Raw genomic sequence first — 56754 nt, forward strand, 5'->3', positions numbered from 1 at the left:
GTTTGGCGGGCGCGGCACGCTGGTGTTCGACTTCATCGAGAAGTTCTCGCACGTGCTGTTCGTGATCGTGGGCTACATCATGAAGGTCGCGCCCATCGGCGCCTTCGGCGCCATGGCCTTCACCATCGGCAAGTACGGCGTGAGCTCGCTGCTGCAACTGGGCCAGCTGATGGCCACCTTCTACGCCACCTGCCTGCTCTTCATCTTCGTGATCCTGGGCGGGATCGCCAAGGCGCACGGCTTCTCGATCTGGAAGTTCATCAAGTACATCAAGGAAGAGCTCTTGATCGTGCTGGGCACCTCGTCCAGCGAATCGGTGCTGCCGCGCATGATGGCCAAGCTGGAGAACCTGGGCGCGCGCAAGTCCGTGGTCGGCCTGGTCGTGCCGACGGGGTACTCGTTCAACCTNCGAATCGGTGCTGCCGCGCATGATGGCCAAGCTGGAGAACCTGGGCGCGCGCAAGTCCGTGGTCGGCCTGGTCGTGCCGACGGGGTACTCGTTCAACCTGGACGGCACCAGCATCTACCTCACCATGGCCGCGGTCTTCATCGCGCAGGCCACGAACACGCCCATGTCGCTCACCGAGCAGATCACGCTGCTGGCCGTGCTGCTGCTGACCAGCAAGGGCGCCGCCGGNCGCGGTCTTCATCGCGCAGGCCACGAACACGCCCATGTCGCTCACCGAGCAGATCACGCTGCTGGCCGTGCTGCTGCTGACCAGCAAGGGCGCCGCCGGTGTCACGGGCTCGGGTTTCATCGTGCTGGCGGCCACCTTGTCGGCCGTCGGCCATGTGCCGGTGGCCGGCCTGGCGTTGATCCTGGGCATCGACCGCTTCATGTCCGAGGCGCGTGCGCTGACCAACCTGATCGGCAATGGCGTGGCGACCATGGTGGTGGCCAAGTGGACGAACGACCTGGACACGGCGCGCATGACGCGCATCCTGAACGACGAGTCGCCGGCCGAAGCGCAGGAACCAGAGGCCGTGCTCGACCAGGTCGAGCACCACATGCCCGCAGCGCCCGCGCGCTGACCCCGCAAGGCGTCGATTCGGGCAAGAATCGCGTCCGGGCGCATTCCGGCGCCCGAACCGACCCAACGTACCAGGAGACTCCGCATGGCCAACAAATTCGGCATCGACACCGACGCGCTGATCGCGCAGTACGAGAACGCCACCAGCCAGCAGGGCGCGGCCCTGCGCAAGGCCGTGCAGGCCGCGACGCTGCAGGCATTGCAGCAGCGCGAGCTCACGCTCAAGGCGATCAAGGAGGTGGTGAAGGTCGTCTCCCAGGCCGCCTCGGCCGGCGCCGCGCGCAACGTCCAGGGGGCTGACGTCGAGGCGCTGCTGGAGCAGACCGTCGCCGGCATCGACGGCGCCGTGCAGCAGGCCGTGCAGGCCAGCCAGCGCGCGATGCAGCAGCTGCTGGACCAGGGCGTCGACCTGCGCGAGACGCAGATGAAGAAGGCGCTGACCGACATCGAGAAGATGGAGGACATGGTCTTCGACACGCTGCGCAAGGCCACCAGCGGCGAGGTGCCGGCCCCGGTGCAGCAGGCCTGGGGCGAGGCCCTCAAGCTGTTCGGCCAGGGGGACAGCGCCACCGGCAAGGCGGCGAACACGGCCGTCGAATCGCTGATCGCGCAGGCGCAGGCCATGAGCCGTGAAGGCCGCGCATTCAACCAGCGCGCGGCGCAGGCGTTCATGGACCACTACGCGACGCTGGTCAGCGGCGTGCTGATCGGCATGTCCGAGGCGCTGTCGTCCACGCCTGCCGCCAAGCCGGCCCCGGCTGCGCGCAAGAGCCGCTGACGCCGCGCATGCAGGACGGTGCCGTGCCCCGGCCACGCCAGCGCCGGGCCGGTACCTGGCTCGTGCGCGGCCTGCTGGCCGCGGCCTGGATGGCGCTGGCCGCCTGGGGCGGGCATGCGCTGGCCATGCGGCACGGCCTGCAGGCGCTGCAGGAGGCCGCGGCGCAGCGGCTGGAGATCACCGCCGCGCGGCTGGACGCGCAACTGGCGCGCTTCGACTTCCTGCCCTCGCTGCTGGAGACTTCCGCCGAGGTCATGCGCCATCTGGAGGCGCCTGGCGACGCGTTGCTGGGCACGGCCGTCAACCACTACCTGCAGTCGCTCAACGCCATCGCCGGGGCCGAGAACCTGTACGTGGTCGGCCGCGACGGCATGACGCTGGCAGCAGCCGACTTCGCCTCGCCCGGCACGCCGCTGGGGCACGACCTGTCCTACCGGCCCTATGTGCGCGACGCGCTGGCGCAGGGCCGCGGGCGCTTCTATGGCGTGGGCGTGACCAGCGCGCGCGCCGGCTATTACCTGTCCTATGCCTTGCCGGCGCGCGGCCAGCCGCGTGGCCTGGCCGCCGTGAAGGTGAACCTGGCAGACATCGAGAACGAATGGCGGCAGTTGCCCGGCCAGGTGCTGGTGGTCGACGAACACCGCGTGGCCATCCTGTCCACGCGCGACGAATGGCGCTACCGTCCGCTGGAGCCGCTGCAGGACGCCGCGCGGGCCGAGGCCGCGCAGGCCAAGCGCTACGGCGCGAGCGAACTCGTGCCCCTGAACTGGCGGCTGCGCAACCCGGGCGACCACGACGCGTCGGAGCAGCGCGTGCGCGTGGACGGCCTGGCCTTTGCAGCCAGCGTGCGCGACGTGAACCAGGGGCGCTGGCAGCTGATCCTGCTGGACGACGAGACGGCCCTGCGCGCCAACGCCCGCACCGTAGCGTTCAGCGCGGCGCTGGTGGCGGCGATCGTGCTGCTGCTGGTGGCACTGTTAGCGGCGCGGCGGCGCGAGACCCGCCAGCGCCTGGCCAGCGGCGTGGCACTGCAGGCAGCCCACGATTCGCTGGAGCGCAAGGTGCTGGAGCGCACGGACCAGCTGCGCGCCGCGCAGGACGAGCTGGTGCACGCCGGCAAGCTCGCCGCGCTGGGCCAGATGTCGGCCGGCATGGTGCACGAGCTGAACCAGCCGCTGGCCGCGCTGCAGACCGTCTCGGACAACGCCGACAAGCTGATCCAGATGAACCGGCTGGACGAGGCGCGCGACAACCTGGCGCGCATCGGCCGGCTGGTCGGCCGGCTCAAGCGCCTATCAAGCCAGCTGCGGCTGTTCGCCTACAAGCCGGGCGGCGTGCCGGGCATGGTGCAGCTGCGCCGGCTGCTGGCCGAGGTGCTGCAGCAGCTGGACGGCCGGCTGCAGGAGGAGGGCATCGCCGTCGATGTGCAGGTCGAGCCCGAGGGCTTGGCCGTCACCGGCGACGAAGCCCGGCTCGAACAGGTGCTGGCCAACCTGCTGGGCAATGCCATCGATGCGCTGCGCGGCAGCACGGCGCCGCGCCGTATCGAAGTCCATGCCACGGTGCAGGACGGTGTGGCCCGGCTGCGCATCCGCAACAATGGGCCGCAGATCGACCACGCCATCCTGACCCGCATGTTCCAGCCTTTCGTCACGTCCAAACCCGCCGGCAAAGGCCTGGGGCTGGGGCTCATGATCTCGGACCACATCGTGCGCGAGTTCGGCGGCACGCTGCGCGCGCAGAACCTGGCGCCGACCGGTGCCGAGTTCGTGATCGAACTGCCCGCGCGGCGCGACAACAGCAGGGAGACCTGAAACCCATGAGCGAGAAGCACCCGATCCAGGTCGTGTTCGTCGAGGACGACGAGGACGTGCGCGCCGGCAGCGCCCAGGCGCTGGAGCTGGCCGGCTTCGGCGTGGTCGCGCACGAGTCGGTCGAGGCCGCGCGCCAGGCCGTCGCGCCCGGCGTGCCGGCGGTGGTGGTGTGCGACGTGCGCCTGGGCGGCATGAGCGGCGTGGACTGGCAGGCCGAGCTGCGCCGGCTCGATGCCGAGCTGCCCGTGATCCTGATCTCAGGCCACGGCGACATCGCCATGGCCGTGCAGGCCATGCGCGACGGCGCCTACGACTTCATCGAAAAGCCCTGCACGTCCGAGCACCTGGTCGCGGTCGTGCGGCGCGCGGCAGACAAACGCCGGCTGGCCATCGAGGTGCAGTCGCTGCGCCGCCAGCTGGCCGACTGGCCCGGCATCCAGGCCAGCCTGATCGGCCGCTCGGCCGCCATGCAGCAGGTGCGCGAGCTGGTGCGCAACCTGGCCGGCGCGCCGGCCGACGTGGTGATCTATGGCGAGACCGGCAGCGGCAAGGACCTGGTCGCGCGCTGCCTGCACGAGCACAGCGCGCGACGCCAGGGCCACTTCGTGCCCGTGAACTGCGCGGGCCTGCCCGAGTCGTTGGTGGACAGCGAGATCTTCGGCCACGAGAGCGGCGCGTTCACGGGCGCCACGCGCCGGCGCATCGGCAAGTTCGAGCATGCCAACGGCGGCACGCTGTTTCTGGACGAGATCGAGGGCATGCCGCTCAACGTGCAGGCCAAGCTGCTGCGCGCACTGCAGTACCGGACCGTGGAGCGCCTGGGCTCCAATGCGCCTGTGGCGGTGGATTGCCGCGTGATCGCCGCGAGCAAGGAAGACCTGCGCCTGCTCAGCGAGCAAAAGCGCTTTCGCAGCGACCTGTACTACCGGCTGGGCGTGGCCTTCATCGTGCTGCCGCCGCTGCGCGAGCGGCGCGAAGACATCCCGCTGCTGTTCGAGCACTTCGTGCTGGAGGCTGCGCGCCGCTTCGACCGGCCGGCACCTGTCGTCACGCCCCATGTGCTGTCGCTGCTGATGGCCCATGCCTGGCCCGGCAATGTGCGCGAGCTGCGCAACGTGGCCGACCGCTTCGTGCTGGGCCTGTTCGACAGCGAGGCCGCGCGCCTCCTGGACCAGCGCGGCAGCGGCATGAGCCTGCCCGAGCAGCTGGAACACATCGAGCGCGTGCTGGTCTCCGAGGCACTGCGGCGCGAGCACGGCGACATCAGCGCCACGGCCGCCGGCCTGGGCATCCCCAAGCAGACGCTGTACGACAAGCTCAAGCGGCTGCAGATCGATGCCGCTGCGTTCCGCGGCGAAGTGCGCGCGCGCGAGAGCGGTCTTCCGCTGGGTTCAACCTAGAGCTGGTCGGTCGGCACGAACCACGAGAACAGCAGCAGCTGCAGCCGCGTGAGCAGGCTGGAGTCGGGCTCTTCGGTCAGCACTTCGTCGGCGCCGTCGTCACCGGTGCTGACCCATTGCACGTTCTGCCCGTCGGGCTGCAGCGCGACGCGGTAGACGCCGTCGATGTCGTCCATGTGGTAGGCGTAGACCAGCGCATGCGCCAGCTCGCTGCTGCGGATGCGCACGCCGACCTCGGTGTTGAGCCGGGCCGAACGCGGGTCCAGGTTCATGGAGCCCAGCAGCACCCATTCGCGGTCGATGAGTGCCAGCTTGGCGTGCAGCCGGCCACGCGCCTGCTTGAGCAGCCGGCGGAACTGGCCGCGGCGCTTGAGCTGGTGCGAGCTGACCTCGTACAGCGTCACGCCGGCCTGCAGCAACGCCACGCGGTAGCGGTTGTAGTGGATGTTCACGAGCGGCTCGTCGCTGTCGGCCAACGAGTTGGTGGCCACCGTGACCTGCACGCCGCGCTCGCGCAGAGCGCGGATGCGGGCCACGCCCTCGTCGCCGGGGATGAAGTAGGGCGACACGATGGTGATCTCGGACCTGGCCTGCGCCGCCATGGCCTGCGTGGAGCGCGCCAGTGTCTCGGTGGGAAAGGGGCCCTCGCCCAGTGCCTTGGTCGGGCTGTCGGCCTCGGCCTGCGCCAGCGCGCGGATCCACGGCATCCTGCCGCTGTCCAGCTGCTCGCCCAGGGGGCCTTCGCCGAAGGTGTCGGGCGCATCGGGCGGCTCGGGCTCGGGTGTGCCGGGGCCGCTGGTGGCAGTCTCGAACGCGCTGCGCAGCTGCTCCGGCGTGTCGGGGCTGGCGGCCACCGTAGCCAGCGGGTAGACCACTTCACTGTTCCAGTAGCGGTCGAAGATGCCGGCCAGCTCGGGCACGACCGGGCCGGCCATCACCACCTCCAGGTCGATGAAGTTGGCCGTCGTACTGCGCAGGAAATACTCGTCCGCCAGGTTGCGCCCACCTGCGATGGCGAAGGCCCCGTCGGCCACGAACAGCTTGTTGTGCATGCGGTGGTTCAGGCGGCGGAAGTCGGCGAAGAAGTCGATCCAGCGTGTGAACGCGTGGGCCCGGCCGTTCACGAAGGGGTTGAACAGCCGCACTTCGGCGTTCGGCTCCGTGGCCAGGGCCAGCAGCAGCGGGTCCAGGCCGGCGGTGTAGAAGTCGTCCAGCAGCAGCCGCACGCGCACGCCGCGCCGGGCCGCGTCGCGTCGCGCAGTTCGCGCAGGATCAGCCGGCCCGTCTTGTCGTTGCCGATCTGGTAGGTCTGGACGTCCAGCGAAGCCTGGGCGCGGCGCATCAGCGTGAGCCGCGCGTCCAGCGCGAAGTTGGCCTGCGACAGAGAACGCACGCTGGAATGGGTGGGTTCGCGCCCGGCCTGCAACTGCTCGGCCGCCCGGCCCAGCGCTGTGGCGGGCGACGCGGCGACGGCCGCCACCGGTGGCGTGGGCGGCCGGGCGGGCAAGCCGGCGCAGCCTGCCAGCAGGCAGGCCAGCCACAGCAAAAGGCCTTGCCTGAGCCGGCGAAACGGTGGGTGCGTCACAGGCATGGAGTGGAAAGGCTGCGCGGGGGCGGGCGCAGATGGTAGCGGCTGCCCAGGGCCGCGGCCACGGCGGCTAGACCAGCGACAGCATGTGACCGACGCGCGGATCGCCGCGGCCGCCCAGCACGTCCAGGTAGGCGGCCTGCACGGCCTGCGGCCCGCGGTGGTGACGCGGCTGCAGCCAGGGCGCTGCCGGATCGGCAACCCGGGCGATGTAGGCCTGCCAGGCTTCCAGCAGGCGCGCGTTCAACGTGGCTGCACCCCAGTCGTCATTGCGCTTTTTGACCTGCGCCGGCGCGAAGAACAGCGTGGCGCGCGGGCCCGGCAGGTCTTTGGCGCCGCCGAGCTGCTCCACATGCGTGCCGCCGATGGCGCTGCTGTAGCGCAGGTTCGGCAAGCGGGTGTGGATGTCGCGCCGCAAGTCGGCGTTGCCGGCGAAATCGACATAGACGCAGGGCTGCTCCGCCGGCACCTTGCCCAGTTCGTCGTAGCCCAGCACGCGGCTGTAGCAGCCCAGGCTTTCGCAGAACGCCTTGTTGCCGGGCGAGGTCAGGCCCACGACTTCGATGCCTGGCCGCTGGGCGAGCTGGAACGCCGTGGCGCTGGCGGTCTTGCTCGATGCGCTGGACAGCAGCACCGTGGCCGCGCCGAAAAAGCCGTTGTCCTGCAGGAAGTCGTCGATCAGCCAGGCCGTCATGAACAGCGGGCGCAGCAAGGCCTGCAGATCCTCGGTGGGCGCGGTGTAGCACGGGTCGGTGTTGCAGCGCGTGTAGCGGTTGTAGACCGCGTGCAGCGCGGCGCGGTGCGGGGCCGCGTCGAAGAAGCCCTCGGGCGTGAGCCGGGCCGGCTGCAGCACAGCCTGGTCGGCCATCGGGAAGTAGCCGTACAGCCGCTCGCCCACGGCGACGCCGGGGTGCAGCGACTGCGCGACGGTGGCAAAGCCCCACACCGGCACGACGCCCCAGCCGGCCTCGCCACTCGGAAAGAAATCCCAGTAGTGCATGGCATCGCCGAACGCGGCGTAGGTGATGTTGTTGGAGGTCAGCGCGAACGGCGCGATGCGCACGCGAACCTGGCCCGGGGCCAACGGCGCGTCCTGCGCAGTGCGCAGACGCGTGGTGCCGAGTGCGTCGTGGCGCACGAGGAGTGTGGTGGTCATGCGCTGACCTTAGCGCACCGCACGCAGCCGCGGGCTCCGGCAAGACCCGCAGGCGACAAGCCCGCCCGCCAGGGTCGGCACCGGGTCGGGCCGCAGCCGCGCTGACGCACAATCGCGCCGCATTCTTTTCCTCGCCATGAAACTGACCCACACCCGCGCCCTGTTCCTGATGGTTGTCGTGACGCTGATGTGGTCGATTGCCGGTGTGGTGACACGGCACCTGCATGCGGCGCAGAGCTTCGAGGTCACGTTCTGGCGCAGCTTCTTCACGCTGCTGACACTGCTCGTGCTGCTGCCCGCGCTGCAGGGCCGCGCGCTGTGGTCGCGCATGCGCAGCGCGGGCTGGGCGCTGTGGGTCTCGGGCCTGTGCTGGAGCGTGATGTTCACGGCCTTCATGCTGGCGCTGACCATGACCAGTGTGGCCAACGTGCTCGTGACCATGGCGCTGGGGCCGCTGTTCACGGCGCTGGTCGCGCGCGTGGTGATCGGCCACCGGCTCGCGCCGCGCACCTGGTGCGCCATCGTGCTGGCCGGCATCGGCATCGCCTGGATGTACGGCACGCAGTTCGAGCTGGGCGGCGGCGCCGCGCTGGCGGGCACGCTGGTGGCGCTGTGCGTGCCCGTGGCGGCCGCGGTCAACTGGACGGTGGTGCAGCGCAGCCATGCCTCGGGCCGCGACCTGGACCTGGTGCCCTCCGTGCTGGTGGGCGCCTTGCTGTCCTCGCTCTACACGCTGCCAGCGGCGCTGCCGCTGCAGGCCACGCCGCACGACATCGGCCTGCTGGCGGTGCTGGGCGTGCTGCAACTGGCGATTCCCTGCGTGCTGTCGGTGCGCTGCGCGCGCGTGCTGAAGGCGCCCGAGGTCTCGCTGCTGGCATTGCTGGAGGTGATCTTCGGTATCGCCCTGGCCTGGCTGGGCGCGCGCGAGGAGCCCGGCCCCTCGGTGCTGGCCGGTGGCGCGCTGGTGATTGCCGCGCTGGTCGGCAATGAGGTGCTGGGGTGGCGCGCGCGCAGCGCGCCGGGCTGACAGGCACCGAGCCCGTGCCGGGCTCGGTGCCTGCGTGGCCTACAGGGCGCCGTCGCCCAGGATGATGCCCTCGCGGCGCGGGTCCACGCCGCCTTGCAGCACCCACTTGCCGTCCTTCTGGACGCGCATGATGGTGGAGATGCCGCTGGACTGGGCACCGGTGGACACGGTGTGGCCCATGGCGCGCAGGCCGGCGACCAGGGCCGAGGTGTCCAGCGAGGTGTTGGCACCGTCGACGTTGGTGGTGGGGCTGTTGGCCGCGCCGAAGTCCACCATCGAGGTGGCCATCTGCGCGTCCATGCCCCAGTCCAGCGCCCCGACGACGGTCTTCAGCACGTACTGGATGATCGTGCCGCCGCCCGGCGAGCCGGTGGCCAGCATGAAGTCGCCCGGCTCGGAACCGCGGAACACCACGGTAGGCGCCATCGTGCTGCGCGGGCGCTTGCCCGGTGCAACGCGGTTGGCGATCGGCACGCCGGCGCCGTCCACGGGCTGGGCCGAGAAGTCGGTCAGCTGGTTGGTCAGCAGGAAGCCGTTGGTCATGTGGAACGAGCCCATGCTGGACTCGACCGTGGACGTGACCGAGGCCACGTTGCCGTAGGCGTCGACGATGGAGAAGTGCGTGGTGCCGGCCTCGACCGAGGTGTCGCGGCCCAGCGGCACGTCGCCCAGGTTGCCGGCCTGCGCCGTGCCCATGGTCCTGGTCAGGTCGATCAGCGCCGCGCGCCCGCGCAGGTAGCTCTTGTCGAGCATGGTCGACAGGCCGTTGCCCGGCAGCGGGATGTAGTCGGTGTCGGCCACGTACTTGTCGCGGTCGGCATAGGCCAGGCGCGAGGCCTCGGACACCAGGTGCACGCCCATCACGCTGGGCACGCCGCCTTCCACGGTCGGGTTGGTCGGCGGGTAGAACGACAGCGGGAAGTTCTCCAGGATGCCCAGCGCCTGCGTGATCGCGATGCCGCCGGAGGACGGCGGCGCCATGGCGCAGACGTAGTAGGTGGCGCGGTAGGTGGTGCAGGCCGGGTCGCGCTTCTTGGCCTTGTAGCCGGACAGGTCGGCCAGCGTCATGAGGCCGGGCGTGATCGGCGTGCGGGCCGCGTCGTCACCGACGGCCTGCGCCACCTTGTCCACGATGGCCTGGGCGATGGGGCCGGTGTGCAGTGCGTCGGCGCCCTGGGCAGCCAGTGCCTGCAGCGTCTGCGCGTAGGGCAGGTTGGTGGTGGTCTCGCCGCTCAGCTTGGGCGTGCCGTCGGGCTTGAAATAGGCCGCCATGGCGTTGGCGTCCAGCGCCAGGCTGTTGCGGTTGCTGTTGATGGCCGCGCCCAGGCGGGCCGGGATCACGTAGCCGTTCGTGGCGAGGTCGACGCCTTCGTCGAACAGCTGGTTCCACTTGAGCTTGCCGTGCTCCTTGTGGGCCATTTCCATCATGCGCATCACCCCGGGCACGCCGATGGACCGGCCGCTGCGCCGCCCGACAGGGTTGGATGCCGGCACGGGCGCGGGCGAGGCGGGATCGGCCTGGTCCTGGCGTACCAGGTAATAGCCGGTGGCGGCGGCGGGGGCGGTTTCGCGCCCGTCGTAGGCCGTGACCTTCTTCGTGGCCGCGTCGTAATACACCATGAACGCACTGCCAGCGATGGTGCTGGACTGGGGCTCGACCAGGCCGAGCACCGCCTGCACGGCAATGGCCGCATCGGCAGCCGTGCCGCCGGCCTTGAGCACTTCGCAGCCAGCCTTGCTGGCCAGCGGCGTGTTGGCCACGACCATGTAGCTGTTGGATTGCTTGGCCTTGTACCCCAGGCGGTAGCCGGAGGCAGCCTCGGGCGCGGCCGGGTCGCCGGCCACGCCGGAACCGACGACGACCGTCGAGCCGTTGCTGGCCAGGATCGCGCAGCTGTTCGGGTTGCTGTCGACGACCAGGTCATCGCCGTCGCTGCCGCCGCAGGCGACCAGTGCGATGGCCACCGCGACGGGGGTCACGATCCAGAGGGGTGTACGTGCTGTGAATCTCATGTCGTTCGAAGAGTCCTGGTTGTTCTGATCTGCGCACCGGAAGTGGGCGCAGGGCTTGTGGGAAGCACCGACTGTGCCAGCAGCCTCCAGCGCGGGAGCTTGACGCGTTGCAGCAATTTGTTGCCGTCTGTTACGGCGCCGGCGGGCGCGGTCAGCGCGTGCCCGGCAGCCGCACGGCGCCGGTGGCCAGCGCCGTGCCGCTCACGATGACCAGGCCGCAGCCCAGCATCCAGGCCGTCAGGTCCTCACCCAGCAGCAGCGTGCCGTACAGCACGGCGAACACCGGCACGACGAAGGTGACCGTCAGGGTGCGCGACGGCCCCACGCGCGCGATCAGCCGAAAGAACAGGATGTAGGCCAGCGCCGTGCACAGCACGCCCGCGGCCAGCAGTCCGGCCCAGGCCTTTGCGCTGGGCATGGTGGCCGGCCACAGCCAAAGGGCCGGCAGCAGCAGGCCCAGCGTGGCGCCGAGCTGGCTGCCCGCGGCCAGCACGAGCGAAGGCACACCGGTCAGGTAGCGCTTGGTGAAGCTGGCCGCCAGCGCGTAGAAGATGCACGCGGCCAGGCAGGCCAGCACGGCCCAACCGGTGGCCGCGGCGCCGGCCTTGGGCGCGAAGCTGGCCTTGTTCCAGGCCAGCAACGCCACGCCGACGAAGCCCAGCGCCAGGCCCGTGGCGCGCGAGGCGCCGGGCCGGTCCTTGAGCCACAGCCAGGCCACGATGGCGCCGAACAGCGGCACGGTTGCGTTCAGGATCGACGACAGCCCGGTGCTGATGGACAGCACCGCAAACGAGAACAGCGCGAACGGAATGCCCGAGTTCAGCAGGCCGACGAAGAGCACGGGCCTGGCGTGCTGGCGCAGCTGCGGCCCCAGCCCGCGCCAGTACAGCAGCGGCAGCAGGCAGGCCGCGGCGATGGTCACGCGACCGGCCGCCGTGGGCAACGGGCCGAATTCCAGCGCGGCCATGCGCATGAAGAGGAAGGACGCGCCCCACAGAGCCGACAGCAGCACGAAATCGAGGATCCAGGCGGATGCCGCTGTGGCGGGCGCGTTGGCCGATGGGGTCACGTCGACGGCCGGACGTGCGGCGTTCAAGCTGCTCTCCTCAGTGCGTCTGGCTGGCTACCAGCCTCCAGCGCCAGCAGCGCCGTCTTGCGCGGCAGGCCACCGGCGTAGCCCGTGAGCGAGCCGTCGCTGCCGACGACGCGGTGGCAGGGCACGATGACGCACACCGGGTTGCGGCCGACCGCCGCGCCCACGGCACGCACGGCGGCGGGGTTGCCGATGCTGCGCGCCAGGGCACCGTAGCTCGTGAGCCGGCCCGGGCCGATGGCCAGCAGGCCCTGCCAGACGGCGCGCTGGAAGGCCGTGCCGGCCGCCAAGTCCAGCGGCAGGTCGAACGCGCGCAGCCGTCCGTCGAAGTAGGCCAGCAGCTGTTCCTGCGCCGCTTGCAGCACGGCGTGGCGCGTGGCATGGGGCCAGCGGCTGGTGTCGGGCTGGTGGCGCTGGCCGTCGAACCAGGCGCCGCACAGGCCCTGGTCGGATGCCGCCAGCACCATGGGGCCGAGCGGCGTGGTGAAGCGGCTTTGCTGGGTGGAGGCGTGGTAGTTCATGGTGTCGTGCCTGCAGAAGTAGATGGTGTGGATCTGGCCCTGACCGGAACCTTGGCCGGCCGGGGCGGCATGCTGGCCCAGGCGCGCAGCACGGCGTAGCTGCGCCAGGGCTTCCAGGCCAGTGAGGCGGCCTCAGCCGCACGCGCGGGCTGGCGGTCGCTGCGCACCCCCAGGGCCGTGTGCAGCGCCACGTCGCCGGCCGGGAACGCGTCGGGCCAGCGCAGCGCGCGCATGGCGATGTACTGCGCCGTCCAGTCGCCGATGCCGGGCAGGGCCTTCAATGCTTCGATGGTGGCGGGCACGTCGCAGCCCGGGTGCAGTTGCAGCCCCCCGGCCACCGCCTGCGACAGCGCGACGATGGCGGCCTGGCGCTGGCGCACGATGCCCAGGTGGCCCAGCGCGTCGCCGGCTGCGTCGCCCAGGCTGGCCAGCGCCGCGGCCTGCGGGAACAGGCGGTCCAGCCCCGGCTCGGGTGTCGCCACCGGTTCTCCGAAGCGCGCCACCAGCCGGCTGGCCAGCGTGCGCGCGGCGGCCACGGTGATCTGCTGGCCCAGCACGGCGCGCACGGCCAGCTCGTAGCCGTCCATGCAGCCGGGCACGCGCAGGCCGGCGCCGTCGGGGAAGCGCTCGCCCAGCACGGCGTGGATGGCGGCAGGGTCGGCGTCCAGGTCCAGCAGCATGCGCACGCGGCGGATCGCCTGTGGCAGCACGCCGCGCAGGCTGTCGGACACGCGCAGCACGGCCTGGCTGCGCTCGGGCACAAAGTCCACATGCAGCCAGCCGCTGTGCCACTGTCCGCCGGACCAGACACGCCAGGTGCGCGCCAGCGCGCCGTGCACGCCATCGGCGTCGCACTGCACAGCCTCCATGCCGGCGATCTGGCGGTGGGCGAAGAAGCGCAGCATGGCGCCCGTGTCGTAGGGCGGCCGGTAGCCCAGGCGCACGCTGGTGCCCTGGCCCTCGGGGCCGCCGCCGGCGCGGCGCAGCTGGCTGGGGTTGAGTCCGTAGTGCTCGACGAACGCGGCATTGAAACGCCGCAGGCTGTGGAAGCCGCTGGCGCTGGCGACCTGGGCGATGGGCAGGCCCGTGTCTGCCAGCAACTGCTTGGCCGTGAGCAGCCGGCGCGTTTGCAGGTACTGCAGCGGCGAGACGCCGAAATGGGCCTCGAAGATGCGGCGCACGTGGCGGTCGCTGACGCCCAGGCGCTGGGCCAACGCCTCCACCGTGGGGCCTTCGTCGGGCCAGGCGTCGGGCTCGTCGAGCAGGCGGGCGGCCTGGTGCGCCAGGATGTAGGCCGCGTCCTGGACGGACCACAGCACCGAGCTGGGCGCCAGCTCGGGCCGGCAGCGCAAGCAGGGGCGGAACCCGGCGCTCTCGGCCTGGGCCGCATGCTCGAAGAAGCGGCAGTTCTCGCGCCGCGGCGTGCGCACGCTGCAGACCGGCCGGCAGTAGATGCCGGTGCTCGTCACGCCCGTGAAGAAACGCCCGTCGAATCGCGCATCGCGTGCTTGCAGCGCGTGGTAGCGGGCATCGTCCTCGGCGGCCTCGCCCGGGGGCGCCGCAGCGTTGGTGGTGGGGGTGCAAGCGCAGGACATGGCTGGATCATAGAAGCGCGCGGCCCGCCCACCTGGCCGTTTCCGGACCTGTGGCCGCGGCACATCGTACGCACGCCGACCCGGCTTCGCGGCGTTTGCCGACAGGGGCTTGCGCACGCGCGGCGCACGATCGCCGGCACCAGAACCCAGGAGAACCCGACGATGGCTGAGTACCGCGTGACCGCCTTGCGCTATGTGAACCAGGAATTGATCGCCGTGCTGATGGGGCAGGCGGCCGGCAGCGGTGGCGATTGGACGCAGGAGCCGCAGGAGGCCCGCGTTCCCGAAGTCGTGGCGCGCATTGAAGCCGGCGACACGGTGCGCGCCCTGTTGCGCGACGGCAGCCAGGTCGACGTGGGGCCCGCGCTGAAAGTCGTCACCGACGAGCAGGGCCACAAGACTTTGGCCCTGGACAACGCGCCCAGCGACTGCCTGGAGCTGTCGGATCTGGAGCGTTTTTGACCGGCCGACAGGAGATGAGCATGTCCCGCAAACCATTGAACCATGTGCAGTATCTGGCCGAGCTGAACCAGCGGTTGTGGAGCGACGCGGACTTCAGCGAAGGCATGGAGTTCAAGCTCTACCCGGACGGCACGATCGCCGGCCACCTGCGCGATGCGGACGGCATGGGCAGCTGCACGATCCCGGCGGTGTTCGCGCGCATCGAGCATGAGGTCGCACAGCGGTTCTCGCTCGTGGTTCCATTTGTCGTCATGCCGATGCACGACGCAATGCCCGCCTGATCCAGGCGCCGCGCCGGGCCGTGCTGGCCCGGCGCTTCTCATCTGATCTGAGGACGGATACCGCCGGCTTGGCGCCGTACCGCGCCTGGCATCGTTCGTATGAATGATGGCGAAGGAGTGCGCGCTCCCTAAGTTACGCACCGGGGAATATTCCCGGACAAAGTTTCTTAGGAGCCACCATGCGACACGCATTTCGACTGAGTCTTCTGGCAACGGCTATCGCTGCGCTCGCCGCCTGTGGCGGCGGTGGGGACAGCGGCGACGCGACCACGCCGCCCGAGCCCGTCCCCACGACGACGCCAGTGGCCGTGTCGGTCGGGGCCGGCGTCACGGAAGGCGCCCAGGTCTGCGTGGACGTCAATGGCAACGGTGCCTGCGACCAGGGCGAGCCGCAGGCCACCAGCGCCAATGGTGGTGCCAGCCTGAACGTACCGACCGCCGACGTCGGCAAGTACGCGGTGGTGGTCACGCAGGCCGATGGCGTGGTCTACAGGGCGCCGGCAGGTGCCACCGACGTGGTCGGCCCGTACAGCACGATGGTCTTCGACCAGATGCGTGCCACCGGCGCCACGCTGGCCGAGGCCACCGCGGCGCTGCAGAGCCAGTCCGGTCTTTCGGTGTCCCCGTTGGCGCGCCACGCGGCCGGCACGGACGCCGGCAGCGCGACGGCAGCGCTGGCCGGCCGCATCATGGCCGCTGCACTGAAGATGCAGCTCGATGCCCTGCTGCCCCTGGCCGGTCAGAAAGACAGCGGTGGCGTGGACATGACGGCAGCCGCCATCCGCGACACGGTCACGGGCCGGCTCACCACGATGGCTGCAGGCGCCACCGACGCCGCAGCCAGGGCCCTGGCTGCCGGCACGTGCACCGACGCCACCAGCGCCGGCTGCAACGCGGCCGTGCAGGCCGCGGCCACAGCCGCTGTGGCCGCCCACCCGCTCAAGGCAGCCACCTTGCCCGACTACGCGCAGGCCCAGCGACTGCTTGCCGCCGCCCAGACAGCCACCGGCCCCAACGAGCAGATCCAGGGCACCTTCTCGCTGGACTTCGTGAATCCGGGCGATGCCGACAACTGGTTCTACCGCGTGCTGCTGACCACCACCGCCGGCGCCGTGCCGGACGCCAACGGCATGTTCACGGCGAGCGACCTGCGTGTGCGCAGTGTCGGCGGCGTGCAGACCACCACGAGCTGGACCAACGACCCGGCCCGCCAGGGCGACCTGCACTGGAGCGGTTCGGCCTGGGAAGGCTGCGCCGTCGGCAGCCCCATCAAGTCGACACCGCGCGATGCTGGCGGCGTCAACCGCTCGGACGCGTGCGGCAGCCTGAACGTCAACGCAATACGCCAGGTGCGGCAGGACATTTCGGGCCAGTCGATGCAGGCCGTGGTCGATCGCCTGGCGGTGGCGCGGCCGGGCTGGGGTGTTCCGGTGGCCGGGTTAGGGGCGTCGAGCGCACTGGCCGGCGCCGTGTTCCCGGCGGGGTCGCAGCTACTGCACCGCTGGGCCACCGACGTGTCGCTGGCCACCACCTACGACGTGCGCAGTTCGAACGAGGTCACGGTGCCCCTGGCCATCACGGCAGCCGGCGGCGACGCGCGCGGCGGCGCCACGCCGGCCTGTGCCGTGACGGCCAACCAGGCATTTAGCCCCGCCGATACGCTGGAGACGCTGGTCGCACGCATGCGCGGCACGCCTTGCATCTTCGACCAGGCCACGCAGACGGTCGGCGGCAGCACCTTCACCAGCGCGTCGCCCAATGAGTGGGCCGGGCAGAGCACGGCGTCGTTCGGCACGCTCGGCTCGGCTGCCGTGGGCGCCACGCCACAGACGGCCTACTACACGCCCAACGAGCTGATCCGGGTGGCCTTCGGCGACGGCAACGTGGCGCGCTACTACAGCTGCCTGCAGCGCTGGAGCGACGGGTCGCCGCGCAACTGCACCGCCATCGGCACCGGCAGCTACACCATCACGCAACTGGGCGACGGCCGCGCGATGACGTTCCAGGGCGTGCCCGGGCAGGCGGCGCGGCTCGGCTTTGAGCGCGTGTTCGTGGAGCGGGGCGGCAAGGTGTACTTCGGCTTTCGCAACAGGACAGCCGCGAACAGCTACAACCCGCGCCTGAACAGCGTTGCCGCCAACGCCTTGCTGACGCAGTATTCGATCCCTGCGGTCGTGGTGCCCTGAGGCGCGAGCCCCGTTGACATGACGCAAGCTGCTGCCCTCAGCCGCGCGCTGGACGCCCTGCAGACGCTGGACGACCCCGACCCGCGGTGGGGCGACGTGCTGGAGGGCTTTCGGCAGTGCGTGGGCGGCGACTCCGCCCGGCTGTTGATGTTCGGAGGCGACGGCGAGTTGCTGCTGGTGCAGCGCGAGGGCGGCGACGCCCAGGCCGACAGCGACTATGCCGCGCACTTCCACGCGCATGACTTCCTGCTGCCGCTGGCGCGTGGCAGTGGCGCCGGCGTGTGGAACGACAGTGCCGAAGCGTTGACCGCCGCGGCGCTGGACCGCAATGTGTTCTACGTGGACTTCCTGTGCCGCCACAGGATCCGCCAGGTGGTGGCGCACACGGCCGTCGATGGGCTGCGCACACTGGCGCTGAGCGTGCAGCGCAGCCAGCCGCGCGGTGGCATGCGCGCCGTGGTGGAGAGCGCCGCCACGCGCCAGTTCACGGCCACGCTGGCGCGCGCGCTGCAGGAACGACAGGCCTGCGCCGTGCAGGCCTGGGCGTCGCTGGACGCGTGCTTCAGCGCGTATGGCGAAGCCTTGCTGCTGGTCACACCGTCAGGCGTCGTCCTGCACCTGTCGGCGCTGGCCAGGGAATGGCTGGGCCGGCATACGGCGCTCGTGCTGCGCGGTGGCCGGTTGCAGCATCCCGACGCGCACGCGCAGGACGTGCTCCTCGATGCGCTGCGGCGCAGCACCCGCCAGCGCACACCGGTGTGCCTGGCGCTGCCGGGCATGCAGGGGGCTGTGGACCGGCTCGAACTGGTGCGCGCCGACGACGGGCTGAGCCTGGCGGGCGAACGGCTGGCGCTGGTGCGGCTGGGCCGGCGCGGTGCTGGGCCGGCCGCCGCGCCCGAGTTGCTGGCCCTGGCGTTCGGGCTGACGCTGGCCGAGGCCCGGGTGCTGGCAGCGTTGGTGCAGGGCCAGCGCGCCGCGGACATCGCCGAGCGCCACAAGGTGCGCATCACCACCGTGCGCACGCAGATCGCAGGGCTGCTGGCCAAGATGGATTGCACGCGCCAGTCGGAGCTGGTGCTCAAGGCCTGCACGGCCATCTGAATGGAGGGGGCCGCCGCCACGGCCTGGCTGCCGCGCGCCGGCCCGCGGGGCACGCTCAGTGGGACACGGAGGCGGCGGCGCGCCCGTACAGCCGCGTCAGCGCCGCCAACCGCTCCGCATGCTCCGGCCGCACCTGGTCCCATCCGAAGCGCCAGGCCCAATGGCCGTGGCCCTCGCCGGGCAGGTTCATGCGGTCCGCGGTGCCCAGGCCCAGCACGTCCTGCAGCGGGGCGATGGCGGTGTCGGCCACGCTGGCCCAGGCCATGCGGATCAGCGTCCAGTGGATCTCGGGCGCCAGCGTGTCGGGCGCGCGGTCCAGGTAGGCGCCCACATGGTTGCGCTCGGCCTCGCTCGCCGTGGCCCACCAGCCCTGCGTGGTGTCGTTGTCGTGCGTGCCGGTGTAGACCACGGTGGGCGCCTCGTGGTTGTGCGGCAGGTACAGGTTGTCGGCCTTGCCGTCGAAGGCGAAGTGCAGGATGCGCATGCCGGGCAGCTGCGTGGCGCGGCGCAGCGCGTCCACGTCGGGCGTGATCAGCCCCAAGTCCTCCGCGATGATGGGCAGCGGCCCCAGCGCCTCGGCGATGGCCTCGAACAGCGCCAGGCCGGGGCCGGGCAGCCAGCGGCCCTGCACGGCCGTGGGTTCGCTTGCGGGGATCTCCCAGTACGCCGCGAAGCCGCGGAAATGGTCGATGCGCACGATGTCCACCATCTTGAAGGTGTGGCGCACGCGCTCGGTCCACCATGCGTAACCGTCGGCCGCGTGGGCGCTCCAGCGGTACAGGGGGTTGCCCCAGCGCTGGCCCGTGGCGCTGAAATAGTCGGGCGGCACGCCGGCCACGACGCGCTGGCGGCCGTCGGCGTCCAGCTCGAACAGCTGCTGGTGCGCCCAGACGTCGGCGCTCTGCGGCGCGATGAAGATCGGCGCGTCGCCCACGATGGCGATGCCGCGTGCGTTGGCATAGGCGCGCAGCCGCTGCCATTGCCGGAAGAAGCACCACTGCCCGAAGCGCCAGAACGCGATGCGCCCGGCATGTGCCTCGGCCGCATCTCGCAGGGCCGCAGGCTCGCGGCGGGCCAATGGCGCGGGCCAGTCGGCCCAGTCGCGCCCGGGGTGCTCTTCGGCCAGCGCCATGAACAGCGCGTAGTCGTCCAGCCAAGCCGCATGGTCGGCGCAAAAGGCCGCGTGGTCGGCGCGTTGCTCGGCGCTCGCATGCACCGCGAAGGCGTCGGCTGCGCGTGCCAGCCGCGCCATGCGCCAGGGGATCAGGGCGCCGTAGTCGATGCGCGCGTCCTGGAAGGCAGCGTCCGGCGCCAGGTCGTCGGGCACCAGCCAGCCCTGCGCGGCCAGGTCGGCCAGGTCGATCAGCAGCACATTGCCCGCGAACGCCGAGCTGCTCATGTAGGGCGAGTTGCCTGGTCCAACGCCGCCCAGCGGCAGGATCTGCCAGAGCTTCTGGCCGGCGCCCTGCAGCCAGTCGACGAAGTGGTAGGCCGAGGGGCCCAGGTCGCCGGAGCCATGGGGGCCGGGCAGGCTCGTGGGGTGCAGCAGGATGCCGCTGGCGCGGGGGAGTCGCATGGGGGAGAGGAGCTCGGATCAGGAAATGGAAATGTTCGCGCCTTCGGCGGCCAGCAACGACAGGCTGAGCCCTGGCAGCGCGTAGGCCTGCTCGCCCTGGTCGTACCAGCGCGAGCGGCCTTGCGGGTGCTGCGTGTCGAGCACGCAGCGCCACACGCCAGCGGGCAGCATGAACGCCGTGTCCTGCGTGCCGCCGTTGACCAGCAGCAGCAGCGGTGCCCTGGCGCGGCCGGGTTTGCCGACCAGGCAGCCCAGCACGCGCTCGCCGGTGTCGTTCCAGGCATCGCCCTGCAGCGGCGTGCCGTCGGCCTGCAGCCAGGTGAGGTCGTGCAGGCCCAGTGGGTCCGACAGGCCGCTGTACCAGTGGTTGCCGAAGGGCAGGGCCTGGCGGCGCAGCGAGAGCACGTGGGCGGTGAATGCGATCAGGTCGGCGTCGGCGCGGTCCCAATCGATCCAGGTCGTGGCGTTGTCCTGGCAGTAGGGGTTGTTGTTGCCACCCTGGGTGTGGCCCAGCTCGTCGCCAGCGGCCAGCATGGGCGTGCCCTGGGCCAGCAGGGCCGTGGCCAGCAGCACGCGCTGCAGCCGCCCGCGCAGCGCCAGCACGCCGGCATCGTCGCTGTCGCCTTCGGCGCCGCAGTTGAAGCTCATGTTGTGGGCATGGCCGTCGCGGTTGTTCTCGCCATTGGCCTCGTTGTGGCGCTGGTCGTAGGAGACCAGGTCGCGCAGCGTGAAGCCGTCGTGCGAGACCACATAGTTCACCGACTCGGCCGGCACACGGTTGCGCGGCTGGTACAGGTCGGACGAGCCGCACAGCCGCAGCGCGAATGCGCCGCGCGCGGTGGCACCGGCCTGGCCGGCGGCCGGCAGCATCCAGAAGCCGCGCATGGCATCGCGGAACTTGTCGTTCCACTCCTGCCAGCCACGCGCGAAGCCGCCGACCTGGTAGCCGCCCGGGCCGATGTCCCAGGGCTCGGCGATCATCTTCACGCGCGAGAGCAGCGGGTCTTGCGCGACGGCCGTGAAGAACGCGCCGCCACGCTCGAAGCCCGTGTCGCCACGGCCCAGCACAGGCGCCAGGTCGAAGCGGAAACCGTCAACATGCATGTCGGCCACCCAGTAGCGCAGGCTGTCCATCACCAGCTGCAGCACGCGCGGCTGGCGGATGTCCAGGGTGTTGCCGCAGCCCGTGTGGTTCTCATACAGGGCCTTGTGCTCCGGCGGCAGGCGGTAGTAGAGCGCGTTGTCCAGCCCGCGGAACGACAGCGTGGGGCCGTTCTCGTCGGTCTCTGCCGTGTGGTTATAGACCACGTCGAGCAGCACCTCGATGCCCGCGGCATGCAGTGCGGCGACCATGGCGCGGAATTCGTCGCGCTGGGCTGCGCCGTCGGCTGCGTGGGCCAGCCGCGGCGACGGGCAGAAGAAGCCCAGCGTGTTGTAGCCCCAGTAGTTGGTCAGGCCCAGGTCCACGAGGCGCTGCTCGTCCAGCGCGTAGTGCACGGGCAGCAGGCTCACGGCCGTGATGCCCAGGCGCTGCAGGTGCGCGATGGACGCGGCATGCGCCAGGCCGGCATAAGTGCCGCGCAAGGCTTCGGGCACGGCAGGGTTGCGCTGCGAGAAGCCCTTGACGTGCAGCTCGTAGAGCACGGTGTCGGCCAGCGGCGTGTGCGGCGGCTGGTCGCCGCCCCAGTCGAACGCGTCGTGCACCACGCGGGCCTTGAGCGCATGGGCGGCGTTGTCGGTCTGGTCCATGTGCAGCGGGTGCCGCATGTCGGCGCCGAAGTGCTCGTCGCGCCACGTGAAGTCACCCACGATCTCGCGCGCGTACGGGTCGAGCAGCAGCTTGAATGGGTTGAAGCGGTGCCCGCGGTCGGGCCGCCACGGGCCATGGGCGCGCAAGCCGTAGACCAGGCCGGGCATGGCGCCGGGCAGGTAGCCGTGGAAGACGTCGGCGCTGCGCCCGGGCAGGGCGATGCGCGCGATTTCCTGCGCGCCGCTGTCCTCGTACAGGCACAGCTCGACGGCCTGCGCGTGCTCGGACACGACGGCGAAATTCACGCCTTTGCCGTCGAAGCTGGCCCCCAGCGGCCAGGGCTGGCCGCTGTGCAAGGCATGGGCGTCGGGCTTCCTCACGCCGTCCACTCCAGGAACACGGTGGCCAGCGGCGGCAGTGTCAGCAGGACCGAATGCGTGCGCCCGTGCGCGGGGATGGGCTCGGTGCCCGCCACGCCCCAGGGCGTGCCGGCGTTGCTGCCGCCGTAGTAGCTGGAGTCGGTGTTCAGCCGCTCGTGGTAGCGCCCCGGGCGCGGCACGCCCAGGCGGTAGCTGCCGTGCAGCTGGGGTGTAAGGTTGCACACGACGACCATGAGCTGCCCTTCCTCGCGGCCGCGGCGCGCGAAGGCCAGCACCGAGTTGCGCGCGTCATCGGCTTGCAGCCATTCGAAGCCGCCGGGCTCGCTGTCGCGCTGGTGCAGTGCAGGGTAGTGGCGCAGCACGCGGTTCAGGTCGCGCACGAGCTGCTGCATGCCGGCATGCAGCGGGTCCTTGAGCAGATGCCAGTCCAGGCTCTGCGCATGGTTCCACTCGCGGGCCTGGGCAAACTCGCAACCCATGAACAGCAGCTTCTTGCCGGGGTGGCCCCACATGTAGCCGTAGCAGGCGCGCAGGTTGGCGAACTGCTGCCAGCGGTCGCCCGGCATCTTCTGCAGCATCGAGCCCTTGCCGTGCACGACCTCGTCGTGCGAGAACGGCAGCACGAAATGCTCGGTGAACGCGTAGACCAGGCTGAAGTGCAGCTCGGCATGGTGGTGGACGCGGTGGATCGGGTCGCGCGCGAAGTAGCGCAGCGTGTCGTGCATCCAGCCCATGTTCCACTTGTAGTGAAAGCCCAGCCCGCCGCTGCTCGTGGGCCGCGACACGCCGGGGAAGGACGTGGACTCCTCGGCCAACGTGATGGCCTCGGGCCGCGCGCCGCCCACGACCTCGTTCATGCGCTGCAGAAAGCCGATGGCCTCCAGGTTCTCGCGCCCGCCGTGCCGGTTGGGCACCCACTCGCCGTGCTTGCGGCTGTAGTCGCGGTAGAGCATGGAGGCCACGGCGTCCACGCGCAGGCCATCCACGCCGTGGCGCTCCATCCAGTACAGCGCATTGCCGACCAGGAAGTTGCGCACCTCGGTGCGGCCGAAGTTGTAGATCAGCGTGTTCCAGTCCTGGTGGAAGCCTTCGCGCGGATCGGCGTGCTCGTACAGCGCCGTGCCGTCGAACTGCGCCAGCCCGTGCGCGTCGGTCGGGAAATGCGCGGGCACCCAGTCCAGCAGCACCCCGATGCCCTGGGCATGGGCGGCGGACACGAAGCGCCGGAACCCCGCCGCGTCGCCGAAGCGTGAGGTGGGCGCGTACAGGCCGATGGGCTGGTAGCCCCAGGAGCCGTCGAACGGGTGCTCGCTGATGGGCAGCAGCTCCAGGTGCGTGAAGCCCAGGTCGCGCGCGTAGGGAATCAACTCGCTCGCCAGCTCGTCCCAGCTGAGCCAGCGGTCGCCGTCCTCGGGCTTGCGCCGCCAGCTGGCCAGGTGCACTTCGTAGATGGACACCGGCGCGTCGTGCGCATTGGCGGCGCGGCGCTCCTCGCTGGCAGGCACGTGATCCGGCAGCGCCGCCACCACGCTGGCGGTGCTCGGGCGCAGCTGGGCGGCCAGCGCATACGGGTCGGCCTTGAGCGGCAGCAGCGTGCCGTCGGCCGCCTCCAGCTCGTACTTGTAGAGCGCGCCCTCGGCCACGCCGGGCACGAACAGCTCCCACAGGCCGGCACCGGGCCGCTGGCGCATGGGGTTGGCCCTGCCGTCCCAGGCATTGAAGTCGCCCACCACGCTCACGCGGCGCGCGTTGGGCGCCCACACGGCGAAGCGCGTGCCGTCCGTGCCCTGGTGACGGGCAGGGTGCGCGCCCAGCACCTCGTAAGGTCGCAGATGCGTGCCCTCGGCCAGCAGCCAGAGGTCGGTGTCGTGGATCAAGGGCGTGTGCTGGTCGTCGGGGCAGGGCAGGGTCATGGCTTGGGTTCGATGCGCCAGATTTGGCGCGCGTACTCCCTGATCGTACGGTCTGCGGAGAACACGCCCATGCCGGACACGTTCGTGATCGCACGTGCGCACCACTCGGTGGGCTTGCGGTACAGCGCGTCGACCTCGGCCTGCGTGTTCACGTAGGAGGTGTAGTCGGCCAGCAGCATGTAGTGGTCGCCGCCCCACAGCAGAGAGTCGACCAGGCCCCGGTAGCGGCCCGGCTCGTCGGGCGAGAACTGGCCACCGGCGATGGCGTCGAGCACGGGCTTGAGGCCCGGCTCGCTCTCGTAGTAGCGCATCGGCTGGTAGCCGCTGGCGCGCAGGGCCTGCACCTGCGGTGTCTTCAGGCCGAAGATGAAGATGTTCTCGTCGCCCACGGCCTGGCGGATCTCGATGTTGGCGCCGTCGTCGGTGCCGATGGTCAGCGCGCCGTTGAGCGCCAGCTTCATGTTGCCCGTGCCCGAGGCCTCGGTGCCGGCGGTGGAGATCTGCTCGGACAGGTCGGCGCCGGGCATGATGGTCTCGGCCACCGAGACGCCGTAGTTCGGGATGAACACCAGCTTGAGCAGGTCGCCCACGCGCGGGTCGTTGTTGATCACGCGGCCGGCGTCGTGGATGAGCCGGATGATGCTCTTGGCCGTGTGGTAGCTGGAAGCGGCCTTGCCCGCGAAGATCACCGTGCGCGGCACCCAGCCTCGCCCGTCCGGCCCATTGGGGTTGGCCAGGATCGCCTGGTAGCGGCCGACCACGTGCAGCACATTGAGCAGCTGGCGCTTGTACTCGTGGATGCGCTTGACCTGCACGTCGAACAGGCTGTCGGGGCTGACCTGCACGCCGGTCGTGCGCGCGATGAGCGCGGCCAGGCGCGCCTTGTTGGCGCGCTTGATGCCCATGAACTCGGCTTGCACGGCAGGGTCGCTGCGGTGCGCGGCGAGCTTGTGCAGCTCGTCCAGGTCACGCCGCCAGCCATGGCCGATCTGCCGGTCCAGCAGGCCAGACAGGCCCGGGTTGGCCTGCGACAGCCAGCGCCGCGGCGTGATGCCGTTGGTCATGTTGGTGAAGCGCTCGGGCCACAGCGCGGCGAAGTCCGCGAAGATGGTCTGCACCAGCAGGTCGGAGTGCAGCTTGGACACGCCGTTGACCTTGTGGCTGCCCACGATGGACAGGTGCGCCATGCGCACGCGGCGCTCGCCCTGCTCGTCGATCAGCGACAGCCGCGCGAGGAAGCCGTCGTCGCCCGGCCGGAAGGCAGCGGCGAACTCCAGGAACTCCTTGTTGATGCGGAAGATGATCTCCAGGTGCCGCGGCAGCACGTGCTGCATGAGGCCCACCGGCCAGGTCTCCAGCGCCTCTGGCATCAACGTGTGATTGGTGTAAGAGAAGGTATTGCGGCAGATGGCCCAGGCAGGCGTCCAGTCCATGCCGTGCTCGTCGCACAGCACGCGCATGAGCTCGGCCACCCCGATGGCCGGATGCGTGTCGTTGAGGTGGATGGCGACGCGGTCGGCCAGGTTGGTCAGGGTGCCGTGCTCGCCCAGATGGCGATGGATCAGGTCCTGCACCGAGGCGGCGACGAAGAAGTATTCCTGCTTCAGGCGCAGCTCGCGGCCGGCCGGCGTGCTGTCGTTGGGGTACAGCACCCAGGAGATGTTCTCGTACTCGTTCTTGGCCGTGGCGGCGCGCTGGTAGTCGCCGGTGTTGAACGCGTTCAGGTCGATGTGCGAGGGCGCAGTCGCTTTCCACAGCCGCAGCGTGCTGACCTTGGTCGTGCCGTGGCCGGGGATGACCATGTCGTAGGCCTTGGCCTCCACCTCGCCGGCAGGGCGCCAGATGGCCTTGCCGTCCACATGCTCGACCCAGCCGCCAAAGCGCACCGGGTAGGTGACGCCCCAGCGCGGGAACTCCCAGGGCGTGCCGTCTTCGAGCCAGGGATCCGGGTGCTCGATCTGCGCGCCCTGGCGGATCTCCTGCGCGAACATGCCGTATTCGTAGCGGATGCCGTAGCCGAAGGAGGGCAGGCCGACGGTGGCCATGGAGTCCAGGAAACAGGCCGCCAGCCGGCCCAGGCCGCCGTTGCCGAGCGCCGCGTCGGGCTCGCAGGCGGCCACGTCTTCCATGGCCTGCGCGTGGGCGCCCAGGGCTTCGGTGGCGCCGTCCTGCTGGCCCAGCGCGGCCAGGGCGTTGGACAGCGTGCGGCCGATCAGGAACTCCATCGAGAGGTAGTAGACGCGGCGCGCGCGGGCGCCGCGGTCGGCGGCCTGCGTCTGCACCCAGCGCTGCGACAGCTCGGCGCGGGCGACCTGCGAGACGGCTTGCATCAGCTCGGTCTGGGTGGCCTTGGCGGGCGCGGTGCCCACGGTGTGCAGCAGATGGTCTTCGACGCGGGAGGCGATGGCGTGGGCGGGGCGTGTGGGGGTGGGGCTCATGGCGAATCCTTTTTTGTTGGTTGACGACGCCTTGAGAAGGGCGTCAAGCCGGCCGCGGAGGGCAAGCAGAGTCCATGCCAGCGGACGCGGAAATTCTCCCACGCAGGGTGCTCAGGCAAGGCGAGTGCGACTATCCTAGACGCTCACCTATTTCTTTTGTGAGACAACGCGATGCCCGCAGCAGAACGCATGAATTCAAACGATCTTGCCCAGCAACTCGATTTGCCCAAACGCGCGATTGCGCTGGTCCTGGCCGGTGGCCGGGGCAGCCGCCTGATGAACCTGACCGACCGGCGCGCCAAACCGGCCGTGTACTTCGGCGGCAAGTTCCGCATCATCGATTTCGCGTTGTCCAACTGCCTGAATTCCGGTATCCGCCGCATCGGTGTCATCACCCAATACAAGAGTCACAGTCTGTTGCGCCACCTGCAGCGCGGCTGGGCGTTCCTCAAGAGCGAGATGAACGAGTTCGTCGACCTCATGCCTGCGCAGCAGCGCAACGACGACGAGAGCTGGTACCGCGGCACGGCCGATGCGGTCTACCAGAACCAGGACATCCTGGCCAGCTACAGGGCCGACTACATCGTCGTGTTGGCCGGTGACCACATCTACAAGATGAACTACGCCATCATGCTGGCTGACCACGTGGCCAAGGGCCGCGACTGCACGGTGGGCTGCATCGCCGTGCCGCGCAAGGAAGCGTCGGCCTTCGGCGTGATGGCCGTGGACGAGAACAGCCTGATCACCGACTTCCTGGAAAAGCCGGCCGACCCGCCCGCCATGCCGGGCCGTCCGGACATGGCGCTGGCCAGCATGGGCATCTACATCTTCAACGCGCGCTTTCTCTACAAGGAGCTCGAGCGCGACATGGCCGACCCGGATTCGCAGCACGACTTCGGCAAGGACATCATCCCGCGCGCGGTGAAGAACGGCCAGGCGGCGGCCCACCCGTACGAGCTGTCCTGCGTGAACATGCGGCTGGGTGAAGAGGCCTACTGGCGCGACGTGGGCACGATCGACGCGTACTGGGACGCCAACATCGACCTCACAGCCACCGACCCGCAGCTGAACCTGTACGACACCCGCTGGCCGATCTGGACCTACCAGTCGCAGCTGCCGCCGGCCAAGTTCGTGCACAACGCCGAGGACCGGCGCGGCATGGCGGTGGAGTCGCTGGTCTCGGGCGGCTGCATCGTCTCGGGCAGCGTACTGCGCTCGGTGCTGTTCTCCAGCGTGCGCGTGAACTCCTACGCGAGCGTCAGCTGGTCGGTGCTGCTGCCGGAAGTGCAGATCGGCCGGCGTGCGCGCGTGACCCGGGCCATCATCGACCGCGGCTGCCAGATCCCCGACGGCATGGTGATCGGCGAGGACGCCGAGGCCGACGCCGCGCGCTTTTACCGCAGCGAGAGCGGCATCGTGCTGGTCACGCCACCCATGCTGGCCAAGCTCAACGCATGAAGGTCTTGCAGGTCGCGGCGGAGGTCTTTCCGCTGGTCAAGACGGGCGGTCTGGCAGACGTGGTGGGGGCCTTGCCCCAGGCCCTGGCGGCCGTTGGGGCCGATGTGCGGTTGCTGCTGCCAGGCCTGCCTGCCATCCTGGCCGGCATCGAAACGCCCAGCCTGGTGTGTGAACTGGGCCCCATGTTCGGCGCCGGCCGCGTGCGGCTGCTGCGCGGCATGCTGGCGCCGGCGCTGCCGGTCTACGTGGTCGATGCGCCGTATCTGTACGACCGGCCCGGCAACCCGTATCTCGCGGCCGATGGCGCGGAGTGGGCCGACAACCTGCAGCGCTTCGCCCTTTTGGGCTGGGTGGCCGCCCATGTGGCGGCCGGCGAGCTCGACCCTGGCTGGCAGCCCGACGTGCTGCATGCGCACGACTGGCATGCGGCCCTGGCCTGCGCCTATGTGGCGGCGCGGCCGGTGCGCAGCGTGGCGACCGTGTTCACGGTGCACAACCTGGCCTTCCATGGCCTGTTCTCGCCGACGGACTTCTTCCTGCTGGGCCTGCCCTCGCGCTTCATGGCGCCCTCGGCGCTCGAGTTCCATGGCCAGTTCTCGTTCATCAAGGCCGGCCTCAAGTTCGCCTCGCGCATCACCACCGTGAGCCCGACCTATGCGCAGGAGATCCGTACGCCCGAGCTGGGCAGCGGGCTGGACGGCGTGATCCGGGCGCGCGGCAATCATGTATCGGGCATCTTGAACGGCGTCGATCCCGAGGTCTGGAGCCCGGCCAGCGACGCGCAGATCGCCGCGCACTTCAGCGCGGCCGACCTGGGCGGCAAGGCGCAATGCAAGGCCGCGCTGCAGCAGGCACTGGGCCTGACGGTGGACGCCGGCGCGCCGCTGTTCACCATCGTGAGCCGGCTCACGTCGCAAAAGGGCCTGGACCTGGTGCTGGACGCACTGCCCGACCTGCTGCACCAGGGCGCGCAGTTCGCGGTCCAGGGCTCGGGCGATGCGGTGCTGGAGCACGCCTTTCGCCAGGCCATGGCCCAGCACCCGGGCCGTGTGGCCGTGCGCCTGGGCTACGACGAGAACTTCGCGCACCAGATGATCGCCGGCGCCGACGCCATGCTCGTGCCCTCGCGTTTCGAGCCCTGCGGCCTCACGCAGCTCTACGCGCTGCGCTACGGCACGGTGCCGGTCGTGCGCCGCGTGGGCGGGCTGGCCGACACCGTGGTCGATGCCAGCGACGACCACCTGCGCCAAGACCGCGCCACGGGCTTCGTGTTCGGCCCGGCCACGGCCGACGCGCTGGGCCGTGCCATGCAGCGCGCCGTCGTGGCCTTTCGCCAGCCCACGCTGTGGCAGCAGCTCATGCGCCGCGGCATGGCACAGAACTTCTCCTGGGAACCGGTCGCGCAGCAATACCTGGCGCTGTACCACGAGGCCGTGGTCACGCTCTGATGCTGTCGGCGCTGGCGATCGGCAACTACCGCTCGCTGCGCCGGCTGGTGCTGCCGCTGGGGCGGCTGACGCTGGTGACGGGCGCCAACGGCAGCGGCAAGTCCAGCGTCTACCGCGCGCTGCGGCTGCTGGCGGCCGTGGCCCAGGGCGGCGTGGTGCGGGCCTTGGCGCGCGAGGGCGGCCTGGCCTCCACGCTGTGGGCCGGGCCCGAAAACATTTCCGCTGCGATGCGGCGCGGCGAGCAGCCCGTGCAGGGCAGCGTGCGCAACGCGCCGGTGTCCTTGCAGCTGGGCTTCGGCGCGGCGGACGCGGATGGCTACGGCTACGCCATCGACATCGGCCTGCCGATCCCGCGCAGCGGCACGGCCTTCAACCACGACCCCGAGGTCAAACGCGAGGCGGTCTGGCACGGGCCCTGGCTGCGGCCGGCTTCGCTTCTGGTGGAGCGGCGCGGTGCTGCATTGCGTACGCGCCACGCCACGAATGGCTGGCAGCGTGTGGACCGGCCTTTGCCGGCCTGGGCCAGCATGATGACCGAGTACGCGGAGCCGCGCGAAGCGCCCGAGATGCTGGCCCTGCGCGAGCAGATGCGCGGCTGGCGCTTCTACGACCACTTTCGCTCCGATGCCGATGCGCCCGCGCGCCAGCCGCAACTGGGCACCACCACGCCGGTGCTGGCCGACGACGGCGCCGATCTGGCCGCGGCCTGGCAGACCATCCGCGAGATCGGGGACGGGGCTGCGCTGGATGCTGCCGTGGACCATGCCTTCCCCGGCGCGCGCGTGAGCGTGCAGTGCCAGGGCGAGCGCTTCGGCCTGCAGATGCACCAGCACGGGCTATTGCGTCCGCTGGCGCTGGCCGAGCTGTCCGACGGCACGCTGCGCTTCCTGCTGTGGGTGGCGGCGCTGCTCACGCCGCGGCCGCCTGCGCTGCTGGTGCTGAACGAACCCGAGACCAGCCTGCACCCGGACCTGCTGCCCGCCCTGGGCCGGCTCATCGCGCAGGCCGCCGCGTCCTCGCAGGTCATCGTGGTCACGCATGCGCCGCGGTTACTGGCGGCGCTGGAGTCCGAGGGCGCGGCGCTGTCGCCCAGCCGCATCGAGCTGGAGAAGTCCTTCGGCGAGACGCGCATCGCTGGCCTGGAGATGGACCAGATCCCGCGCTGGGAGTGGCTGGCGCGTTGATCAGGTCGGCGTGAGCAAGCGCAGTTCCTGCTCGACGGTCCGCAGGAATTGCTGGCCCAACCGCGACGGGGGCCGGTTCAGGTTGGTCACGCTGTAGATGGCAAAGCGCGGTGCGTCCGGCACGTCCAGCAGCACCAGGCCCTCCGGGCGGTGCGCGCGCGCCGACAGGTCGTCCACGAATGCGATGCCGGCGCCGCCGGCCGCCATGGCGCAGGCTGCGTAGCCCGAGCGCACTTCCACCGCCACCTGGCGCGGCAGGCCCGACTGCTCGAACCACGCGTCGATGACGCGGCTCTGCGGTGCCTCCGGGCTGTAGACGATCAGGCGCTGCTGCAGTGCCTGATCCAGCACCAGCGCACCTTGCCCGGCCAGCGCATGGCCTTGCGGCACCGCGCACATCAGCGTCCAGTGGCCGATCTCGCGCACATCCAGCACGGGGTGGTCGAGCGGCGCGCTGGAGATGGCCACGTCGGCTTCTTCGGCCACCAGCAGCTGCACGATCTCGCGCGTGGGCAGCGACTCGAAGAACACCTTGGATTGCGCGAACTGCGCCAGTAGCCCCGCGATGGCGCGCGGCACCAGCTGCAGCCCGGTGTTGGCGCTGGACAGCACGCGCAAGGTGGCGTGGTCGCCAAAGCGCAGATGGGCCGACACGTTCTGCACATGCTGCACGCCGCGGTAGACCTGGTCGATCGCCGATTGCAGCGTGTGTGCCTCGGGCGTGGCCACCAGGCGGCCATTGCGCCGCTCGAACAACGCCACGCCCAGCCGCGTTTCCAGGTGGCGGATCAGCCGGCTCACGCCGGGCTGCGAGACATGCAGCAGCCGCGCCGCATTGGTCGTGGAGCCGGTCGTCATGACGGCGCGGAAGACTTCGATCTGGCGCAGGTTCATCGCGGGCTGCCTACTCCATCCATGCTCAGGGATAACCCCTCTCAAGAACTCGATGTTATAGACACCACCGCGATCGGTATTGGACCGGCCGCGTGCTGCTTCCTAGGATGACCACCTTTCCATAGACCTCAGAGAGACAAGCATGAACCCATGGATGCGCAAGGCTCTGCTGGCCGCCGGCGCCGCGCTGGCCCTGGCTGCGCAGGCCCAGACCTACCCGAACAAGCCCATCACCATGGCCGTGGGCTTTGCGCCCGGCGGCTCGGGCGACATCCTCGCGCGCCTGGTGTCGACCCGGCTCGCGACCGCCCTGGGCCAGCCCATCGTGGTGGAGAACCGGCCCGGCGCCGGCGCCACCATCGCCACCAGCTATGTGGCCAGCGCGCCGGCCGACGGCTACACACTGCTGTTCGTGACCAGTGGTTTCCCCGGCAGCACGGCGCTGTACCCCAAGCTCAAGTACGACACGGTCAAGAGCTTCGCGCCCGTGGCCAAGGTCGGGGCATCGCCGGTCGTCGTCGTGGTGCCGGCGGCCGCACCGTACAAGACCTTCGGCGATGTGCTGGAGGCGGCGCGCAAGACGCCCGGCAAGTTGAACTACGCGGCCGGCGGCGGCGGCGCCACCACCACCAGCCTGGCGGCCGAGTTCCTCAAGAGCGAGGCCAAGGTCGACATGCTGATGGTCCCGTACAAGGGCTCCGGCCCGGCGCTGACGGCGCTGCTGGGTGGCGAGGTGGACCTGGGCTTCGACATCCCGTCCAGTGCCTTGCCGCACATCCAGGGCGGCAAGCTGCGCGCGCTGGCCGTCACCACGGCCAGGCGTTCGGCCGTGCTGGCGGGCGTCCCTACGGTGGCCGAGCTGGCATTGCCGGGCTTCGAGGTCACGGGCTGGTTCGGCGTGCTGGCGCCGGCCGGCACGCCAGCGGCCATCCTGGAGCGTCTGAACCGCGAGATCAACGCCGTGCTCGCGCAACCCGAAGTCAAGGAGCGGCTGCAGGCCATGGGGGTAGAGCCGGCCAGCGGCAGCCCGGCCGATTTCGGTGCCCTGATCGCCAGCGAGACCAAGCGCTATGGCGATGCGATCCGCCGCCTCGGGTTGACGGCGGAATGAGCGCGCACGGCAACGAACTGCCGGCCGACCTGGTCGTCGTGGGCGGCGGCCTGGGCGGCATCGCGGCCACGCTGGCGGCCTGCCGGCTGGGGCGCACGGTGGTGCTCGTGGAGGAGCTGGACTGGCTGGGCGGCCAGCTCACGTCGCAAGGCGTGCCGCCCGACGAGCACCCCTGGATCGAGGTGCTGTGCGGCTCGCAGAGCTATGCCGAGCTGCGCCAGGCGATCCGCGCCTTCTACCGCGCGCATCTGCCGCTGACCGACGCTGCACGCGCGCAGGTGCGCCTGAACCCGGGGCAGGGCAACGTGGGCACGCTGTGCCACGAGCCTTGGGTGGCCGTGCGCGTGATCGACGCGCTGCTGGCACCGCACGAGGCGGCGGGCTTGTTGACCGTGCTGCGGCGCCACCGCGTGCTGCGCGCCGAGACACAGGGCGACCGGGTGCAGGCGCTGACGGTGGTGGACCTGGCACAGGACCGCCAGCGTGTGCTGCGGGCCCCGATGTTCATTGACGCCACCGAGATCGGCGACCTGCTGGAGCAGGCCGGCGTGGAACACGTGTTCGGCGCCGAGGCGCAGTCGCGCACCGGCGAGCCGCATGCGCTGCGCGCGGCCGACCCGTTCGACCAGCAGGCCATCACCTGGTGCCTGGCGGCCGACTACCTGCCGGGCGAGGACCACCGCATCGACCAGCCGGCCGGCTACGAACGCCTGCGCACGCTGCAGCTGGAGTGCTGGCCGGGCCCGCAGTTCAGCTGGACGCTGAGCGACTTCGTCACGCACGAGCCGCGCGAGCGCCCGCTGTTCGTCGGCCCGACCGATGCCGAGTCGCTGTACGACCTGTGGCATGCGCGGCGCATCGCCTACCGCCACCACTTCGAGCCCGGCCGCTATGCCAGCGACATCACGTTGGCCAACTGGCCGCAGATGGACTACTGGGAGCAGCCCATCGTCGGCGTGTCGCACCAGGAGCAGGCCACGGCGCTGCAGCAGTCGCGCGAGCTCAGCCTGGCCTTCTTCTACTGGATGCAGACCGAGGCGCCGCGCCACGATGGCGGCCAGGGCTACCCCGGCCTGCGCCTGCGTGGCGACGTGCTGGGCACGACCGACGGCCTGGCCAAGCAGGCCTACTACCGCGAAGGCCGCCGCATCGAGGCCGAATTCACGGTGCTGGAGCAGCACATCGGCGTCTCGGCACGGCCGGGCAAGGACGGCGCCGAGCCGTTTGCCGACAGCGTGGGCATCGGCGCCTACCGCATCGATCTGCACCCCAGCACGCGCGGGCGCAACACGGTGGACATCGATTCGTTCCCGTTCCAGATCCCGCTGGGCGCCTTGCTGCCCGTGCGCGTGGACAACCTGCTGCCGGCCTGCAAGAACCTGGGCACGACGCGCATCACCAATGGCGCCTACCGCGAGCACGCCACCGAGTGGAGCATCGGCGAGGCGGCCGGCGCGCTGGCGGCGTTCGCGCTGGCGCGTGGTGTGCCGGCGCGGGCGGTGCGGGCCCGGCCGGAACTGCTGGCCGACTACCAGCGGCTGTTGCAACAGCAGGGCGTGCTGCTGGCCTGGCCGCGCTTCGGCGCCCTGACGCCGACGCAACGGGTGGGCTACCGGCATGCCGCGCGCTGAACGCGGCCCGGGGCGGGGAACCTGGGGTTTCCACCATAATCGCCCGCACCATTCGAACGGCATCAGGGAGTTCCATGCAAGTATCCGCGTCCATCTTCAAGGCTTACGACATCCGTGGCGTCGTGCCGTCCACCTTGAACGAGGCCGTGGCCGAAGGCCTGGGCCGGGCGTTCGGCACCATCGCGCGGCAGGAGGGCGAGACCGTTATCGCGGTCGGCCGCGACGGCCGCCTGTCCGGCCCCAGCCTGTCGGCGGCGCTGATCCGCGGCCTGGTCGCAGCTGGCGTCGAAGTGATCGACGTGGGCATGGTCACCACGCCCATCCTGTACTTCGCGGCGCACACGCTGGCCAGGACCGGCATCCAGATCACCGGCAGCCACAACCCCAAGGACTACAACGGCTTCAAGATGATCATGGGCGGCCGTGCCATCTACGGCGACGAGATCCAGGCCCTGCGCAAGATGATCGAGGCCGAGTCCTGGACCGACACCCCCGGCGGCAGCGTGCGCCAGGCCGATGTGCTGCCTGCCTACCGCGAGCGCATCGTGTCCGACGTGAAGCTGGCCCGGCCGCTCAGGATCGTGGTCGACTCGGGCAACGGCATCGCCGGCGCGTCGGCACCCGACATCCTGCGCGGCCTGGGCTGCGAGGTGACCGAGCTGTTCAGCGAGGTCGACGGCAACTTCCCCAACCACCATCCGGACCCGAGCAAGCCCGAAAACCTGCACGACCTGATCGCCGCGCTGAAGACCACGGGCGCCGAGCTGGGCCTGGCCTTCGACGGCGACGGCGACCGGCTGGGCATCGTGACCCGCGAGGGCAACAACATCTACCCGGACCGCCAGATGGCCTTGTTCGCGCAGGACGTGCTGTCGCGCGTGCCGGGCGGCACCATCCTGTTCGACGTGAAGTGCTCGCAGCGCCTGGCCCCGGCGATTGCCGCGGCCGGCGGCAAGCCGCTGATGTTCAAGACCGGCCACTCGCTCATCAAGGCCAAGATGAAGGCCATCGAGGCCGAGGGCGGCCAGGCGCCGCTGGGCGGCGAGATGAGCGGCCACATCTTCTTCAAGGAGCGCTGGTTCGGTTTCGACGACGGCACCTATGCCGGCGCGCGGCTGCTGGAGATCCTGAGCAAGTCGCCGGACGCCAGCGCCGTGCTGGACGGCCTGCCGAGCAGCTTCTCCACGCCCGAGCTCAACGTGCTGTGCGCCGAGGGCGAGCCGCATGGTCTGGTGCAGCAGCTGGTGGACAGCGCGCGCTTCGAGGCGCCGGCCACGGTCAACACCATCGACGGCCTGCGCGTGGACTGGCCGGACGGCTTCGGCCTGATCCGCGCCAGCAACACCACGCCGGTGCTGGTGCTGCGCTTCGAAGGCCAGACGCATGAGGCCCTGTCGCGCATCGAGGCGCAGATGATGGCGCTGCTGCGCTCGGCCAAGCCCGACGCGCAGATCCAGGCTGCTGCGCATTGAGGAGCGCGCCGATCCGCCGGCGCCGCGCATGCAGGTCCTGATCGTCAAACTCTCCTCGCTGGGCGACGTCGTGCATGCCTTGCCGGTGCTGCACGACATGCACCAGATGCTGCCCGGCGTGCAGGTGGACTGGGTGGTGGAGGAGGGCTTCGCGCCGCTGCTGGGCCAGGCCCATGGCATCCGCCGCGTGATCCCGGTGGGCCTGCGGCGCTGGACGCGCACGCTGACGCGCCAGCCCCTGCGGGTATTGCGTGAGTTCGCCGCGTTCCGGCGCGACCTGCGCCAGACGCGCTACGACACCGTGATCGACATCCATGGCCTGTCCAAGAGCGCCCTGGTCGCCAAGCTGGCGCGCGGCTACCGCTATGCAATGGCCAACGCGACGCAGGGCTCCAGCTACGAAGCACCTACGCGCTGGGTGGCCGACACGGCCATTCCGGTCGAGTCGGAGATCCATGTCGTGCAGCGCTCGCGCGTGGTCTGTGCGCAGGCGCTGGGCTATGCGCTGCCGGACGAGATCCGCTTCGGCCTGGGCCAGCGCGACCGCCTGACCCAGCGGCCCGTGGTCGCGCTGGTGCACGGCACCTCGCGCGCCGACAAGGAATGGCCGATCACGCACTGGGTGGAACTGGCGCGCCGGCTGCATGGCCAGGGTCTGGCCGTCGCCTTCCCGCATGGCAGCAGCGACGAGCAGGCGCGCAGCGAACTGATGGCGGAAACGCTGGGCGCCGAGGGCATCGTGGCCACGGTGTACCCGCGCCTGTCGCTCGATGCACTGGCGCGCGAACTGGCGCAGTGCGCGGGCGTGGTCGGCGTGGACAGCGGGCTGTCGCACATCGCGGTGGCGCTCGATCTGCCCCATGTGCAGATCTACAACTTCGACACCGCGTGGCGCACCGGCCCCTTGCCGCCGGTGCACGGCCCGGCCCTGCAACGCAGCGTCTATGCGCGGCCCACGCCGGATGTCGACAGCGTCTGGCAGGCCTGGCAACAAGTGCTGGCCGCCGACGCGGCGCGGACGCCCGGCTGATGCTGCTGCGCCTGTACGGCTGGCTGATGTGGCTGGTGCAACCCCTGTTGCGCCGCAAGCTGGCACGCCGCGCCGTGGCCGAGCCCGGCTACGGCCAATGGGTGGAGGAGCGCTTTGGCCGCTACACGCAGCCGCCGTCGAACGGCTGGGTCTGGGTGCACGCCGTGTCGCTGGGCGAGACGCGCGCGGCCGCGGTACTGATCGCGGCCCTGCGCGCGCGCATGCCCGGCATGCGGCTGCTGCTCACGCATGGCACGGCCACGGGGCGCGCCGAGGGCACGCGGCTGCTGCGAGGCGGCGACCTGCAGGCCTGGCAGCCCTGGGACATGCCGGGCGCCGTGGATCGCTTCCTCGCACAGTTCCGGCCGGCCGTCGGCATCCTCATGGAAACCGAGATCTGGCCGACGCTGATCGCGGCCTGCGCGCGCGAGCGCGTGCCGTTGGTGCTGGCCAATGCCAGGCTGTCCGACAAATCCTTGCAGGGCGCGTTGCGTGTGCCGCTGCTGCCGCATGCTTACGGTGCGCTGACGGCCGCATATGCGCAGACCGAAGACGACGCCGCGCGGCTGCGGCAGGCCGGCGCACCGGTCGCAGGCGTGTTCGGCAACCTCAAGTTCGACGCGGCGCCCGAGGCGGCGCAACTGGCGCGTGGCCGGGCGTGGCGTGCTGCGGCTGGCCGGCCTGTCCTGCTGTTCGCCAGTTCACGCGAGGGCGAGGAAGCGGCCTTGCTGGCGATGCTGGCAGCCGACCGCGCGTTGCAGTCCAAAGTGCAATGGCTGATCGTGCCGCGCCATCCCCAGCGCTTCGACGAGGTGGCTGCGCTGGTTCGCCAGCAAGGCTTCGAGGTGTCGCGGCGCAGCGCATGGGCGGATGGCCCGCCCGCGCCGCAGCAAGCCATCTGGCTGGGCGATTCGCTGGGCGAGATGGCGCTGTACTACGGCCTGGCCGACCTGGCCCTGCTGGGCGGCAGCTTCGAGCCCCTGGGCGGGCAGAACCTGATCGAAGCCGCGGCCTGCGGCTGCCCGGTGTTGATGGGGCCGCACACCTTCAACTTTGCCGAGGCGGCCAGCCTGGCCGAGGCTGCCGGCGCGGCATTGCGCGCGGCAGACCTGGCGGCCGCCGTGCGCCTGGCGCGCCAGCTGGTAGCAGACGACGCGGCGCGCGCTTCGGCCGCCCAGGCCGGCCTGGCCTTCGCGGCGGCGCACCGTGGCGCGGCCGCGCGCACGGCCGATGCCGTGGTCGCGCTGGTGCGCGCAGGCTGAGGTCTCGGCGCAGGGGTGCGTTGCGTCGGCAGCGCCGACAAGGGCGAGCGGTCGCGCAGCGCGTTCAGCGCGCCAGCAATGCGTTCACACCCTGCAGGTCTTGCGGCTGCAGGCTGCCATTGGCCTGGCGCAGGCGCAGGCCACCGAGCAGCACGTTGTAGCGCGCCTGGGCCAGGTCGCGTTTGGTCTGGAACAGCTGGCTCTGCGAGTTGAGCACGTCGATGTTGATGCGCACGCCGACCTGGTAGCCCAGCTTGTTGGCGTCCAGCGCACTCTGGCTGGAGGCCTCGGCGGCCTCGAGTGCGCGGACCTGCCCCTGGCCCGACACCACGCCGTACCAGGCGGTGCGGGTGTTCTGGGTGATGGTGCGGCGCGCAGCCTCCAGGTCGGCCAGGGCTTTCTCTTCCAGCGACAGGGTCTCGCGCACGCGGTTTTGCACCGAGAAGCCGGCGAACAGCGGCACCGTGAGCTGCACGCCGACCGTGCCCAGGTTGCTGCGCGTGCCCAGGCCGATGGTGGGGCTGCCTTGCGGGTTGCGGTTGACGCCGTAGCTGGCCGTGAGGTCCAGGGTGGGCTTGTGGCCGGCGCGGGCCTTTTCGGTTTCCAGCCGGGCTACGTCCAGCGCCACCAGGGCCTGCTGCAGCACCGGGTGCGTGCCCTCGGCCTGCTGCACCCAGCTGTCGACGTCACCCGGCAGCGCGGGCAGCGTGAGCGGCAGGGCCAGCGGCACGGGCTGGGCGTCGGTCTTGCTGACCACTGTGTCCAGCGCGAGTTTCTTCACGCGCAGGTCGTTGTCGGCGGCGATCTCCTGGGCCTGCACCAGGTCATAGCGCGCCTGGGCCTCGCGGGTGTCGGTGATGGTGGCTGTGCCGACCTCGAAATTGCGCTTGGCCGATGCGAGCTGCTCGCCCACGGCGGCCTTTTGCGCGCGCACGAACTCCAGCGTGTCCTGTGCCGCCAGCACGTCGAAATAGGCCTGGCCGACACGGATCACGAGTTCCTGCTCAGCCACGATCAACTGGGCGCGGGCGGCATCGACAAGCTTCATGCCCTGCTCGTAGCCGGCCCAATTGCCGGGCCGGTACAGCGGCTGCGATGCGCCGACGGACGCGGTCAGCGCGGTGTAGGTGCGGTCCACCGGCGGCATGGTGCTGTCGTATGCGTTGCGCGATGCGCCAGCCGACAGGCTGGCACTGGGCAGGATCAGCGCGCGCGCCTGGTCGGCCTTGGCCAGGTTGGCGTCGTACTGGGCGCGTGCGGACTGGTAGGTCGCGTCGCTCGCACGTGCCGATTCGAACAATTCCACCAGGCTCTGTGCCCGCGACGGCGGGGCGTAGGCGGCTAGAGCGGCGAAGGCGATCGGGACGAGGCGACGGATGGCGGTCATGTTCTTCCTTGTATGAACCGTTGCAGACAGTCTCAATACCTGGGCACGGAGGGGTCTCGCTGTTGCGACCAGGCATCGATGCCGCCGCTGATGTTGGCCACGTGGGCAAAACCGTTCTGCACCAGGAATTGGGCGACGCGCATGCTGCGCGCGCCGTGGTGGCACAGGCAGGCGATGGGCTGGTCCGGGTCCAGCTCGGCCAGGCGCGCCGGGATCTCACCCATGGGAATGGTCAGCAGCGTGAAGCCGTCGGGCTTGACGCTGGCCACGGCCAGCTCGGCCGGTTCGCGCACGTCGAGCACCGTGATGGCGCCAGCGGCCTCGGGGGTGGGATGCCAGTTGGCCAGGCCTGCAGGGTCGACGTGATCGATCATGGAATGGGCCTCAGAACTGGAAGGGCGAGGGTTCGGGGAAGTTGGCCAGGCGCGGCACGATGGCGTCCCAAGGCTGGAGGGTCTCGAAGCGTCCGTCGCCGGTGCGCGTCACGACATGGGCGCGCATCATGGGCTCCTGGCCGACGATTGCGAACAGCCGGCCGCCGGGGGCGAGTTGTTCCAGCAGCGCAGCCGGCACCGAGGCCACCGAGCCGCCGAGCAGGATGGCGTCGAACGGGCCTTGCGCACGCGCGGCCGAGGCGCCGTCGCCGTGGCGCACTTCGACATTCGACACGCCGGCACGGCGCAGGTTGGCGCGGGCCTGTTCGGCCAGGTCGGCATCGATCTCCAGCGTCAGCACATGGCCGGCCAGATGGGCCATCAGCGCGGCGGTGAAGCCCGAGCCGGTGCCGATCTCCAGCACCTTGTCGGTCTTACGCAGCTTCAGGTCCTGCACGCTGCGCGCCTCGACACGCGGGGCCAGCATGCATTGGCCCAGGCGCAGGGCCTCCTCGTGCGGCGCGCGCAGCGGCACTTCGGTGTCCATGAAGGCCAGCGAGCGCACGGCCTCGGGCAGGAAATCCTCACGGCGGACCTGGCCGAGCAGGTCCAGCACGGTGGTGTCCAGCACATCCCAGGGGCGGATCTGCTGCTCGATCATGTTGAAGCGGCTTTGTTCGATATCGGCGGGGGTCATCATGGCAGGAGGTGTGTGGTGCGCGGAAGTCACGGCAAGCCGGCGATTTTAGAGGCGGCTGCCGTTCGGATCGGCGCCGGTGCGGGGGAAAAGCGACGCTTGCACCAGTTGGCCAGATCGTCCATGTAACAGTACATCACGGGCACGACCACCAAGGTGAGCAGCGAGGAGGTGAGCACCCCGCCGATGACGGCCTGGCCCATGGGCGCACGCTGCTCCGAGCCTTCGGACAGCGCGAACGCCAGCGGCACCATGCCGAACACCATGGCCAGCGTGGTCATGAGGATGGGCCGCAGCCGCACGCGGGCTGCGAGCAGCAGGGCCTCGTGGCGCGGCAGGCCCGGCTCCAGCACCGTGCCGTCGTCGGCCAGCACGCCCTCGCGCGCGCGGATGGCGAAGTCCACCAGCAAGATGGCGTTCTTGGTCACCAGGCCCATGAGCATCACGATGCCGATGATGGAGAACATCGACAGCGTAGAGCCGAACAGCATCAGCGCGCCCACCACGCCGATCAGGGTCAGCGGCAGCGAGGTCATCAGCGCCAGCGGCTGCAGGAAGCTCTTGAACTGGCTGGCCAGGATCATGTAGATGAACACGATGGCCAGCACCAGGGCCGACACGGCGTAGCCGAAGCTCTCCTGCATGTTGCGCGTGGAGCCGCTGAACTGCGTGCGGTAGCCCGAGGGCAGGGCGATGCCGTCCAGCACGCGACGCACGTCGGCCGAGACTTCGCCGGCGGATCTGCCGGACACATTCGCGTTGAACGCCACCTCGCGCGACAGCGCGCGCCGGTTGATCTGGTTCGGGCCGGTGGTCTCGCGCACCTGGGCCAGCTGGTTCAGGCGCAGCACCTCGCCATTGGGCCCGGCCATCAGCGGCAGCCGGGCCAGGTCTTCCGGTGTGGTGCGGGCCGAGGGCGCCAGCCGCACGTTGACGTCGTAGGTCTGGTCGTCGGGCGCACGCCAGTTGCCCACCGTCTGGCCGGCGACCATGGTGCGCAACTGGCTGGCGATCGCGGCCACCGACAGGCCCAGGTCGGAGGCCGCCTCGCGCCGCACCTCCACGTTCAGGGTGGGCTTGTCGGCCTTCAGGCTGGTGTCCAGGTCCACCAGGCCGGGCACGGTGCGCAGCCCGGCCTCGATCTGGCGCGTGAGCCGCTGCAACTGGGCCAGGTCCGGCCCCTGCAAGGAGAACTCCACCTGCTTGCCGCCGCCCACGGCATCGACCAGCCCCACGTGGGTCACCGTGATGCCGGCCACGCGGCGCAGGCGCTCGCGCAGTGCTACCGAGATCTGCGCCACGCTGCGGCTGCGCGCGGCGCGGTCCACCAGCCGCACGTAGATGGACGCGTACATCTTGCCCTGGGCGTTGCCGGTGTTCAGCGTGGCCACCGTGTAGCGCACCTCGGGAAACTCGCGCACGATGGCCTCGACCTGCCGGGCCTTGGCCTCGGTCACTTCCAGTGCCGAGCCCACGGGCGTATGGAAGTTGATCGAGGTCTCGGAGAAATCGGCCTGCGGCACGAACTCGGTGCCCAGCAGCGGCAGCAGCACCACGCTGAGCACGAAGATGCCCAGCGCCAGGCCCAGCGTCTTGAGCTTGTGCAGCAGCGACCAGCGCAGGATGCCTTGGTAGACCTCCGACAGCCGTTCGGTCGCGCGGTCGAACCAGCCCGTCACGCGCCCGATGGTCTTGTCGTACAGCGTGGGCGGTCGGTCGGGTTGGCCGTGGATGCTCGGGTCTTCCCAGATGCTGGACAGCATCGGGTCCAGCGTGAAGCTCACGAACATGGAGATCAGCACGGCTGCCACGATGGTGATGCCGAACTCGTGGAAGAACTTGCCGATGATGCCGCCCATGAAGCCGATGGGCAGGAACACCGCGACGATGGACAGCGTGGTGGCCAGCACGGCCAGGCCGATCTCCTGCGTGCCCTCCAGCGCGGCCGTGTAGGCGCTCTTGCCCATCTGCACATGGCGCACGATATTCTCGCGCACGACGATGGCGTCGTCGATGAGCAGGCCCACGCACAGCGACAGCGCCATCAGCGTGATCATGTTCACCGTGAAGCCGGCCACATACATCACGAGGAAGGTGCCGATCAGCGCGATGGGCAGCGTGAGCCCGGTGATGACCGTGGAGCGCCACGAGTTCAGGAACAGGAACACGATCAGCACGGTGAGCAGCGCGCCTTCGATGAGCGTGCTGCGCACATTGGCCACGCCGACGCGGATGGCGCGCGAGGCATCGGTCACGGGCTCCAGCCGCACGCCGGGCGGCAGCTCGGCCCGCATCTCGGCAATCGTGCGTGCCAGGCCGTCGACCACGGCGATGGTGTTCTCGTCCTGCGCCTTCTGCACGCTCAGCAGCAGCGTGCGCTGGCCGTTGTACAGGGCCAGGCTGTCGAGCTCCTGCGCGCCGTCGTGCACGTTGGCCACCTGGTCGAGCCGGATGCCGGTGCCGCCACGGCGCGCGACGATGATGCGGCCCAGGTCGTCGGGGCGCTGCGCGCGGCCGTCGATCTGCAGCACGCGGTCGGCCTGCAGCGAGCGCACCGCGCCCAGCGGCAGGTTCTGGTTCTCGCCGCGCAGCGCGTCCACCACCTGGCTGGTCGTGATGCCCAGGGCCTCCATGGCCTGCGGCTGCAGGTAGACATTGATCTCGCGCTTGGTGGCGCCGACCAGCGTGACCGAGCCGACACCGCGCACGTTCTCCAGCCGCTTCTTCAGGACCTGGTCGGCCCAGTTCGTGAGCGAGACGGCCGAGGGCGCGGTGCCGGCGGCACCGGCCTGGGGCAGCACGGCCAGCGACCAGACGGCGCGGCTGGCCGGGTCGAAGCGCAGCACGCGCGGCTCCTTGACCTCGTCGCGCAGCAGCGGGCGCACGGCGGCCACCTTCTCGCGTGTGTCCTCGGCGCCCTTGCGGCCGTCCACATGCAGCTGGAACTCGATGATGACCACCGACATGCCCTCGTAGCTGCGCGACGTGAGGGCGTTGATGCCGGCAATCGCGTTGACGCCTTCCTCGATCTTCTTGGTGACCTCGGCCTCCACGATCTCGGGCGATGCGCCCGGGTACTCGGTGGTGATGACCACGATCGGGAAGTCGATGTTCGGGAACTGGTCTACCTGCAGCCGCTGGTAGGCGAAAGCGCCCAGTACCACCAGGGCCAGCATCAGCATCGTGGCGAACACCGGGTTGCGCAGGCTGACGCGGGTGAACCACATGGGGTGTCAGGGCCTGGGCACGGGCAGGCGCACGGCCGTGCCCGCGGCCAGCCGGCCCACGCTGCCGCGCAGCACGAGGCTGCCGGCCGCGATGCCGGGCACGGCCACCATGGTGTCGCCCTCGGCCTGGCCGCGCAGGCCTGGCTGAACGGGCCGGTGCACCACGCGCTCGTGCTCGATGAGCTGCACATAAGGCGCGGGCTGGTCGGTGCGCACAGCCGACAGCGGCACGCTGAGCTGCGCCTGCTGGCCCGTGTCGAGCAGGCCCTGCACGAACAGGCCCTGGCGCAGGCCGGGCGCCGGGTCGAGCGCCAGGTAGACCAGCACGCCGCGGCTGCCGGCCTGGGCGCTGGGGTTGATGCGCGCCACGCGGGCCTGCAGCGCGGCACCCGGCAGGCTGCCCTCGATGTGCAGCGTGGCGCTCTGGCCCACGCGCACGGCCTGCGCGTCGGCGGCGGCCAGCACGGCTTCGAGTTCCAGCTGGCGCAGGTCCACGATCTCGACGATGCGCGTGTCCACGGCCACGCGCTCGCCCGGCTGGGCCAGCCGCTGTGCGATCTGGCCGGCGATCGGTGCGCGCAGCACGGCGTCGTCCAGGCTCTTGCGCGCCAGAGCGACGGCAGCCAGCGCGGCGCGGTGCGTGGCCTGTGCCGCGCGCAGGCTGGACTCCGAGCTCTCCAGCGCGGTGCGCGAGATGAAGCCCTGGTCCACCAGCGCCTGGTTGTTCGTGTACTGGCGCTGGGCGATGTCGATCTGTGTGCGGGCCGCGTCGGCCTGTTCCTGCGCCTGGCGCAGCCGGGCTTGCACTTCCTCGGGGTCGATGCGCGCGATGACCTGTCCGGCCTGCACGCTGTCGCCTTCGCGCACGCGCAGGTCCTGCAGCTCGCCTGCCACGCGGGCCCTGAGCACGACGGCCTGCACGGCCTTGATCGCGCCCGACACAGGCAGGCCCTGCACCAGCAGGCGTTCTCGCGCCTCGACCAGATCGCCGGCGATGAGTTCGAGCGCGGTGTCGACCGCGGTGCTGGCGGCAGCGGCCTGCTGCGCCTTGCGCGCCTGCAGCTGGCGCAGGCCGACGGCCACAACCAGCGCCACCACCAGCAGGCCGGCGACGAGGCCCAGCGCGCGGCGGCTCACACGCATGGCACGCGGCGCAAGCCGTTGAGCAACAGGTCTACCTGCGCGGCGATGAAGCGTTCGGGCTCGAAGCTGCCCAGCGACGACGCACAGGCGCCCAGCGAATGTTTCCAGGTCACGAGGTAGAGCATGACGCCAGTCACGCTGTACACCGCGTACTCCGCATCGACGGCGCGGAACTCGCCGCTGTCGATGCCGCGCTGCAGGATGCGCCGGATCAGTGCCGTCGCCGGGTCGACCACGGCGGTACGGTAATAGGCGGCCAGCTCGGGAAAGTTGTGCGCCTCGCTCATGACCAGCTTGGTGATGCCCGACGCCTTGGTCGATCCCACGCGCGTCCACCACATCGCCAGGCAGTAGCGCAGCATGTCGGCCGTGCTGCCCTCGTAGCCTTCGTACTCGACATTCCACTCGACGAAGCGCGACGCCAGGTTCTTGTGGACCACCGCCTTGAAAAGCTCCTGCTTGCTGCTGAAGTACAGGAACAGCGTGCCTTTGGAGACGCCAGCGCGCGCCGCCACCTCCTCGACGCGCGTGGCGGCGAAGCCCTTTTCGGTGAACAAGTCCAGTGCCGAGGCCAGCAGTTCGCCCGGACGTGCGTCGGGACGGCGGGCGCGCGGCGCGCCGGTCTTGCGTGGCGTGGGGGTGGTGGGCATCAGCTTGTTACTGACCAGATGGTTAGTACTGTAGCCAGCCGCCGCAGCCTGTCAAGGCGTCAATAGCGGCGCATCTGGAGCGCCAGCCATTCGCGCAGCACCTGGTGCGAGGCTTCCAGCCCATAGGTGGAGGGCAGCCATTCCAGCACTGCGCGCTGGCGCGGAATGACGAAGCCCATGGGTGCGGGCACGACCGCGAGCCCGACGGCCTCGAACGCCCGCACGGCCCGCGGCATGTGGAAGGCGCTGGTCACCAGCGCGATGCGCTGCACGCCGTCGGGCTGCAGCAGTGCCGCCATGTTGCGCGCGTTCTCGACGGTGTCGCGCGAGCTGCCGTCCAGCCAGCGCGGCACGCCCGCGCCATTGCGTTGCAGCATGGCGCGCACGGCCTGCGCCTCGCTCGGATGGTCCGGCGTGCCGGCGTTGGACCAGCCCAGGCCGCCGGCAAAGCCCAGTGGCAGGGCACTTTCGCGGGCCAGCCAGGCGCCGTAGTGCACGCGTGAGGCCGTATAGGCCGTCAGCAACGGCCCGTCGTACTCAGGTGCGTACGGCGACACGCCACCACCGAGCACGACGATGGCCTGCACGTCGCGCTGCTTGAGTTGCGCGACCGCACTGGCAGGGGGCAGGGCTTGCACGGGCGGTAGCAGCTCGCGCGCGAGCCAGATCGCCGTGCCGTTGCAGCTGAGCAGCCATAACGTGGCCAGGCCCAGCAGCACCAGCACGCTGCCAAGCCAGCGCCGCGACAGCGTGACCAGCCAACCCAGCGCGATCAGCAACAGCGGCGCCATCGGCGGCAGTGCCAGCGTGGCCAGGATGGGGCGCCATTCAGCGGATTCCAAGGCGGGCCTCGCTGCGATCGAACGTGTGGAAAGAGGGCATGAAAGAGAGTGCGCGGCAGCCGTCGCGGCCCGCGTTTACACTGAATTTTTCAGTGTACAAGGCCGTCCATGACCGACAGTTCCTCCTCTTCCCCCGGCTCGCCGCAGCTGGAAACCATCACCCTGGGCGGCGGCTGCTTCTGGTGCACCGAAGCCGTGTTCGTGCAGGTCCAGGGCATCGTCGATGTCGAGAGCGGCTACAGCAATGGCCACGTGCAGAACCCCAGTTACGAACAGGTCTGCACCGGGCGAACCGGCCACAACGAGGTGGTGAAGCTGCAGTTCGACCCGGCGCAGATCTCGCTGCGCCAGATCCTGGAGATCTTCTTCGTGATCCACGACCCGACCACGCTGAACCGCCAGGGCAACGACGTCGGCACGCAGTACCGCAGCGGCATCTACACGCACAACGAAGAGCAGCAGGCCGTGGCCAGGGATGTCATCGCCGAGCTGCAGGCCCAGCCGGGCGTGGGCCGCGTGGTGACGGAGGTCGTGCCGGTCGCCAACTACTCTGCCGCCGAGGACTACCACCAGGACTTTTTCGAGAAGAACCCGAACCAGGGCTACTGCATGATGGTCGCCGCGCCCAAGGTGGCCAAGTTCCGCAAGACCTTCTCAAGCCTCGCCAAGGGCTGACAGAAAAACGCCCCCATGACGGCCCGCCCACCACGCCGCACCCGGCCGCCCCTGCAGGCTTTCCTGCTCGGCGCGCTGCTGTTCGCGTGGCTGGCGGCGCAGTCCTTGGGCCTGGCGCACCGCAGCCTGCATGGCGGCGCGTTGGCCTTGCCATCGGCCGCGGCGACACCGGCCCCGGCGCACGGCCACGCGCATGCCGGCCTGTTCGCCGGCCACGCGCATGCGGGCGATTGCCAGTTGTTCGACCATGCGAGCGCGGCCGACCTGCTGGCCGGCGGCGCCATGCTGGCCGTCGCCGCCTTCTGGTCGGCGCCGTTCGCAGCGCTCCTGCGCGCCGGCCTGCCGGCCCGGGCAGCGCCGCCGTTCCAGGCACGCGCCCCGCCTTTCCTTCGCTGAACCCCGTCCATCGCACGCGTCCCGCGTGCGGCCTTGCGCCGCACGTGGGCGTGTTCTGTCCGATTCATCGAAGTCTTCATGCACCACCATTCCTCACGCAGCGCCGTCGCGGCCGCTGTGCATTGCACCGTCCTGTCGCTGTCCGTCTGCGGCGCGCCGTCCGCTTCGGCCCAGAGCTCGTCGCTGAACGAAGTCACCATCACCGGCAACCCGCTGGGCCGCAGCGAGCTCGTCGCGCCCACCACCCAGCTGCAGGGCGACGACCTGACGCTGCGCGCCAGGCCCACGCTGGGCGAAACACTGGACGGCCTGCCCGGCGTCAGCAGTACCTAGTTCGGCCCCAACGCGAGCCGGCCCATCATCCGCGGGCTGGACGGCGACCGCATCCGCGTGTTGCAGAACAGCGGCGCGAGCATCGACGCGTCCAGCCTGAGCTTCGACCATGCGGTGCCGGCGGACCCACTGTCCATCGAGCGCGTCGAAGTGCTGCGTGGCCCGGGAGCGTTGCTGTACGGCGGCAGCGCGGTGGGCGGCGTGGTCAACGTGATCGACAACCGCATCCCGCGCCAGCCGCTGTTCGACGCGGCCGGCGGCGTGACAGGCAAGGCCGACCTGAACGCGGCCACCGGCAACGGCGAGCGCGGCGGCGGCTTGCTCGTGGAGGGCGGCAACGACCGCTATGCGCTGCACGCCGACGTGTTCAAGCGCCGCACCGACGACGTGAAGGTGCCGGTGGACCTGGCCTGCGCACGCCCCGGCGCACCCGGCCTGGCCCGGCGCATCTGCAATTCGGCCAGCGACACCGAGGGCGGGGCGGTCGGCGGCTCGCTGTTTTTCGACCATGGCTTCATCGGCGCATCCGTCACGCGCTACAAGAGCGACTACGGCACCGTGGCCGAGGACGAAGTGACCATCGGCATGCGCTCCACGCGCTATGCGCTGCAGGGCGAATGGCGCAACCTGCCGGGCTGGGTCTCGGGCATCAAGGCGCAGTTCAGCCACACCGACTACCAGCACACCGAGTTCGAGGGCGACGAGGCCGGCACGCGCTTCAAGAACCGCGGCAACGACTTCCGCGTCGAGGCGCGTCACACCAAGCTTGGGCCGCTGGAAGGCGTGTTCGGCGTGCAAGGCGAGTCGAACCGCTTCTCGGCCGCAGGCGAAGAAGCGTTTGCGCCATCCAGCCGCACGTCGCAGCTGGCCCTGTTCGCGTACGAGGAACTGCCGACGTCCTGGGGCAAGCTGAGCCTCGGCGCACGCACGGAACGTGTGGAGGTGCAGTCCTTCGGCAGCACCGACCCCGAGGTCACGCGTTTTGCCACCGGCACGCGCACCTTCGACCCGCACAGCCTGTCGGCGGGCGCGCTCGTGAACCTGGCGCCGAACTGGCAGCTCACCTCGAACCTGGCGCACACGCAGCGCGCACCCAAGGACTACGAACTCTTTGCCAACGGCCCGCACCTGGCCACGGCTGCCTGGGAGACGGGCGACCCGTCGCTGCGCAAGGAGAAGTCCAACAGCCTGGACCTGGGCGTGGCCTGGGCCAGGGACCACGACCGCTTCGCGCTCACGGGCTACATCACGCGCTTTTCCAACTACATCGGCCTGCTGGACACTGGCAACACGCGCAGCCCCGAGGGCGAGTTGAACCCCGGCGGCGACGAGGAGGCGTTGACCGACCTGCGCTACGGTGGCGTGCGCGCGCGCTTCTTCGGCGCCGAGGCCAACGGCAATGTGCGCCTGCTTGGACCGGCCGGGCTGGCCCAGGCTGGCAACGGTTCGTCGCTGGACCTGCAATGGCGCGCCGACCTCGTGCGCGCGACCGACCTGGACAGCGGGCAGCCGCTGCCGCGCATCGCGCCGGCACGGCTGGGCGCCACGCTGGTCTGGGGCCAGGGCCCGTTCGGCGCACGCCTGGGCTTCGACCATTCCACGGCGCAGCGCCGCGTGCCGACCACGGGCCAGCGGCCGACCGATGCCTACACCCTGTGGAACGCCGCGCTCACGTTCAAGCAGCAGGCCGGCGCGTCGCAGCTGCTGTGGTACGCCCGCGTGGACAACCTGACGGACCAACTGGCCTACAGCGCCACGTCGGTGCTGACCACGACGGCGTTCCCCAAATCGCCGCTGCCCGGGCGCAGCCTGAAGCTGGGCCTGCAGGTCGCGTTCTGAGCATCGGGGGGGCAGCGGCTGAGACAATGCGGCCGCGTGAACCACCCCGTCGTCTCCTCGCTGTTCCCGGTCGTGCTGATGATCGCGCTGGGCTTCTTTGCCGGGCGGCGCGGCATGGTGGCGGCCAGCTCGGTCAAGGACCTGTCGGCGCTGGTGTTCTACCTGCTGTCGCCGGCTCTGCTGTTCCGCTCCATGAGCGCGGTGCGCGTGCAGGACCTGGACCTGCGGCCCGTGGCGGCGTACTTCATCGGCGCCGGGCTGATCTACGGTATGACGGTCTGGCGCGGCCATTTTTCGCGCGAGGCCAGCGTGCTGGCCATGGCCAACACCTACAGCAACACCGTGATGATCGGCATTCCGCTGGTCGGGCTGAGCTACGGGCCGGCCGGCATGGTCACCCTGCTGGCGCTGGTGTCGCTGCATGCGCTGGTGTTGCTGACCACGGCCACGCTGGCGGTGGAGCTGGCCATCGCGCGCGAAGCCCGTGCCGAGGGTGCGCCGCCGCGCAGCCTGGTGCGCGTGCTGCTGCCGGCGCTGCGTAGCGCGCTGATCCATCCCGTGCCCATCCCCATCGTGGCTGGCCTGCTGTGGGGCCAGACCGGCTGGGTGCTGCCGGCGCCGGTGGACAAGACTCTGATGCTGGTCGGCCAGGCCTTCGCGCCCCTGGCCTTGATTCTGGTCGGCATCACGCTGGCGACGACCGCCATCGGCCCGCACCTGCGTGGCGCCTTGAAGCTGGCAGCGACCAAGAACCTCGTGCACCCGGCGCTGGTCGTGGGCATCGGCCTGGCGCTGGGGCTGTCGGGCCTGCCGTTCACGATCATGGTGGTGGCCGCCGCAATGCCGATCGGCGCTAACGTCTTCCTGTTCGCGCAGCGCTACAACGTCGCCGAGGGCATGACCACGGCCGCCGTCGCCGTGTCGACGGTGATGGCGTTGGTCACCGTGCCCACGGCGATGCTGCTGATGGGCCGCTGAAGCCCAGCCGGCGCGAGATCTCGGCTGCAGCCGCGCGCACGGCCTGGGCCGCGCCCGAGTCCCAGCCCGCCGGGAAATGGTCCTGGTGCCCCAATGAGGTGATCACGATGGCCGGCACGCCCTCGTGGTCGAAGGCGGCGGCGCTGAACGCGTTCACGCCCGGCATGGGCCGGCCATTGGCGCGCGCCACGCCATGGGCCTGCATCTCGGCGATCGCCGTGCGCAGCTCCTCGCGCTGCTGCGCGTTCATGGGCTGGCCGGCCGCCTCGGGTTCGCCCAGCGGGCCGCCGATGGCGTGGTCCAGCTTTTCCTGCGGCAGCACGGCGGCGAACGCGCGCCCGGTGGCCGTGCCCAGCAGCGACATCACCGTGCCCGCGCGCATCGACACATGCAGCGGCTGGCGCGCGTCGATCATGCGCACGATGGTGGCGCCGAAGTTGCCCCACACGGCCAGCGCCACCGCGTAGCCGGTGGTGCGCGCCAGTTCCTCCGCCACGGGCACCGCGGCCTTGACCGGGTCGAGCTGGTACAGGCAGGTCAGCCCCAATTGCAGGGCCGCGGCGCCCAGCGCGTAATGGCCGGCGGCGTCCTGCTCGATCAGGCGCAGCTTGCCGAAGCTGACGAGGTAGGGGTGGGCGCGCGAAGGCGGCATGCCGGCCGCGGCGGCCAGGTCTTTCAAAGTCATCGCGCCGGGCTGGCCGGCCAGGGCGAGCAGCAAGCGGCCCCCCACCTCGGCCGACTGCACCCCGCGCTGGCCGCTGTCTTCGGTCTGTTCCTGCTTGTCCATGCGGATGAGTTTGTCTTACGCAAATTCTTTTGACAAGAACAAATTCACGTCAAATAATGCGAACGCGTTTGTCAATGACGAATATCAACCCACGGAGACCGCCGCCATGACCGAGAAGAAATTCGCCTCGCAAGCCGACCTGGAAGAAAAGAAGGTCACCTTCAGCCAGATCTCGGAACACGCCTGGGCCTACACGGCCGAGGGCGACCCGAACACCGGCATCGTCATTGGCGACGACGCGGTGCTGGTGGCCGACACCCAGGCCACGCCGGCCATGGCGGCCGACGTGATCCGCCGCATCCGCGAGGTCACCGACAAGCCCATCCAGTACGTGGTGCTCACGCACTACCACGCCGTGCGTGTGCTGGGCGCCAGCGCCTACCAGCCGCAGCAGATCCTGGCCAGCCAGGACACGTATGACCTCATCGTCGAGCGCGGCGAGCAGGACAAGGCCAGCGAGATCGGCCGCTTCCCGCGCCTGTTCCAGAACGTGGAGACCGTCCCGCCTGGCCTGACCTGGCCGACCATGACCTTCAGCGGCAAGATGACCGTCTGGCTGGGCAAGCTCGAAGTGCAGCTGCTGCAGCTGGGCCGCGGCCACACCAAGGGCGACACGGTCGTCTGGCTGCCGGGCGAGAAGGCGCTGCTGTCGGGCGACCTGGTCGAGTTCGGTGCCACGCCGTATGCGGGCGACGCCTACTTCAAGGACTGGCCGCAGACGCTGGACAACCTGGCCGCACTGCAGCCCAAGGCCCTGGTGCCGGGCCGCGGCGCCGCGCTGACCACGCCCGAAGACGTGGCCAAGGGGCTACAGGAGACGCGCGACTTCATCGCCGACGTCTACGCCTACGTGCAAAAAGGCGTGGCAGCCGGCAAGGACCTGAACGCCGTCTACAAGGACACCTTCGCCGCCATGAAGCCCAAATACGGCCACTGGGTCATCTTCGACCACTGCATGCCGTTCGACGTGACGCGCTGCTACGACGAGGCCACGCAGTGCGCCGACCCACGCATCTGGACCGCGGAGCGCGACATCCAGATGTGGAAGACGCTGGAAGGTTGAGCGGGCGGAGGAGACATGCACATCAAAGACCTGGCCGGCAATGCACCGGCCGATTTCCAGAAGATCGCGTTCGACTACGCGCCGCACCCGGACCAGCAGGCCGCCAAGCCGGCCCGCCACCCGGTCGTCATCATCGGCGCCGGCCCGGTCGGCCTGGCGCTGGCCATCGACCTGGCGCAGCAGCAGGTGCCCGTGGTGCTGCTGGACAACGACCACAAGCTCTCCACCGGGTCGCGCGCGATCTGCTTTTCCAAGCGCTCGCTGGAGATCTTCGACCGCCTGGGCTGCGGCGAGCCCATGGTCGCCAAGGGCGTGTCGTGGAAGGTCGGGCGCGTGTTCTTGCGCGGCGACGAGGTCTACAGCTTCGACCTGCTGCCCGAGGAGGGGCACGCCCGCCCGGCCTTCGTGAACCTGCAGCAGTACTACGTTGAAGGCTTCCTGGCCGAGCGCGCCGGCCAATTGGCGCTGATCGACGTGCGCTGGCAGAACAAGGTGGTGGGCGTGGAGCAGCATGCAGACCATGCGCTGCTGACCATCGAGACGCCGGACGGGCCGTACCAGCTGCAGGCCGACTGGGTCGCGGCCTGCGACGGCTCTCGCTCGGCCGTGCGCCAACTCATCGGCCAGGAGACACACGGCCGCCAGTTCAAAGATCGCTTCCTGATCGCCGACGTGAAGATGAAGGTCGACTTCCCGGCCGAGCGCTGGTTTTGGTTCGACCCCGACTTCCACCGCAACCAGAGCGTGCTGCTGCACCGCCAGCCCGACGGCGTGTGGCGCATCGACTTCCAGCTCGGCTGGGACGCCGACCCCGAGGTCGAGAAGCGGCCCGAGAACATCATGCCGCGCGTGCGAGCGCTGCTCGATGCGTCGCCGTTCAAGGGCGCGGAGGTGGAACTGGAATGGGCCAGCGTCTACACCTTCGCCTGCCAGCGCATGGACGCGTTCCGCCACGGCCGCGTGCTGTTCGCAGGCGACTCGGCACACGGCGTGTCGCCGTTCGGCGCGCGCGGCGCCAACTCGGGCCTGCAGGACGCCGAGAACCTGGCCTGGAAGCTGGCCGCCGTGCTGCGCCAGCAGGCCCCCGATGCGCTGCTGGACAGCTATGCCCGTGAACGCGAAATGGCGGCCGACGAGAACATCCTGAACTCCACCCGGGCCACCGACTTCATCACGCCCAAGAGCGAGGTCAGCCGGCTGTTCCGGGACGCGGTGCTGCATCTGGCGCGCCGGCACGATTTCGCGCGGCGCATGGTCAACAGCGGGCGTTTGTCGGTGCCGGCCACGTTGCACGACTCGGCGCTGAACACGGACGATGCGGACGCGTTCACGGGCCGCATGGTGCCCGGCGCCGTGGCCGCCGATGCGCCGGTGGCGCAGGGCTGGCTGCTGCAGCAACTGGGCGGTACCCGGTTCGCCGCCCTGGTGTTCGGCGACGGGGAAGGCGCGCAGGCCAGCCTGCGTGCGTTGGCCGAGGCCGACCTGCAGACGACTGTCGTCCGCCTGCCGCTCGACAGCGTCCACGCGCTGGCCGCCGCACGCTACGACGCGCAGGACGGCACGACCTACCTGCTGCGGCCGGACCAGCATGTCTGCGCGCGCTGGCGCCAGCCAACCGCCGCCGCGGTGCGCGCAGCCCACGCCCGCGCGCTGTGCAAAGCCTGAGGGAGCCACACATGAACGCACACCATTTGGTCACCGCCCCCAACCTGGCCGCGCCCGACGACTTCTACGAAGCCCTGATCGACGCGCACCAGGGCCTGGCCACCGACGAGAGCCACGCATTGAACGCGCGCCTCGTGCTGCTGCTGGCCAACCACATCGGCGCCATGCCCGTGCTGCGCGAGGCCCTGGCGGCAGCGCGCGCCGTTTGAGATTTCAACGAGACCCCCGGAGACAACCACCATGATCAAGAAACTCATCCCTCTACTGGCCGCTGCCAGCCTGTCGTTCACTGCGTTCGCCCAATCCGGCAAGCCCGTCGAATGGATCGTCGGCTACGCGGCCGGCGGCGGCTCCGACGCCGTGGCCCGCGCCACGGCCGAGGCCATGGCCAAGACGCTGGCCGCGCCCATCGTCATCAACAACAAGCCCGGCGCCGCCACCAACATCGCGGCCGAATACGCCGTGCGCGCCAAGGACCTGGAACACACCCTGTTCACGGCCGACTTCGCGACGCTGGCAGCCAACCCCTTCCTGTTCGGCAAGCTCGGCTACAGCGCCGAGAAGGACCTGAAGCCCGTCGGCCTGCTCGCGCGCTTTCCGCTTGTGCTGGTGGTCGGCCCGCAGGTGCCCGCCAGCAACTGGGCCGAGTTCCTGGCCTGGGCCAAGGCGCAGGGTGGCGGCGTCAACTACGCATCGGCCGGCGTCGGCAGCCCGCACCACCTGGCGACCGAGCTGCTGGCCGAGCAGGCCGGCCTCAAGCTCACGCACGTGGCCTACAAGGGCGCGGCACCGGCCGTGGCCGACGTGCTGGGCGGCCAGGTGCCGTTCATGCTGGTCGACACCGCCAGCGGCAACCAGTTTGTATTGAGCGGCAAGCTCAAGGCCATCGGCGTGGCCAGCGCCCAGCGCATCGCCAGCCTGCCCAAGGTGCCCACGCTGACCGAGCAGGGCCTGGCCGGCTACGAGGCCTATGCCTGGCAGGGCCTCACGGTGCCGTCCGGCACGCCGGACGCCAGCGTCGCGCGCTACAGCCGCGCGCTGCAGGAGGCGCTAGCCTCGCCGACCGTGAAGGCGCGCTACGAAGCCCTGGGCGTAGAAGGCCTGCCCGGCACGCCCGAGCAGATGGCCGCCTACGTGAAGACCGAGCGCGAACGCTGGGGCCGGCTCATCAAGGCCAATAACATCAGGATTGATTGATGAACACCCCCAGTCTTCGCGCTTCGCGCTCCGCCAACCCCCTCAAGGGGGCGCCGCCAGCGGCCTGGCAGAGCCAGTTCCGCGGCGGCCACTGGCATGGCCTGCTCCGCGGCCCTTTGAGCCCCTGCCGGGTGGGCCGGCTGCGTGGGCTGTGGATGCGGCCTCGCGCCATTAGCAACTGAGAAAAGGAAATATCCATGACCCAGGACCCGCTGCGCTACCAAAGCGGCTTCGGCAACGAATATGCGACCGAGGCCGTGCCGGGCGCGCTGCCGCAGGGCCGCAACAGCCCGCAGCGCGCGCCGCTGCAGCTCTACCCTGAGCTGATCTCGGGCACCGCCTTCACCGCGCCGCGCCATGAGAACCGCCGCACCTGGATGTACCGCCGCCAGCCCTCGGTGGTGTCGGGCCGCTATCAGTCCTATGCGCAGCCGCGCTGGACCACGGGCGGCGACCGCGACACCGCGCTGGCCCCCGAGCCCATGCGCTGGCACCCGATTCCGTTCGCGGGCGATGCCGACTTCGTCGATGGCATGGTCACGCTGGCCGCCAATGGCGATGCCGACGCACAGAGCGGCATCGGCTCGCTGGTCTACCTGGCCAACCGCTCCATGGACAAGCGCGCGTTCGTGAACGCCGATGGCGAGCTGCTGCTGGTGCCGCAGCAGGGCCGGCTGGTCATCACGAGCGAGCTGGGCGTGCTGGAGGTGGCGCCCGGCGAGATCGCGCTGCTGCCGCGCGGCCTGTTGTTCAAGGTCGCTCTGCCTGACGGCCCCTCGCGCGGCTACGTGTGCGAGAACTACGGCGCCCAGTTCCGCCTGCCCGAGCTGGGGCCCATCGGCTCCAACGGCCTGGCCAATGCGCGCGATTTCCTGGCGCCCGTGGCCGCGTTCGAGGACAACGCCGGCCCCTACGAGATCGTCAAGAAATTCGGCGGCCGTTTCTGGACGGCGCCGATGCAGCAGTCGCCCTTCAACGTGGTCGCCTGGCACGGCAACCTGGCGCCCGTGAAGTACGACACACAGAACTTCATGGCCATCGGCTCCATCAGCTTCGACCACCCGGACCCGTCGATCTTCACCGTGCTGACCTCGCCCAGCGACACGCCGGGCACGGCCAACTGCGACTTCGTGATCTTCCCGCCGCGCTGGCTGGTGATGGAGGACACCTTCCGCCCGCCCTGGTACCACCGCAACCTCATGAGCGAGTTCATGGGCCTGGTCTATGGTGAATACGACGCCAAGCCCGGCGGCTTCAAGCCCGGCGGGGCCAGCCTGCACAATGCCATGGTGCCCCACGGGCCCGACGAAGAGGCCTTCGAAAAGGCTTCTGCGGCAGACCTCAAGCCGCAGAAGCTGGACCACACGCTGGCCTTCATGTTCGAGAGCCGCTTCCGTTTCATCCCCACGGCGTTCGCGCTGCAGACACCCGCGCTCGACCAGGAATACGCCGACTGCTGGGCCGGCCTCAAGGACCAATTCAAGCCATGACCACGCATTCCCGCCGCAACGCGCTCGCGCTGTTCGCCGCGCTGGCCCTGCCGCTGGCCGGCCAGGCCGCGGACTTCCCCACCAAGCCGATCCGCTTCGTCGTGCCCTACACGCCGGGCGGCACCACCGACCTCGTGGCGCGCACCGTGGGCCAGAAGGTGGCCGAACTGCTGGGCCAGCCCGTGGTCGTCGACAACCGCGGCGGCGCGGGCGGCAACATCGGCATGGACCTCGTGGCCAAGGCCGCGCCCGACGGCTACACCATCGGCTTCGGCGCCATCTCCACCAATGCGCTGAACCCGCATGTCTACAAGTCCATGGCCTTCGACCCGCGCCGGGATTTCAGCGCGATCAGCCTGCTGGGCACCTCGACCATCGTGCTCGAAGTGCCGGCCAGCTCGCCGATCCGCAGCGTGGC

The 56754-nt window shown here is 70.3% G+C and carries 46 protein-coding genes and 4 pseudogenes (1 of these 50 only partly in view); 30 read left to right on the forward strand and 20 right to left on the reverse strand.

Annotated elements, in window-relative coordinates; translation table 11 throughout:
- The 7 genes and pseudogenes from ASF43_RS31675 to ASF43_RS11145 all read left to right on the forward strand — a co-directional run.
- Positions 1-408 (forward strand): cation:dicarboxylate symporter family transporter (locus tag ASF43_RS31675; RefSeq protein ID WP_369803258.1); only part of this gene is annotated, 408 nt, incomplete at both ends.
- A 23-nt stretch (positions 409-431) separates the two neighbouring features.
- Positions 432-479 (forward strand): annotated as a pseudogene (locus ASF43_RS32240) (hypothetical protein); the annotation flags it as partial.
- Positions 480-491: 12 nt separating this feature from the next.
- Positions 492-637 (forward strand): annotated as a pseudogene (locus ASF43_RS32245) (cation:dicarboxylate symporter family transporter); the annotation flags it as partial.
- Position 638: 1 nt separating this feature from the next.
- Positions 639-1032 (forward strand): annotated as a pseudogene (locus tag ASF43_RS30705) (cation:dicarboxylate symporter family transporter); the annotation flags it as partial.
- A gap of 84 nt (positions 1033-1116) precedes the next feature.
- A complete protein-coding gene (locus ASF43_RS11135; protein WP_056180486.1) occupies positions 1117-1809 on the forward strand; it encodes a DUF6781 family protein in 693 nt (230 codons plus the stop codon).
- A 23-nt stretch (positions 1810-1832) separates the two neighbouring features.
- The gene (locus ASF43_RS11140; protein ID WP_235578216.1) at positions 1833-3623 is read left to right on the forward strand and encodes an ATP-binding protein; all 1791 of its coding nucleotides are present in this window, start codon (positions 1833-1835) and stop codon (positions 3621-3623) included.
- Between the two features lie 5 nt (positions 3624-3628).
- Entirely contained in the window at positions 3629-5023 is a 1395-nt protein-coding gene (locus ASF43_RS11145; RefSeq protein ID WP_056180493.1) for a sigma-54 dependent transcriptional regulator, read from the forward strand.
- On the opposite strand, the gene ASF43_RS11150 is transcribed toward ASF43_RS11145, so the two are convergent.
- The 3 genes from ASF43_RS11150 to ASF43_RS11155 all read right to left on the reverse strand — a co-directional run bounded on the left by ASF43_RS11150 (position 5020) and on the right by ASF43_RS11155 (position 7767).
- Entirely contained in the window at positions 5020-6249 is a 1230-nt protein-coding gene (locus ASF43_RS11150; RefSeq protein ID WP_235578217.1) for a phospholipase D family protein, read from the reverse strand. The genes ASF43_RS11145 and ASF43_RS11150 overlap by 4 nt on opposite strands.
- Positions 6144-6614, reverse strand: a complete 471-nt coding sequence (locus ASF43_RS31680) for a hypothetical protein (RefSeq protein ID WP_235578218.1) — start codon at positions 6612-6614, stop codon at positions 6144-6146. The genes ASF43_RS11150 and ASF43_RS31680 overlap by 106 nt, the downstream gene beginning before the upstream one ends.
- A 67-nt stretch (positions 6615-6681) precedes the next feature.
- Positions 6682-7767, reverse strand: a complete 1086-nt coding sequence (locus tag ASF43_RS11155) for a DUF2855 family protein (RefSeq protein ID WP_056180496.1) — start codon at positions 7765-7767, stop codon at positions 6682-6684.
- 136 nt (positions 7768-7903) lie between these two features.
- Here ASF43_RS11155 and ASF43_RS11160 point away from each other — a divergent pair, with 136 nt between their 5' ends.
- Positions 7904-8794, forward strand: coding sequence for a DMT family transporter (locus ASF43_RS11160; RefSeq protein ID WP_056180499.1), 891 nt, complete (start codon positions 7904-7906; stop codon positions 8792-8794).
- 39 nt (positions 8795-8833) lie between these two features.
- Here the strand turns inward: ASF43_RS11160 and ASF43_RS11165 are convergent, their stop codons facing one another.
- From ASF43_RS11165 to ASF43_RS11180, 4 genes are all read right to left on the reverse strand, one after another.
- A complete protein-coding gene (locus ASF43_RS11165; RefSeq protein ID WP_056180502.1) occupies positions 8834-10807 on the reverse strand; it encodes a gamma-glutamyltransferase family protein in 1974 nt (657 codons plus the stop codon).
- A 151-nt stretch (positions 10808-10958) separates the two neighbouring features.
- A complete protein-coding gene (locus ASF43_RS11170) occupies positions 10959-11903 on the reverse strand; it encodes a DMT family transporter (protein WP_369803257.1) in 945 nt (314 codons plus the stop codon).
- Positions 11900-12421, reverse strand: coding sequence for a methylated-DNA--[protein]-cysteine S-methyltransferase (locus tag ASF43_RS11175; protein WP_056180505.1), 522 nt, complete (start codon positions 12419-12421; stop codon positions 11900-11902). The genes ASF43_RS11170 and ASF43_RS11175 overlap by 4 nt, the downstream gene beginning before the upstream one ends.
- A complete protein-coding gene (locus ASF43_RS11180; protein WP_056180507.1) occupies positions 12418-14016 on the reverse strand; it encodes a DNA-3-methyladenine glycosylase 2 family protein in 1599 nt (532 codons plus the stop codon). The genes ASF43_RS11175 and ASF43_RS11180 overlap by 4 nt, the downstream gene beginning before the upstream one ends.
- Before the next feature lie 162 nt (positions 14017-14178).
- Between ASF43_RS11180 and ASF43_RS11185 the strand changes: the two genes are divergently transcribed.
- The 4 genes from ASF43_RS11185 (at position 14179) to ASF43_RS11200 (ending at position 18046) form a co-directional block, all read left to right on the forward strand.
- A complete protein-coding gene (locus ASF43_RS11185; RefSeq protein ID WP_056180510.1) occupies positions 14179-14478 on the forward strand; it encodes a hypothetical protein in 300 nt (99 codons plus the stop codon).
- Positions 14479-14498: 20 nt separating this feature from the next.
- On the forward strand, positions 14499-14759 hold the full coding sequence (locus tag ASF43_RS11190) for a hypothetical protein (RefSeq protein WP_156373279.1): 261 nt from the start codon (positions 14499-14501) through the stop codon (positions 14757-14759).
- A gap of 179 nt (positions 14760-14938) precedes the next feature.
- Positions 14939-16945: a hypothetical protein gene (locus ASF43_RS11195; protein WP_156373280.1), complete on the forward strand. Its 2007-nt coding sequence runs from the start codon at positions 14939-14941 to the stop codon at positions 16943-16945.
- 18 nt (positions 16946-16963) lie between these two features.
- Positions 16964-18046 carry a helix-turn-helix transcriptional regulator gene (locus ASF43_RS11200; RefSeq protein ID WP_056180517.1) on the forward strand — a complete coding sequence of 361 codons (1083 nt, stop codon included), beginning with the start codon at positions 16964-16966 and terminating at the stop codon, positions 18044-18046.
- Positions 18047-18101: 55 nt separating this feature from the next.
- On the opposite strand, the gene malQ is transcribed toward ASF43_RS11200, so the two are convergent.
- Genes malQ through ASF43_RS11220 form a run of 4 tightly spaced genes read right to left on the reverse strand, consistent with a single transcriptional unit; the run spans position 18102 to position 26103 of the window.
- Complete coding sequence (gene malQ / locus ASF43_RS11205) at positions 18102-19622, reverse strand: 4-alpha-glucanotransferase (protein ID WP_056180521.1); 1521 nt, start codon at positions 19620-19622, stop codon at positions 18102-18104.
- An 18-nt stretch (positions 19623-19640) separates the two neighbouring features.
- The gene (gene glgX / locus ASF43_RS11210) at positions 19641-21752 is read right to left on the reverse strand and encodes a glycogen debranching protein GlgX (RefSeq protein ID WP_235578219.1); all 2112 of its coding nucleotides are present in this window, start codon (positions 21750-21752) and stop codon (positions 19641-19643) included.
- The gene (gene glgB, locus ASF43_RS11215) at positions 21749-23665 is read right to left on the reverse strand and encodes a 1,4-alpha-glucan branching protein GlgB (RefSeq protein ID WP_082497788.1); all 1917 of its coding nucleotides are present in this window, start codon (positions 23663-23665) and stop codon (positions 21749-21751) included. Before glgB ends, glgX begins: the two co-directional genes overlap by 4 nt.
- On the reverse strand, positions 23662-26103 hold the full coding sequence (locus tag ASF43_RS11220; protein WP_056180524.1) for a glycogen/starch/alpha-glucan phosphorylase: 2442 nt from the start codon (positions 26101-26103) through the stop codon (positions 23662-23664). The genes glgB and ASF43_RS11220 overlap by 4 nt, the downstream gene beginning before the upstream one ends.
- Before the next feature lie 189 nt (positions 26104-26292).
- Here ASF43_RS11220 and glgC point away from each other — a divergent pair, with 189 nt between their 5' ends.
- Genes glgC through ASF43_RS11235 form a run of 3 tightly spaced genes read left to right on the forward strand, consistent with a single transcriptional unit; the run spans position 26293 to position 30193 of the window.
- Positions 26293-27561 carry a glucose-1-phosphate adenylyltransferase gene (gene glgC / locus ASF43_RS11225; RefSeq protein WP_056180527.1) on the forward strand — a complete coding sequence of 423 codons (1269 nt, stop codon included), beginning with the start codon at positions 26293-26295 and terminating at the stop codon, positions 27559-27561.
- Positions 27558-29009: a glycogen synthase GlgA gene (gene glgA, locus ASF43_RS11230; protein ID WP_056180529.1), complete on the forward strand. Its 1452-nt coding sequence runs from the start codon at positions 27558-27560 to the stop codon at positions 29007-29009. The genes glgC and glgA overlap by 4 nt, the downstream gene beginning before the upstream one ends.
- Positions 29009-30193 carry an AAA family ATPase gene (locus tag ASF43_RS11235; RefSeq protein WP_056180532.1) on the forward strand — a complete coding sequence of 395 codons (1185 nt, stop codon included), beginning with the start codon at positions 29009-29011 and terminating at the stop codon, positions 30191-30193. The genes glgA and ASF43_RS11235 overlap by 1 nt, the downstream gene beginning before the upstream one ends.
- Here ASF43_RS11235 and ASF43_RS11240 read toward each other — a convergent pair whose 3' ends face one another.
- The gene (locus ASF43_RS11240) at positions 30194-31087 is read right to left on the reverse strand and encodes a LysR family transcriptional regulator (protein ID WP_056180535.1); all 894 of its coding nucleotides are present in this window, start codon (positions 31085-31087) and stop codon (positions 30194-30196) included.
- A gap of 142 nt (positions 31088-31229) precedes the next feature.
- On the opposite strand from ASF43_RS11240, the gene ASF43_RS11245 reads away from it, so the two are divergent.
- The 5 genes from ASF43_RS11245 to ASF43_RS11265 all read left to right on the forward strand — a co-directional run bounded on the left by ASF43_RS11245 (position 31230) and on the right by ASF43_RS11265 (position 37593).
- A complete protein-coding gene (locus tag ASF43_RS11245) occupies positions 31230-32198 on the forward strand; it encodes a tripartite tricarboxylate transporter substrate binding protein (protein WP_235578220.1) in 969 nt (322 codons plus the stop codon).
- Complete coding sequence (locus ASF43_RS11250; RefSeq protein ID WP_056180540.1) at positions 32195-33829, forward strand: FAD-dependent oxidoreductase; 1635 nt, start codon at positions 32195-32197, stop codon at positions 33827-33829. The genes ASF43_RS11245 and ASF43_RS11250 overlap by 4 nt, the downstream gene beginning before the upstream one ends.
- Positions 33830-33903: 74 nt before the next feature.
- A complete protein-coding gene (locus ASF43_RS11255; RefSeq protein ID WP_056180542.1) occupies positions 33904-35301 on the forward strand; it encodes a phosphomannomutase/phosphoglucomutase in 1398 nt (465 codons plus the stop codon).
- 28 nt (positions 35302-35329) lie between these two features.
- A complete protein-coding gene (gene waaC / locus ASF43_RS11260) occupies positions 35330-36331 on the forward strand; it encodes a lipopolysaccharide heptosyltransferase I (RefSeq protein ID WP_056180545.1) in 1002 nt (333 codons plus the stop codon).
- A complete protein-coding gene (locus tag ASF43_RS11265; RefSeq protein ID WP_056180548.1) occupies positions 36331-37593 on the forward strand; it encodes a 3-deoxy-D-manno-octulosonic acid transferase in 1263 nt (420 codons plus the stop codon). The genes waaC and ASF43_RS11265 overlap by 1 nt, the downstream gene beginning before the upstream one ends.
- A 64-nt stretch (positions 37594-37657) precedes the next feature.
- Here the strand turns inward: ASF43_RS11265 and ASF43_RS11270 are convergent, their stop codons facing one another.
- Genes ASF43_RS11270 through ASF43_RS11300 form a run of 7 tightly spaced genes read right to left on the reverse strand, consistent with a single transcriptional unit; the run spans position 37658 to position 45913 of the window.
- Positions 37658-38980, reverse strand: coding sequence for a TolC family outer membrane protein (locus ASF43_RS11270; protein WP_056180550.1), 1323 nt, complete (start codon positions 38978-38980; stop codon positions 37658-37660).
- A gap of 32 nt (positions 38981-39012) precedes the next feature.
- Positions 39013-39354 carry a rhodanese-like domain-containing protein gene (locus ASF43_RS11275; protein ID WP_056180553.1) on the reverse strand — a complete coding sequence of 114 codons (342 nt, stop codon included), beginning with the start codon at positions 39352-39354 and terminating at the stop codon, positions 39013-39015.
- 10 nt (positions 39355-39364) lie between these two features.
- Positions 39365-40054, reverse strand: a complete 690-nt coding sequence (locus ASF43_RS11280; RefSeq protein WP_056180555.1) for a protein-L-isoaspartate O-methyltransferase — start codon at positions 40052-40054, stop codon at positions 39365-39367.
- 26 nt (positions 40055-40080) lie between these two features.
- Positions 40081-43278 carry an efflux RND transporter permease subunit gene (locus ASF43_RS11285; RefSeq protein ID WP_056180558.1) on the reverse strand — a complete coding sequence of 1066 codons (3198 nt, stop codon included), beginning with the start codon at positions 43276-43278 and terminating at the stop codon, positions 40081-40083.
- 6 nt (positions 43279-43284) lie between these two features.
- Positions 43285-44421 (reverse strand): efflux RND transporter periplasmic adaptor subunit, encoded by a 1137-nt coding sequence (locus tag ASF43_RS11290; protein ID WP_056180559.1) that lies wholly within the window; start codon positions 44419-44421, stop codon positions 43285-43287.
- On the reverse strand, positions 44412-45071 hold the full coding sequence (locus ASF43_RS11295) for a TetR/AcrR family transcriptional regulator (RefSeq protein ID WP_056180562.1): 660 nt from the start codon (positions 45069-45071) through the stop codon (positions 44412-44414). The genes ASF43_RS11290 and ASF43_RS11295 overlap by 10 nt, the downstream gene beginning before the upstream one ends.
- Positions 45072-45130: 59 nt before the next feature.
- Complete coding sequence (locus tag ASF43_RS11300; protein ID WP_235578221.1) at positions 45131-45913, reverse strand: YdcF family protein; 783 nt, start codon at positions 45911-45913, stop codon at positions 45131-45133.
- Positions 45914-46021: 108 nt separating this feature from the next.
- Here ASF43_RS11300 and msrA point away from each other — a divergent pair, with 108 nt between their 5' ends.
- The 4 genes and pseudogenes from msrA (at position 46022) to ASF43_RS11320 (ending at position 50134) form a co-directional block, all read left to right on the forward strand.
- A complete protein-coding gene (gene msrA, locus ASF43_RS11305) occupies positions 46022-46588 on the forward strand; it encodes a peptide-methionine (S)-S-oxide reductase MsrA (RefSeq protein WP_056180565.1) in 567 nt (188 codons plus the stop codon).
- A gap of 15 nt (positions 46589-46603) precedes the next feature.
- Positions 46604-46984, forward strand: a complete 381-nt coding sequence (locus ASF43_RS11310; RefSeq protein WP_056180569.1) for a hypothetical protein — start codon at positions 46604-46606, stop codon at positions 46982-46984.
- A 78-nt stretch (positions 46985-47062) separates the two neighbouring features.
- A pseudogene (locus tag ASF43_RS11315) lies at positions 47063-49156 on the forward strand (TonB-dependent receptor).
- 36 nt (positions 49157-49192) lie between these two features.
- Positions 49193-50134 (forward strand): AEC family transporter, encoded by a 942-nt coding sequence (locus ASF43_RS11320; protein ID WP_056180571.1) that lies wholly within the window; start codon positions 49193-49195, stop codon positions 50132-50134.
- Here ASF43_RS11320 and ASF43_RS11325 read toward each other — a convergent pair.
- The gene (locus tag ASF43_RS11325) at positions 50097-50921 is read right to left on the reverse strand and encodes an IclR family transcriptional regulator (protein WP_056180575.1); all 825 of its coding nucleotides are present in this window, start codon (positions 50919-50921) and stop codon (positions 50097-50099) included. The genes ASF43_RS11320 and ASF43_RS11325 overlap by 38 nt on opposite strands.
- 106 nt (positions 50922-51027) lie before the next feature.
- On the opposite strand from ASF43_RS11325, the gene ASF43_RS11330 reads away from it, so the two are divergent.
- From ASF43_RS11330 to ASF43_RS11355, 6 genes are all read left to right on the forward strand, one after another.
- Positions 51028-51984: an MBL fold metallo-hydrolase gene (locus ASF43_RS11330; RefSeq protein WP_056180578.1), complete on the forward strand. Its 957-nt coding sequence runs from the start codon at positions 51028-51030 to the stop codon at positions 51982-51984.
- Between the two features lie 15 nt (positions 51985-51999).
- A complete protein-coding gene (locus tag ASF43_RS11335) occupies positions 52000-53649 on the forward strand; it encodes an FAD-dependent oxidoreductase (protein WP_056180580.1) in 1650 nt (549 codons plus the stop codon).
- 11 nt (positions 53650-53660) lie between these two features.
- Positions 53661-53858, forward strand: coding sequence for a DUF2783 domain-containing protein (locus ASF43_RS11340; protein ID WP_056180583.1), 198 nt, complete (start codon positions 53661-53663; stop codon positions 53856-53858).
- 31 nt (positions 53859-53889) lie between these two features.
- The gene (locus ASF43_RS11345; RefSeq protein ID WP_056180586.1) at positions 53890-54846 is read left to right on the forward strand and encodes a tripartite tricarboxylate transporter substrate binding protein; all 957 of its coding nucleotides are present in this window, start codon (positions 53890-53892) and stop codon (positions 54844-54846) included.
- 197 nt (positions 54847-55043) lie between these two features.
- Positions 55044-56336: a homogentisate 1,2-dioxygenase gene (gene hmgA, locus ASF43_RS11350; RefSeq protein ID WP_056180590.1), complete on the forward strand. Its 1293-nt coding sequence runs from the start codon at positions 55044-55046 to the stop codon at positions 56334-56336.
- Positions 56333-56754, forward strand: partial view of a tripartite tricarboxylate transporter substrate binding protein gene (locus tag ASF43_RS11355; protein WP_056180593.1) — the start only. 550 nt of this gene lie beyond the right edge of the window; the window shows 422 of its 972 coding nt (coding positions 1-422); the start codon lies at positions 56333-56335; its stop codon lies off the right edge, out of view. The genes hmgA and ASF43_RS11355 overlap by 4 nt, the downstream gene beginning before the upstream one ends.

This window comes from Pseudorhodoferax sp. Leaf267 (assembly GCF_001422405.1).
Taxonomy (GTDB): domain Bacteria; phylum Pseudomonadota; class Gammaproteobacteria; order Burkholderiales; family Burkholderiaceae_C; genus Pseudorhodoferax.

What these genes read in the sequence shown, in the direction of transcription:
- ASF43_RS11135 (WP_056180486.1), top strand. Translation starts at nt 1,117, where the DNA reads ATGGCCAACAAATTCGGCATCGACACCGACGCGCTGATCGCGCAGTAC.
- ASF43_RS11145 (WP_056180493.1), top strand. Translation starts at nt 3,629, where the DNA reads ATGAGCGAGAAGCACCCGATCCAGGTCGTGTTCGTCGAGGACGACGAG.
- ASF43_RS31680 (WP_235578218.1), bottom strand. Translation starts at nt 6,614, where the DNA reads ATGCCTGTGACGCACCCACCGTTTCGCCGGCTCAGGCAAGGCCTTTTG.
- ASF43_RS11155 (WP_056180496.1), bottom strand. Translation starts at nt 7,767, where the DNA reads ATGACCACCACACTCCTCGTGCGCCACGACGCACTCGGCACCACGCGT.
- ASF43_RS11160 (WP_056180499.1), top strand. Translation starts at nt 7,904, where the DNA reads ATGAAACTGACCCACACCCGCGCCCTGTTCCTGATGGTTGTCGTGACG.
- ASF43_RS11165 (WP_056180502.1), bottom strand. Translation starts at nt 10,807, where the DNA reads ATGAGATTCACAGCACGTACACCCCTCTGGATCGTGACCCCCGTCGCG.
- ASF43_RS11175 (WP_056180505.1), bottom strand. Translation starts at nt 12,421, where the DNA reads ATGAACTACCACGCCTCCACCCAGCAAAGCCGCTTCACCACGCCGCTC.
- ASF43_RS11180 (WP_056180507.1), bottom strand. Translation starts at nt 14,016, where the DNA reads ATGTCCTGCGCTTGCACCCCCACCACCAACGCTGCGGCGCCCCCGGGC.
- ASF43_RS11185 (WP_056180510.1), top strand. Translation starts at nt 14,179, where the DNA reads ATGGCTGAGTACCGCGTGACCGCCTTGCGCTATGTGAACCAGGAATTG.
- ASF43_RS11190 (WP_156373279.1), top strand. Translation starts at nt 14,499, where the DNA reads ATGTCCCGCAAACCATTGAACCATGTGCAGTATCTGGCCGAGCTGAAC.
- ASF43_RS11195 (WP_156373280.1), top strand. Translation starts at nt 14,939, where the DNA reads ATGCGACACGCATTTCGACTGAGTCTTCTGGCAACGGCTATCGCTGCG.
- ASF43_RS11200 (WP_056180517.1), top strand. Translation starts at nt 16,964, where the DNA reads ATGACGCAAGCTGCTGCCCTCAGCCGCGCGCTGGACGCCCTGCAGACG.
- malQ (WP_056180521.1), bottom strand. Translation starts at nt 19,622, where the DNA reads ATGCGACTCCCCCGCGCCAGCGGCATCCTGCTGCACCCCACGAGCCTG.
- glgB (WP_082497788.1), bottom strand. Translation starts at nt 23,665, where the DNA reads ATGACCCTGCCCTGCCCCGACGACCAGCACACGCCCTTGATCCACGAC.
- ASF43_RS11220 (WP_056180524.1), bottom strand. Translation starts at nt 26,103, where the DNA reads ATGAGCCCCACCCCCACACGCCCCGCCCACGCCATCGCCTCCCGCGTC.
- glgC (WP_056180527.1), top strand. Translation starts at nt 26,293, where the DNA reads ATGAATTCAAACGATCTTGCCCAGCAACTCGATTTGCCCAAACGCGCG.
- glgA (WP_056180529.1), top strand. Translation starts at nt 27,558, where the DNA reads ATGAAGGTCTTGCAGGTCGCGGCGGAGGTCTTTCCGCTGGTCAAGACG.
- ASF43_RS11235 (WP_056180532.1), top strand. Translation starts at nt 29,009, where the DNA reads ATGCTGTCGGCGCTGGCGATCGGCAACTACCGCTCGCTGCGCCGGCTG.
- ASF43_RS11240 (WP_056180535.1), bottom strand. Translation starts at nt 31,087, where the DNA reads ATGAACCTGCGCCAGATCGAAGTCTTCCGCGCCGTCATGACGACCGGC.
- ASF43_RS11245 (WP_235578220.1), top strand. Translation starts at nt 31,230, where the DNA reads ATGAACCCATGGATGCGCAAGGCTCTGCTGGCCGCCGGCGCCGCGCTG.
- ASF43_RS11250 (WP_056180540.1), top strand. Translation starts at nt 32,195, where the DNA reads ATGAGCGCGCACGGCAACGAACTGCCGGCCGACCTGGTCGTCGTGGGC.
- ASF43_RS11255 (WP_056180542.1), top strand. Translation starts at nt 33,904, where the DNA reads ATGCAAGTATCCGCGTCCATCTTCAAGGCTTACGACATCCGTGGCGTC.
- waaC (WP_056180545.1), top strand. Translation starts at nt 35,330, where the DNA reads ATGCAGGTCCTGATCGTCAAACTCTCCTCGCTGGGCGACGTCGTGCAT.
- ASF43_RS11265 (WP_056180548.1), top strand. Translation starts at nt 36,331, where the DNA reads ATGCTGCTGCGCCTGTACGGCTGGCTGATGTGGCTGGTGCAACCCCTG.
- ASF43_RS11270 (WP_056180550.1), bottom strand. Translation starts at nt 38,980, where the DNA reads ATGACCGCCATCCGTCGCCTCGTCCCGATCGCCTTCGCCGCTCTAGCC.
- ASF43_RS11275 (WP_056180553.1), bottom strand. Translation starts at nt 39,354, where the DNA reads ATGATCGATCACGTCGACCCTGCAGGCCTGGCCAACTGGCATCCCACC.
- ASF43_RS11280 (WP_056180555.1), bottom strand. Translation starts at nt 40,054, where the DNA reads ATGATGACCCCCGCCGATATCGAACAAAGCCGCTTCAACATGATCGAG.
- ASF43_RS11285 (WP_056180558.1), bottom strand. Translation starts at nt 43,278, where the DNA reads ATGTGGTTCACCCGCGTCAGCCTGCGCAACCCGGTGTTCGCCACGATG.
- ASF43_RS11290 (WP_056180559.1), bottom strand. Translation starts at nt 44,421, where the DNA reads ATGCGTGTGAGCCGCCGCGCGCTGGGCCTCGTCGCCGGCCTGCTGGTG.
- ASF43_RS11295 (WP_056180562.1), bottom strand. Translation starts at nt 45,071, where the DNA reads ATGCCCACCACCCCCACGCCACGCAAGACCGGCGCGCCGCGCGCCCGC.
- msrA (WP_056180565.1), top strand. Translation starts at nt 46,022, where the DNA reads ATGACCGACAGTTCCTCCTCTTCCCCCGGCTCGCCGCAGCTGGAAACC.
- ASF43_RS11310 (WP_056180569.1), top strand. Translation starts at nt 46,604, where the DNA reads ATGACGGCCCGCCCACCACGCCGCACCCGGCCGCCCCTGCAGGCTTTC.
- ASF43_RS11325 (WP_056180575.1), bottom strand. Translation starts at nt 50,921, where the DNA reads ATGGACAAGCAGGAACAGACCGAAGACAGCGGCCAGCGCGGGGTGCAG.
- ASF43_RS11330 (WP_056180578.1), top strand. Translation starts at nt 51,028, where the DNA reads ATGACCGAGAAGAAATTCGCCTCGCAAGCCGACCTGGAAGAAAAGAAG.
- ASF43_RS11335 (WP_056180580.1), top strand. Translation starts at nt 52,000, where the DNA reads ATGCACATCAAAGACCTGGCCGGCAATGCACCGGCCGATTTCCAGAAG.
- ASF43_RS11340 (WP_056180583.1), top strand. Translation starts at nt 53,661, where the DNA reads ATGAACGCACACCATTTGGTCACCGCCCCCAACCTGGCCGCGCCCGAC.
- ASF43_RS11345 (WP_056180586.1), top strand. Translation starts at nt 53,890, where the DNA reads ATGATCAAGAAACTCATCCCTCTACTGGCCGCTGCCAGCCTGTCGTTC.
- hmgA (WP_056180590.1), top strand. Translation starts at nt 55,044, where the DNA reads ATGACCCAGGACCCGCTGCGCTACCAAAGCGGCTTCGGCAACGAATAT.